We start from the raw sequence: 48,174 nt of genomic DNA on the forward strand, positions 1-48,174 counted from the left end.
TTTCATTATTGTGAGACGAAAAATGGGGCAAGCTGATAAAAGATATTTAGAAAATTAGAGAAAAGTAGCATCTTATTATAAGATGCTGCTTCTTTCATATTCAGGAAAGAGAAAGGAATAAGGCAATGAGAATAAATACAGTGTTATTTGATTTAGATGGAACGTTAATTAATACAAACGAACTTATTATTTCTTCTTTTTTACATACTTTACATACATATTATCCAAATCAATATAAGCGTGAAGATGTATTGCCATTTATCGGTCCATCTTTACATGATACTTTCAGTAAGATTGATGAAAGTAAGGTTGAAGAGTTAATTACGAGTTATCGTCAATTTAACCATGATCATCATGATGAATTAGTAGAAGAATATGAAACTGTATATGAAACAGTTCAAGAGTTAAAGAAACAAGGCTATAAGGTTGGTATTGTTACAACGAAAGCGAGACAAACCGTTGAAATGGGATTAAAGTTCTCAAAGCTTGATGAGTTCTTTGATGTTGTTGTGACGATTGATGATGTCGAGCATGTGAAACCACATCCAGAGCCACTTCAAAAAGCGCTTCAGTTATTAGATGCGAAACCGGAAGAAGCATTGATGGTTGGGGATAACCATCATGATATTGTTGGCGGACAAAATGCCGGTACGAAAACAGCTGCAGTTTCATGGACATTGAAAGGTAGAGCGTATTTAGAGGCTTATAAGCCAGACTTTATGCTAGATAAAATGAGTGATTTATTGCCGATTTTGTCCGACATGAATCGTTCGTAAAGATAAGTAGAGGAGCGAGTGAAGTGCGACGGACAACGCGCTATCCTGTTTCAGGAGAGAATTCATTATGGAATGTGTATAAAACAGTGTCTTTTTGGAAGGTAATGAAAAACTTTATGGTTATCCAAATTGCACGTTATACACCTTTTTTATCGGTCAAGAATTGGTTGTACCGCACATTTTTGCGGATGAAAGTAGGAAAGAAAACATCGTTTGCGCTTATGGTAATGCCGGACATTATGTTCCCGGAAAAGATAACTGTGGGAGAAAATTCGATTATAGGCTATAATACAACGCTTTTAGCACATGAATATTTAATTCGTGAATATCGACTTGGAGAGATCATTATAGGAAATGAAGTGATGATTGGAGCGAATACAACGATATTACCAGGTGTGAAAATTGGAGATGGCGCGATTGTTTCAGCTGGCACACTTGTTCATAGGGATGTTCCAAGTGGTGCTTTCGTAGGTGGAAATCCAATGCGTGTTATTTATACGAAAGAAGAAATGGATGCTAGAGAAGGTTGATACTAAAAATGTAACATTTCTCTTCTTTTTTAATGAATAAAAAGGAAATAATTGAGTATAATATACTGTTTTGTTTTTTACGGAATCGTTTATACTTATAGATAGAAGAATGTGTGAACGAAGAAAACAAAAAACTGGAGGATATATGGGGAAAAATCAAAGAATATATAAGGAGAACGGACAAGTTATCTCTTTTAATCAATTAGCGGACTTCTTTTATAAAAAAGGGATGAGGGCTTACAAAGGACAAAAATTGCAAGATGCAATTAAATATTTTCGAAGAGCGGCACAAAGTGAGAAGGAGCCGTTTATTTTATGTCAATTAGCAACAGTATTATCTGAGGCTGGTGAATATCAAGAGTCGAATCAAACCTTCTTTAAGCTTGTTAGATCTAATCCAGAACTTGAACAGTGTTATTATTTTATTGCAAATAATTATGCATATATGGGGCTATTTCAGCAGGCGAAGAAGTATGCGGATCGCTATTTAGAAGTTGCAGAAGAGAAGGAATTTGTTGAAGATACATTAGAATTACTTGAAATTATGGAAGAAGAAGCGATGGGTGCGGAAGAGATTGAGGATGAAGATGATTTAATTGTTATGCAGGAAGAAGCCAATCGTTATATTCGTAACGGACAATTGGAAGAAGCAATTGCTACATTAGAAATTGTTACGAAAGATTATCCGGAATTTTGGTCGGGGCATAATAATTTAGCCATTGCGCATTTTCAATCTGGTAATGTAGATAAGGCACTGAAGTTAACGGAAATGATTTTAGAGAAAAATCCAGGTAATATACATGCGCTTTGTAATACGCTTATTTTTCTATATTCAATTGGAGAGCATAAACAAGTAGAGGCGTTAGCTGCTCAGTTAGTTTCGGTATATCCGATTTCGTTTGAACATCGTTTGAAACTTGGGACGACACTTGCAACAATTGGTCATTTCGAGCCTGCATATAAATGGTTCAAATTATTAAAGCGTCAAGGATACGAGGGAGACGTTAGTTTTTATTATTGGTTTGCATATTCTGCGTATATGGTAAAAGATCAGCAAGTAGCTGAAAAAATGTGGCAACATGTTGTAGAATTGCACCCTGATAAAAAGGGAAAAGAACCGTGGAATGCATTGAATTTAGCGGATGAAGGACAAAACGTGTTATTTGAAGAATTACGAAAATCATTTCAGCAAAGTGCAACGCTAGAGGAACAAATGCTAGCTTTATATTTAATGAATGAATTATCAATGCCAGAGAAGGTTGGATTCTTCTTTGATGTAACGCAGGCGAAGAATGGTGTTCCGATCGTATCGCAACTTGCAAAGTATTTCTTTTTACTGAATAGCCATAAGAGTATTCCAGCTGATTTACAGCAATTTGAACAGTGCGCGCGAATCGCGGATGCTTTATACAATTATACGAAAAAAGATGATGAATTAATCGAAGAGTGTTTACAATTTTGGTTTTGTACGTTCATACGTTTATATACATCTGGGGCAGTTTTTACAAATGTATACGGCTGGTCAGCTGCGGTTGAATATATCGTACGCAGTGAACAAGGAAATAAGATGACACAGTCGGAGCTCGGAGATGTGTATAATGTATCTGTAGCGACTGTTCGAAAGTATGTGCAAGCTGTTAAGCGTACGCACACATAGATAAGCAAATCATTGGGAAAAAAATGATGCGAACAGTATAATGAGGGTAACTTAATTGTGTAGGAATGGATAGGAGTGAATAGTGTGTCGGAAGAAAAAATTTATGATGTCATTATTATTGGTGCAGGACCAGCTGGTATGACAGCTGCAGTATATACATCTCGTGCGAATTTAAGCACATTAATGCTTGAGCGTGGTATTCCAGGCGGGCAAATGGCAAATACAGAAGATGTAGAAAACTACCCGGGTTATGAGTCTATTTTAGGACCAGACTTATCAAATAAAATGTTCGAGCATGCGAAGAAATTTGGTGCTGAATATGCATACGGTGATGTGAAAGAAGTCATCGATGGTAAAGAATACAAAACAATTGTTGCTGGTAAAAAAGAATATAAAGCACGTGCAATTATCGTTGCAAGTGGTGCAGAGTATAAAAAAATTGGTGTACCAGGTGAAACAGAACTTGGCGGCCGCGGTGTATCATATTGTGCGGTATGTGATGGCGCATTCTTTAAAGGTAAAGAACTTGTAGTTATTGGCGGCGGAGATTCTGCTGTTGAAGAGGGTGTGTTCTTAACACGCTTCGCATCAAAAGTAACGATCGTTCACCGTCGTGACACGCTTCGTGCACAGAAAATTTTACAAGATCGTGCTTTCCAAAACGAAAAAGTAGACTTCATTTGGAACCACACGATAAAAGAAATTAACGAAGCAAATGGTAAAGTAGGAAGTGTAACACTTGTAGATGTAAACAGTGGAGAAGAGAAAGAAGTCAAAACTGACGGCGTATTCGTATACATCGGTATGTTACCACTATCAAAACCATTTGTTGAACTAGGTATTACAAATGAAAATGGTTACCTTGAAACAAACGAGCGTATGGAAACGAAAGTTCCTGGTATTTTCGCAGCAGGTGATGTTCGTGAAAAAATGCTACGTCAAATTGTAACTGCAACAGGTGATGGTAGTATTGCAGCACAAAGTGCACAACATTACGTAGAAGAATTATTAGAAGAACTAAAAACTGTATCAGAAAAATAAGGGATAATATACCTTTTGAGAAGAAAGCTACCGATAGGAGCTTTCTTCTTTTTTTGTGTGAAAATGTCAAAGTTTTGTCAAAAAATATTGGGATTATAAGCTTTCTTATTGATATACTGGACTTTACGGAAAAAATCACTATAAGAAATGAGGAATTTATTCAGTATGGAATGGCGTAATATATATCGTGGATTTTGTATGGGCGTTAGTGATTTAATTCCTGGTGTGAGCGGCGGTACAATCGCTGTTGTGTTAGGGATTTATGAACAATTGCTTGCGGCAATTAGCGGATTCTTTAGTCGTGAATGGAAAAAACATTTAGGATTTTTAATTCCACTTGCAGCTGGTGTGGCAGCAGCGTTTTTAACGTTAAGTCATGTTATTAAATATTTACTTGCAAATCATTATGAACCGACTCAATTTTTCTTCCTCGGTTTAATTATTAGTATATTACCGATGTTAATGAGAGAAGCTGATGCAAAGTCATCGTTTAAAGGTAAGCACATTGTTTTATTAATAGTTGCAGCAATTCTTGTTGCGATTACAGCTTTCTTTAAACCAGATAAGACAGCAGACCCAATTACGACGTTAACAATTTTAAATGCAATTGGTTTATTTTTCGCAGGATGGATGGCTAGTATGGCTATGTTGCTTCCTGGAATTAGCGGATCATTTATTTTGTTAATTATTGGTGTGTATCCGACAGCAATTAATGCTTTAACTACACTCAACGTACCTTTAATCGCAGTTATTGGTGCTGGTGTTATGGTAGGGTTCGTTGTAAGTAGTAAAGGAATTAGTTTCTTATTAGATCGATATAAAAGTATGACATTTGCAGCAATTATTGGACTAGTTATCGGTTCGATTGTAATTGTGTTCCCTGGTATTCCAACTGGAGGATTTTCAATTATAAGTTCAATCATTACCTTTATTTTAGGATTTGCGATTGTTACTTATTTCGGTAAGAAATAAAGGTTTTAATCCCCTTGGCGATAAAAATCGTTAAGGGGATTTTTCATGCTATTCATGGAGAGTCCAGGCATTTACATTGCTTGTTATAGAAAGCTTTCTTAAAATTGTTGAGTAGCGTATGCTTAGCGAAAGGAGACTGGCTCCTTCGTTGTAGCAAACTGTTTTTGATAGTATAATGAAATGAGTATGCAGTGAGAAATTTGCTGCAAGTAGCTGAGGTGAAGAAACATGCAAAGAGTGACAAACTGTGTGTTAATTAGAGATAATGAAGTACTCTTACTCCAAAAACCTCGCCGGAATTGGTGGGTTGCACCAGGCGGGAAAATGGAGCGTGGTGAGACCGTAAGAGATTCCGTTGTTCGCGAGTATCGTGAAGAAACAGGTATTTATTTAAAGAACCCAGCGTTAAAGGGGGTCTTCACCTTTGTCATCCAAGAAGGTGATAAAGTTGTTTCTGAATGGATGATGTTCTCCTTTTTAGCGACAGATTTTGCAGGAGAAAACAAACTAGAGAGCGAAGAAGGCATCATTGGTTGGCATACATTTGATAAAATTGATGATTTAGCAATGGCACCAGGAGATTATCACATTATTGATTATTTAATTAAAGGAAATGGCATAATCTACGGTACATTTGTATATACCCCAGATTTTGAGTTGCTTTCATATCGATTAGATCCGAGTTAAACCGTCAAGGAGAGGATACGATGACAGAGAATAATGATATAAAAATGGTAATTATTACAGGAATGTCTGGAGCTGGAAAGACAGTAGCTTTACAAAGTTTTGAAGATTTAGGATATTTCTGTGTGGATAATTTACCACCGATGTTATTGCCGAAGTTTATTGAGCTTATGGCGGATTCAAAAGGAAAAATGAATAAAGTAGCACTTGGTATTGATTTACGTGGCCGAGAGTTTTTCGAACATTTATGGGAAGCCCTTGATGATTTATCAGAACGTACATGGATTATTCCTCATATTTTATTCTTAGATGCGAAAGATAGCACGCTTGTAACTCGTTATAAAGAAACGAGACGCTCGCATCCACTTGCACCAACTGGTCTGCCGTTAAAGGGAATCGAAGCAGAGCGTAATTTATTAACAGATATGAAGGCACGCGCTAATATTGTGCTTGATACATCTGATTTAAAACCGAAAGAATTACGTGAAAAAATTGTTCACCTATTTTCAACTGAAACTGAGCAAGCATTTCGTGTAAATGTTATGTCATTTGGATTTAAGTACGGTATTCCAATTGATGCAGATTTAGTATTTGATGTTCGTTTTTTACCAAATCCATATTACATTCCACATATGAAGCCATTAACAGGACTAGATGAAGAAGTTTCATCGTATGTGCTGAAATTTAATGAGACGCATAAGTTTTTAGAGAAATTGACTGATCTTATCACTTTCATGTTGCCTCATTATAAAAGAGAAGGCAAGAGTCAACTTGTAATTGCAATTGGATGTACAGGTGGACAGCATCGTTCTGTTACGCTTACAGAATACCTTGGGAAACATCTGAAACCAGAGTATAGCGTTCATGTATCTCATCGTGATGTGGAGAAGAGAAAGGGTCATTAAGGGATGAAAAAAGAGAGAAAACCTAAAATTGTTATCATGGGAGGCGGAACGGGACTTTCTGTTTTATTACGAGGATTAAAACAATATCCGGTTGATATTACAGCAGTTGTTACAATCGCTGATGATGGTGGCAGTTCAGGTAGATTACGTGATGAGCTAGAAATTCCACCCCCAGGTGACATTCGTAACGTACTTGTTGCGTTATCAGATGTAGAGCCACTGGTGGAAGCTTTATTTCAGCATCGTTTCACAACGGGAGATGGGCTGAAAGGTCATGCGTTAGGAAATTTATTATTGGCAGGTATGACCTCGATTACAGGAGACTTCTTCCATGCTATTACAGAAACGAGTAAAGTTTTAAATGTTAGAGGACGTGTATTACCAGCAGCGAATCAAAGTGCAGTACTACATGCGGAACTAGAAGACGGAGAAATTGTAACAGGTGAATCAAAGATTCCTTATTTCGGAAAGAAAATTAACCGTGTCTTTTTAACTCCAGAAGATGTAGAGCCGTTACATGAAACGTTGACTGAAATTAAACGAGCTGATTTACTTGTTTTCGGTCCAGGAAGTTTGTATACGAGTATATTACCGAATTTAGTTGTTAACAAAATTGGGGACGCTGTTCTTGCTGCAAAAGCGAAGAAGGTATATGTGTGTAATGTTATGACGCAAGCTGGTGAAACGATGGGATATACTGCGTTTGACCATGTGCAGGCGTTACATGATCATTTAGGTGAACCATTTATCGATACTGCAATTGTAAATAACCGTGATATTCCTTGTGAATTACGTCAGTTATATGAGGAAGAAATGTCGGCGCCAGTTGTAGTAGATGAAGAGCGTTTTACTGAAAATAATATTAATGTGATTCAAGATCAATTAGCGAAGTATGATGACCGTGTTGTAAGACACGATACATTAAAACTAGCTTCTATTTTATATTCACTGTTGTAGATGTGCGTTGCCTCGTTTGAGGTAACGCTCCTCATTTCATATAGGACAAGATTTTTGTTCCACAATAATCGTATAAGGAGGTGTTGGCTGTGTCATTTGCATCAGAAACAAAGAAAGAGTTGACGAATCTGGAGATGAAGGAATGCTGTGAGAAAGCAGAATTATCAGCTTTACTTCGAATGAACGGATCGCTTTCTTTTTCAAATCGTCGTCTATCAATCGATATTCAAACGGAAAATGCGGCAATTGCAAGAAGGATTTATACGCTTTTGAAAAAAGGATATGACGTGACGGTAGAATTACTTGTTCGTAAAAAAATGCGATTGAAGAAAAACAATGTATATATCGTACGGCTTGTTGAGAAGTCGCGCGAAATATTAGCTGATCTTCATATCGTTCGAGATGACTTTTCATTTATTCGAAATATATCACAAGAATTAATTGAGAAGAAATGTTGTAAACGATCGTATTTACGCGGTGCATTTTTAGCAGGTGGTTCAGTAAATAACCCAGAAACATCATCTTATCATTTAGAGATCTTTTCGTTATATAAGGAACATAATGATGCTATATGTGAACTGATGAACGGATTTGATTTAAATAGTAAGACGTTGGAAAGAAGAAAAGGGTACATTACGTATTTGAAAGAAGCAGAAAAGATTACAGAGTTTTTAAATATTATAGGTGCTCATAATGCACTTTTAAGATTTGAAGATATTCGAATCGTACGTGATATGCGTAATTCTGTAAATCGTTTAGTGAACTGCGAAACAGCTAATTTAAATAAAACAATTGGTGCAGCGCTAAGGCAGATTGAAAATATCCGCTATATTGATGAGACGGTTGGTCTTGATATATTGCCGGATAAACTACGAGAAATTGCACAATTAAGAAGAGATTATCAAGATGTAACATTGAAAGAGTTAGGTGAGATGGTATCCGGGGGGAAAATTAGTAAATCGGGTATTAATCATCGTTTGCGTAAAATCGATGATATTGCAGAGAAATTACGCGCGGGGGAAACGGTAGCAAAAAAATAAGAGGTTAAAGGGGAAATGGAGCTGTGGTTCAAAAAAGAGTTCAGGTTTCATTAAAAAACGGTTTACAAGCACGTCCGGCTGCGTTGTTTGTACAAGAGGCCAATCGCTTTCATGCAGATATCTTCATCGAGAAAGATGGGAAGACAGTAAATGCAAAGAGCATAATGGGGATTATGAGCTTAGCAATTGGAACTGGTAGCATGATAACAATTACAACAGAAGGTTCAGATGCAGAAGAGGCTTTAGAGGCGTTAGCTGCATATGTACAATAAGAAGCTATCGCGCATGTGCGATAGCTTTTTTGTTGTTTGGGGCTTGTTGTTTGGGGCTTGTTGGTGGGGGTATGTGGGTGTGCGTACTTGTCGAGAATTGTCGTTAAGTCGATAAGTTGTGTCGAAACGTCGATATATTAAAATAATCGCCGATATAATTGGAGTTACGGTCGATATATTTGAAAAATCGCCGATACATTCCGACTGATACTAGGTGGGGTATGCGGGCGGAGAACAGCATATAAAAAAAGCGCCCTGTTATAGGGCGCTTCCGCTTTTAATCTATCCAGCTCCAGCGGCTAGAATCTCCGGTTGTTTCGCTTTTACATTCGAGGCAAAAAGCGCCTCGGATGTAAAAGCTCCAACACCCTGCGATTCTGAACGAGCCGCTTCCGCTTTTAGCTATTAACGATTTGTAAAGATCTTATCGATTAAACCGTATTCTAAAGCTTTTTCTGCTGTCATGAAGTTGTCGCGGTCTGTGTCGCGTTGTAGTACTTCAAGTGGTTGACCTGTGCGGTCAGCAAGAATTTGGTTTAGTTTTTCACGTAAGAATAGGATACGTTTAGCAGCGATTTCGATTTCAGTCGCTTGACCTTGTGCTCCACCAAGTGGTTGGTGAATCATTACTTCACTGTTTGGAAGTGCATAACGTTTTCCTTTTTCACCTGCTGCAAGTAAGAATGCACCCATAGATGCAGCCATACCGATACAGATTGTTGATACTTGCGGTTTAATAAACTGCATTGTATCGTAAATTGCCATACCCGCTGTGATAGAACCACCAGGGCTGTTGATGTAGATGTGAATATCTTTTTCTGGATCTTGAGATTCCAAGAATAAAAGCTGGGAAACGATTGAGTTAGCTACGTTGTCATCAATTGCGCTACCAAGCATAATGATGCGGTCTTTTAATAGTCGAGAGTAAATATCGTAAGCGCGTTCTCCACGATTTGTTTGTTCAATTACTGTAGGAATTAAATTCATCTGTTATTTCCTCCTTATAAAGCTTTCTTAGTCTTATAATACAATTATGGTCAATAAAGGTCAAACGAAACCACTTTAAATCAAAAAAATATGTAGTTGTACCATGAAATATTCGCTATGTTTTTGAAATTCCCTGCTTATGTATCTTCAACATCATAACCGAATTACATAAATTTAAACGTTATAAAAACTGTAGAAAAAAAGAAAAGAACGCCTTTTGACTGAAGCGTTCTTTCGATATTTATTCTTTTAAAAGATAGGTTACTTTATTTAAAATCTTTTCGATTTGTTTCGCGTTTTTACTATACATTTCGCTTGCTGATTTCGACTTTGTTTCTAGGGAAAATAGTTCGAGATCGGCATGACATTTTTTTAATGATGCTAATAATAAAGGTTTGTTTTGAGGAGAAGGCATTTGTAGTTTGTCATTATAAATGTCGATAGTCAGTTGTCCGTATGAATCAACTTGACCGAGAAAGACATTTTCGATAACAACACCGAGCTTTTCTAGTTCAGCATGTAGCCAAGCGCGGTTATGTCCACTTGCGGATAGCGGTTCATCTAAGACATTGCCATCCATAATAACAGTTTGTGGTTCTTTTTCGTTCGGCACTTTTAAACCGATGTCTTTTGCTGTGAGTGGTTGGCGATCTTTCTTTAATAATACATTTAATTCTCCGCTCGGTTCTAATACAGCAAATTCAACATCAGCTACGCTGAAAGCATCTTTTCCACGGAGAAGTTCCAGTAATTCGTCACTTGTATATTTTTCTTTCTTTAAGTTATCTTCGAGTATCTTTCCATCTTTTATTAATACGGTAGATTTCCCTTCAAAGAAGTCCCGAGCTGTTTTGTTCTTTAAAGAAAGGATTCCTGTTAAAAAAGGTACCACAGCGAAAATGAGTATCGCAAAGACGCCGTGAAAAAATTTTGAATCGAGCCCTGTAGATACTTGGGCAGCGATGTCACCGATTGTCATTCCGGCAATGTATTCAAAAAAGGAGAGCTGAGAGATTTGTCTTTTCCCTAACCATTTCGTAATAGCGAATAAAATAATTAATATGAATACAGAGCGAAGAATGACAAGTGTCCATTCCGGCAGGTGAGACATAGTCATTTCCTCCAGTCTACTTAAAACCCTTTATATTGAGGTTCTTCACGTTCTAATACTGAAACTCTATTTTGTAAATCAGCGATGATGCTGTCCATTTCTAACATACATTCATGAAATACACGTTTTGATTCTGCGTCCTGTGAATGTAGTGAAAGGGAGCTTAAACTTGCTTGAGCGCCCCTTACACTAGCAAGGCAGGTTTTGACGCTAGCGATAACTGTCATACGAACACCTTATCCTTTCGGTTTGAATAGCAATGCTCCGATGAAGCCGAAAATAATAGCTGCGGATACACCGGCGCTTGTTACTTTAAACATGCCGGTAATAACGCCAACGATGCCATGTTTTGCAGCTTCTTCCATTGCGCCGTGAACGAGGGCATTACCAAAGCTTGTAATAGGTACGGTTGCCCCAGCTCCAGCGAAGTCAATTAATGGTTCATACAAATTGAATCCATCTAATATAGCTCCAGCAACAACGAGTGTTGCCATTGTATGAGCGGGTGTTAGCTTGCCGACATCAAACATAAGTTGGCCGATTACACATATGAGTCCGCCAATGACGAAAGCCCAGAAAAAAATCATTGCGTTGCACCTCCGAATTCAATTGAAACGGCGTGAGCGATGCACGGAATCGTTTCTTCTTGTTGGAATGTAAGTGGAGATAGTAAAGCGCCTGTCGCAACGACAAGTATTTTTTTGAACTCTCCTCTTTTCATTCGGTTTAATAAATGACCGTACACGACTGTTGCGGAACATCCTGGTCCACTAGCACCAGCTATGACAGGTTGCCCTTCTCTATAAATGAGTAGCCCGCAATCTTGAAACTGTTCGCTCGTTACTTTCGTTCCGTGTTTATGTAGTAAGTCATAAGCAATTTCACGTCCTACATGCCCGAGGTCACCGGTTACGATTAAATCGTAGTAAGAGGCATCAATTTGGCGTTCGCGTAAGTGGGCCTCAATTGTATCGACGGCGGCTGGAGCCATTGCGCCTCCCATATTAAACGGATCTGTTAATCCCATATCAACCACTTTTCCGATTGTTGCGGATGTTACCCTAGGGCCGTGTCCAGTATCACTTAAAATAGCGGCCCCTGCTCCAGTTACTGTCCACTGCGCGGTAGGTGGCTTTTGTCCACCATATTCGGTAGGGTAGCGGAACTGTTTTTCTACAGCAGTGTTATGACTTGATGCCCCGGTTAATAAATATTTTGCGCCTTTTGCATTTACGATACTCGCTCCAAGTGCTAAACCTTCCATAGAAGTAGAACAAGCACCGAATAGTCCGAGATAAGGAGTGCCTAGTGTACGGCAAGCAAAGCTTGTAGGGGTAATTTGATTAATTAAATCTCCTGCGAGTACAAATTGAATATCATCTTTACGAAGTTCTGCTTTTTCAGTGGCGCGGCTACAAGCTTCTTCGAATAAAATTTTATGTGCTTTTTCATAGGAATCTTGTCCGAGCCATAAATCTTCATGAAGGATATCGAAGTCTTCTGGGATTTTCCCTTTTGCTTCAAACGGTCCGCCAACGACTCCAGTTGAAATGATAACTGGTTTGTTTTCAAATACCCACGTTCGGTGTCCTTGTAACATTTATAGCCCTCCCCATTGAACGAGAATCGTTTTAATAAGTGCGATGACGAAAGCTGAAAATACACCAAATAAAATAACGGAGCCGGCTAATTTGAACATGTTACCGCCAACGCCAAGGACAAACCCTTCTGTCCGGTGTTCGATACATGCGGCGACAACAGAGTTACCAAATCCAGTGACAGGTACAGCTGTCCCAGCACCTGCAAATTGACCGAGACGATCATATACGCCGAACCCAGTTAGTAACATCGAGATGAAAATAAGAGTTGCTACTGTTGGATTCCCTGCTGATCGTTCAGTGAAATCGAAATACGTAATATAAAAAGTAGAAATGAGTTGCCCAATTAGGCAAATGAAACCACCAACGAAAAAGGCTTTTATACAGTTTTTTAAGACAGGACGCTTCGGTTCGCGTTCTTGCTCGAATTTTTTATATTCCTGTTGCACAGGGGTTAAGTTTTTATCTTTACTAGACATTGCAAACCTTCCTTTTCTTTTAAAAAGCGTTAAGTGTTAGACTCCATTTTTTTACCAATGAATTTTAATTGTTTATTAATTTCATCTTTAGATACTTTCTTTTCCTTAATTTTTCTTTCAAGCTTTTCAAGTAACATAAAGATTTTTTTATCTGTACTTACACGAACATCGAAAGTGGGGTGCTCATCACTTAGCTGCTTTTGAAGCTTCTTACGGAGAGGTTTTAATCCAAATCTTTCGTGATGCTCAGGTGTAACTGCTATGTAGAGATCTAAATTTGAATTTACTGCTGTACTTTTTATAATTTCATCCATAGCGAGAGCTCTTTTCTTGGCTCCTTGTGATATAGATTGATTAAAGGATTCCATACTCGTTTTTGTTAACTTTGGACCTTTCTCTTTCTCCGTTCGTTTTGCTTCTTCTTTCACTTTTTTATCTAAAGGACTATTATCACATCCGGTAAAAGAGCTAAATAGAAGGGCAAATAATACGGTTATGAGTCCGAGTTTTTGCATACTTATCATTCCATTTCTATTGCAATATGTAATGTGATAGAAAAAGGATGACTGCATATCATCCTTTTTCTATTTCACAGCAAGACTGATTCGTTATTGCTGTGAGTATTGTGGTTCTTCTTGTTGGACTTCTTCAACACGTGGGTTTAAAGAATCGATAATTGTTTGTGTTTGCTGCGCAGCTGTTTGGAAAAGTTGCTTAGCTTGTTGGTTATCCGTATCAAGAGCGAATCCCTCTAAGCTAGCTTGTGCACTTTTTAATCCAGAAACAGTTTGCTTTAATTTCGTAATTACAGTCATTGAATGAAGCCCCCTTTGGAATATCAATTCAAAGGTTATAATTTGTGAGTTAGGTTGAATTTATGATTGGGAATTTTAGGGATGAAGCATCTGAGCATTACAATTTTGTAATGAACATGTAAGGAAAAGCGATAGTGACAAAAACTTTTTTCTCCTAGAATAAAGAAGGTAAAACAAGTTAAAAGCATATTGTAAGGAGAGAAAAATGAAGAAATTATTATTAGGTTTAATTGGAATTTTTATATTAGTTATTGGTGTGGCAAGTGTTTCTCATAATGAGATAACAGATAGATACAATCCGCTTGTGAAAGAGGACTTTGTATATGTAAAAGCGAAAGAATCTGGCCGACTATCTAAAATTGGAGAGGTAGCTGGGGATTATAAACTAATGGGTTATTATGCTTCAGGTGAAGAGAGAGATGTTAAGTTTTATGCACCTCGTGGACTTAGAGAGGGAGCGTATGTAAAGGTTAAAACAAAAGGTGAATATATTGAAACATATCAAGAAGTACAGCCGAATGAAATTCCAAAAGAGATTAAAGAGAAACTAGATAAATAAGACCGTTAAGAATTGCCTCCTAAATATAGAAATTAGGGGGCTTTTTTATGCAAAAAATAGCGTATATATAACGTGCAATCAAAGAGTTTTTATTGATTTAAATGGTTTTTATTGCTATTATTATGAAGAGAAAATGAAGTGTTTTCTATAATCATGCGCCCATAGCTCAGTCGGATAGAGCGGTGGTTTCCGGTACCACGTCTGCCGGGGGTTCGAATCCCTCTGGGCGCGTCAAAAAGTCCTAACTTACGTTTTGTAGGTTAGGGCTTTTTTTATTACCCTCTTGTTATATCTAGTTATAAGATTTACTATTAGTATGTGGTAATAATTTGTTGTGCTATTATTTTCTTTCAATATTATTCAAATTTCGGTTTTAAGTTGTAAATCTCATTAATACATATAAATTAATAATATTTTGGAATGGGTGTCTGTGATAGCATTCTCCTTTTACCAAACTTATTGTACAATAGAAACAAGGGGGAGATTAGTTTGAAGGCAAGTCTTTTACAAGAACAAAGCTTACGTTTGGCAATGACACAAGAGTTAAGGCAAGCGATTACAATGCTCCAGTATAATGTACAAGAATTATCGGAGTTTTTGTATGAGCAATCGTTAGAGAATCCCCTTATTGAGTTAGGTGGTTTTGAGAGGGAGAAGAAAAAGAGCTCTAACAACAGTAAAAGTACCAGCAAACAAGTCGAGAATCAGATGGAAATCTACAGTGTGGATTCTACAACGATTCAGCAACATTTATTAAATCAAATACAGTATTATAAAATAGAGGAAGAAGAGCGAAAAGTAGCTTCTTTCATTATTATGAACATGGATGGAAATGGGTATTTACAAGAAACGAACGAGGAGTTAGCAAATCTTCTTTCCGCACCGCTTCATGTAGTCGACCGCTCTGTAGAGCTTGTCCAATCACTCGAGCCAGCAGGGGTAGGGGCGCGTAATATTCAGGAATGTCTAACTTTGCAATTGAAGCGCTTACAAAGGCGGAATGGATTAGCAGAAGAGGTTGTGGAAGATCACTTCGCTTATTTCGTAAAGAAAGATTGGCGAAAGCTCGTTCAAGTGTTGAAGTGTAGTAATGAGGAATTACAGAGTGCTGTAAATTGTATAACGTCATTACAACCAAAACCAGGTCTTGCGTTTTCTTCTGATAAACCACTTTATATTGTGCCTGATATGGCGGTGAAAAAAGACGGTGATCGTCTCGTTTTACAAATGAATGAGAGAAATATGCCGAGAATTGAAATTCATTCTGAATATAGTGCGCTTCTTAATAATAGTGAAAGTGAAGTAGCATCTTACGTTTCAGAAAAGTATCAGCATGTACAGTGGATTATGCGTAGTTTGAAACAAAGAAAACAAACGCTTTTGCAAGTGATGACCATTATTATGGAAAAACAACGTGATTTCTTCTGGAAAGGTCCGGAGTATTTAAAGCCACTTGCTTTAAAAGAAGTAGCAGAAGAGCTAAGCGTCCATGAATCGACAATTAGTCGTGCAACGCGAAATAAATATGTGCAAACACCACACGGTTTATTTGAGATGAAATCGTTCTTTAGTAATGCCGTTTCGACTACTGAAGATGAAGCAGTTTCTACAAAGCGTGTAAAACAATTTATTCAAACGCTTGTTGAGGCGGAGAATAAGAAAAAGCCACTTTCAGACCAAAAGATTTCAAAATTGTTAGAAGAAGAGCATGAAATCGTTATTTCTCGAAGAACAGTGGCGAAGTATAGGGAGCAAATGCACATCCCAGCGTCGTCATTACGAAAAACGATCGGATAGGTGAAGAAGATGAAAGTTGTACTGTATACAAAAAATGATTGTGGCCTTTGCGTGAAGGCGAAGCAAGTTTTACAGGAAGTACAATGTGAATATTCTTTTCAAATTGAGGAAATAGATATATATGAAGATAATGACCTTTTAGAAAAATATCACCTAATGATTCCGGTTGTAGAAATAGACGGAAAACAAGTAGAATATGGTAACATTCACAAAGGTGTCATAATAAACTATATAAAGAATGCAGTTAAGAGTTGAATAAGTTTCTATCTCCTGTTACAATAATACACGTAGCAGGGATTATTTTTTTAACCTATGTGGGACACAAAATGTCACTACGGGACGTAAAGTGACCACGAGGGAAAATGAACCGATGTAGTGAGGAGAAAAGATATGCGCTCATGGATTCAGAACACAAAAAAATTATTACCTGATCTGCTACCTGTTATGCAAACGAGAATGCAAATTCTTCAATACATTAGGCTTATGCAGCCGATTGGAAGAAGAAATTTATCAGCAAGTCTCGGTATGACAGAACGAGTATTGCGAAGTGAAGTTCAAGTTTTGAAAGAACAAAACTTAGTTCACGTCGCTTCTTCTGGAATGACTTTGACAGAAGAAGGAACAGCTTTAGTTCTTGCTTTGGAAGACTTTATGAAAGAAATTTCCGGGTTAAAGGTTTTAGAAAAGCAACTTAAGGAAACATTAGACTTGGATGAAGTTTTCGTTGTCCCTGGTGATAGTGATGAATCGCCTTGGGTCAAACTGGAGATGGGCCGTGCTTGTGTGACTTGTATAAAAGACCGTCTGACAGCGAATAATATCGTTGCTGTGGCTGGAGGAACTACGCTAGCTGCTGTTGCGGACATGATGCAGCTTGATTGCAAAGATTTACATATGCTATTTGTCCCAGCACGTGGTGGAATTGGAGAAGGCGTCGAGTTAGAAGCCAATACTATTTGTGCCAAGATGGCGCAAAATACGATGAGTAATTATCGCTTATTGTATGTTCCAGACCATGTTAGCAGCGAAGCATATGCGTCTATTGTGACAGAGCCTTCCGTGAAAGAAGTTCTTGAGTTGATTCGATCTTCCAATATCGTCATTCATGGAATAGGTGATGCGTTAACAATGGCACGTCGCAGAAATACTTCGGAAGCAGATTGGTTAAAGATTCAAGCAAGTGAAGCAGTTGGCGAAGCTTTCGGTTACTACTTTAATGAACAAGGAAATGTTGTTCATAAAGTAAGAACAGTTGGTATGCAACTTGAGGATTTACAAAGTGTATCTCACGTTGTTGCAGTCGCTGGAGGTTCTTCAAAGGCAAAGGCAATACAGGCTGTAATTAAACAAGGGCACACTTCAATTCTAATTACAGATGAAGGTGCAGCAAAACAGTTAACAAAGGGTATTACCCTTTAATATAATCCCCCAAGGAGGAAATTCAAATGACTAAAATTGGTATTAATGGATTTGGACGTATCGGACGTAACGTATTCCGCGCAGCTCTTAACAACTCTGAGGTAGAAGTAGTAGCAATCAACGACTTAACAGATGCTAAAACATTAGCTCACCTTTTAAAATATGACACAGTTCACGGAACTTTAAATGCAGAAGTATCTGCTAACGAAAACAGCATCGTTGTTAACGGTAAAGAAATTAAAGTTATCGCTGAGCGTGACCCAGCTCAATTACCATGGAGCGACTACGGAGTAGAAGTAGTAGTAGAATCTACTGGCCGTTTCACTAAAAAATCAGACGCTGAAAAACACTTAGGTGGATCAGTTAAGAAAGTTATCATCTCAGCTCCAGCTTCTGACGAAGATATCACTGTAGTTATGGGTGTTAACCACGAACAATACGATGCAGCTAACCACAATGTAGTATCTAACGCTTCTTGTACTACAAACTGTCTAGCTCCATTCGCTAAAGTATTAAACGAAAAATTCGGCGTAAAACGCGGAATGATGACAACAATTCACTCTTACACTAACGACCAACAAATCTTAGACTTACCACACAAAGATTTACGTCGTGCTCGTGCAGCAGCTGAAAACATGATCCCAACATCTACTGGTGCAGCTAAAGCAGTAGCATTAGTATTACCAGAACTTAAAGGTAAATTAAACGGTGGCGCTGTACGTGTTCCAACTGCTAACGTTTCTCTAGTTGACCTAGTTGTTGAACTTGACAAAGAAGTAACAGTTGAAGAAGTAAATGCAGCATTCAAAGCAGCAGCTGAAGGCGAATTAAAAGGTATCCTTGGATACAGCGAAGAGCCATTAGTATCTATCGACTATAACGGATGTACAGCTTCTTCTACAATCGATGCATTATCTACAATGGTAATGGAAGGTAACATGGTTAAAGTACTTTCTTGGTACGATAACGAAACTGGTTACTCTAACCGCGTAGTAGACTTAGCAGCTTACATGACTTCAAAAGGTCTTTAATTCTTAATTATATAAGTTATCAATGACAAAACGAGGGAGAGGGTTTGTTCCCTCTCTCTCTTCTTTCGTTTTAAAAGCAAATGTGTTAAGCTTTTGAGTGGGTTTTGTCAATCCTAACTAGTAGTCGGAGGGAAATCCAATGAACAAAAAATCAATTCGTGACGTAGATTTAAAAGGTAAGCGTGTATTTTGCCGCGTTGACTTCAACGTACCTATGAAAGAAGGCAAAATTACAGATGAAACTCGTATCCGTGCAGCTCTTCCTACAATTCAATATTTAGTAGAGCAAGGTGCGAAGGTTATTTTAGCAAGCCACTTAGGCCGTCCAAAAGGTCAAGCAGTAGAAGAATTACGTCTTACTCCAGTAGCAGCACGTTTAGGCGAGCTTCTTGGTAAAGATGTTAAAAAAGCAGACGAAGCATTCGGACCAGTTGCACAAGAAATGGTTGCAGCAATGAACGAGGGCGACGTATTAGTTCTTGAAAACGTACGTTTCTATGCGGGCGAAGAAAAGAACGATGCAGAACTTGCGAAAGAATTTGCAGCTCTTGCTGATATCTTCGTAAACGATGCATTCGGTGCAGCTCACCGTGCTCATGCTTCTACAGCAGGAATCGCAGACTACCTACCAGCAGTATCTGGTCTATTAATGGAAAAAGAGTTAGAAGTATTAGGTAAAGCACTTTCTAACCCAGAACGTCCATTCACAGCTATCATCGGTGGTGCGAAAGTAAAAGATAAAATCGGTGTAATTCGTCATCTATTAGACAAAGTAGATAACTTAATCATCGGTGGCGGACTTGCTTACACATTCGTTAAAGCTTTAGGTCATGAAATTGGTCTATCTCTATGTGAAGACGACAAGATTGAACTAGCTAAAGAATTTATGCAACTTGCAAAAGAAAAAGGCGTAAACTTCTACATGCCAGTTGATGTTGTAATCACTGAGGAATTCTCTGAAACTGCAACAACTAAAATCGTTAATATCGATTCTATCCCTTCTAACTGGGAAGGCGTGGACATCGGTCCTAAAACACGTGAAATTTATGCAGATGTAATTAAAAACTCTAAGCTTGTTGTATGGAATGGACCAATGGGTGTATTCGAAATGACTCCATTCGCAGAAGGTACAAAAGCAGTAGGACAAGCATTAGCAGATGCAGAAGGTACATACTCTGTTATCGGCGGTGGTGACTCTGCAGCAGCTGTTGAAAAATTCGGTATGGCTGATAAAATGAGCCACATTTCTACTGGCGGCGGTGCGTCATTAGAATTCATGGAAGGTAAAGAGCTTCCAGGTGTAGTTTGTCTTAACGACAAATAAGTAGCAGCCAAAGAAAAAGGACGGTGCAAAGCATGCGTAAACCAATTATCGCAGGTAACTGGAAAATGAATAAAACTCTATCTGAAGCAGTTAGCTTCGTAGAGGAAGTTAAAGGTCAAATCCCAGCAGCTTCAGCTGTTGATGCAGTAGTTTGCTCTCCAGCTCTATTCTTAGAGCGCCTTGTAGCAGCGACTGAAGGAACTGATTTACAAGTAGGTGCACAAAACATGCACTTCGAAAAAAATGGTGCATTCACTGGCGAAATTAGCCCAGTAGCACTTAGCGACTTAAAAGTAGGCTACGTAGTACTTGGCCACTCTGAGCGTCGTGAAATGTTTGCTGAAACAGATGAGTCAGTAAACAAAAAGACTATCGCAGCATTTGAACATGGTTTAACACCAATCGTATGTTGTGGTGAGACTTTAGAAGAGCGCGAAAGCGGAAAAACATTTGATCTAGTAGCAGGTCAAGTAACAAAAGCACTTGCAGGTTTAACAGAAGAGCAAGTTAAAGCAACTGTTATCGCTTATGAGCCAATCTGGGCTATCGGTACAGGTAAATCTTCTTCTTCTGCAGATGCAAATGAAGTATGTGCGCATATCCGTAAAGTTGTTGCAGAAGCTGTTTCTCCAGAAGCTGCAGAAGCTGTTCGTATCCAATACGGCGGTAGCGTAAAACCAGAAAACATTAAAGAGTACATGGCACAATCTGACATCGATGGCGCTTTAGTTGGCGGTGCTAGCTTAGAGCCTGCTTCGTTCTTAGGTCTTCTGGGGGCGGTAAAATGAGAAAGCCAACAGCTTTAATCATTCTTGACGGTTTCGGACTTCGTGAAGAAACTTACGGGAATGCTGTAGCACAAGCTAAGAAACCTAATTTTGATGGTTACTGGAACAAATTCCCTCACACAACGCTTACAGCTTGTGGTGAGGCAGTAGGTCTTCCAGAGGGTCAAATGGGTAACTCTGAGGTTGGTCACTTAAATATCGGTGCTGGCCGCATTGTATATCAAAGCTTAACACGCGTAAACGTTGCAATTCGTGAAGGTGAGTTCGATAAGAACGAAACGTTCCAAAGTGCAATTAAAAGCGTAAAAGAAAAAGGTACTGCACTTCATTTATTCGGTTTACTTTCTGACGGTGGTGTGCACAGTCACATGAACCACATGTTTGCTCTTCTTCGCTTAGCAGCTAAAGAAGGCGTTGAGAAAGTATACATTCATGCATTCTTAGATGGCCGCGATGTTGGACCAAAAACAGCACAAAGCTATATCGATGCAACAAATGAAGTAATTAAAGAAACAGGAGTAGGACAATTCGCGACTATCTCTGGTCGTTATTACTCCATGGACCGTGACAAGCGTTGGGATCGCGTAGAAAAATGTTACCGTGCTATGGTGAATGGTGAAGGCCCTACTTATAAATCAGCAGAAGAGTGTGTAGAAGACTCTTATGCAAATGGTATCTACGATGAATTCGTATTGCCGTCTGTAATTGTTAACGAAGATAACACGCCAGTTGCAACAATCAATGATGATGATGCAGTTATCTTCTATAACTTCCGTCCAGACCGTGCAATTCAAATTGCTCGTGTATTTACAAACGAAGACTTCCGTGAGTTCGATCGTGGTGAAAAAGTACCTCACATTCCAGAATTCGTATGTATGACACACTTTAGTGAAACAGTAGATGGTTACGTGGCATTCAAGCCAATGAACCTTGATAACACTTTAGGTGAAGTTGTTGCGCAAGCGGGATTAAAGCAACTTCGCATCGCGGAAACTGAAAAGTATCCGCACGTTACATTCTTCTTTAGCGGTGGTCGTGAGGCTGAATTCCCAGGAGAAGAGCGTATCTTAATTAACTCACCGAAGGTTGCAACGTATGACTTGAAACCTGAAATGAGCATTTACGAAGTAACGGACGCTTTAGTAAATGAAATCGAAAATGATAAACACGATGTTATCATTCTTAACTTTGCGAACTGTGATATGGTTGGCCATTCTGGGATGATGGAACCAACAATTAAAGCAGTAGAAGCAACTGACGAATGTTTAGGAAAAGTTGTAGAAGCGATTCTTGCAAAAGATGGTGTAGCACTTATTACTGCTGACCATGGTAATGCGGATGAAGAATTAACTTCTGAAGGAGAGCCAATGACAGCTCATACAACTAACCCGGTTCCTTTCATTGTTACTAAGAACGACGTAGAATTACGTGAAGATGGTATCTTAGGTGATATCGCTCCAACTATGCTTACACTTCTTGGTGTTGAGCAACCGAAAGAAATGACAGGTAAAACAATTATTAAATAATTTGCTTATATAAAAAGGAGAGAATTTATTATGTCAACAATTATTGATGTTTATGCTCGCGAAGTCCTTGACTCTCGTGGTAACCCAACTGTAGAAGTAGAAGTTTACACAGAAAGCGGCGCTTTCGGACGCGCTATCGTACCAAGTGGTGCATCTACTGGTGAGCACGAAGCAGTAGAATTACGTGACGGTGACAAATCTCGTTACCTAGGTAAAGGTGTTATGAACGCAGTAAACAACGTTAACGAAGCAATCGCTCCAGAAATCGTTGGTTTCGACGTAACTGACCAAGCTGGTATCGACCGTGCTATGATCGAATTAGATGGCACTCCAAACAAAGGTAAACTAGGCGCTAACGCTATTCTTGGTGTATCTATGGCAGTAGCTCACGCAGCAGCTGACTTCGTAGGTCTTCCATTATACCGTTACCTTGGTGGATTCAATGCAAAACAATTACCAACTCCAATGATGAACATCATCAACGGTGGTTCTCACGCTGATAACAACGTAGACTTCCAAGAGTTCATGATCTTACCAGTTGGTGCTCCAACATTCAAAGAATCAATCCGTATGGGTGCTGAAGTATTCCATGCACTTAAAGCTGTATTACATGACAAAGGTCTTAACACTGCAGTAGGTGACGAAGGTGGATTCGCTCCAAACCTTGGTTCTAACCGTGAAGCACTAGAAGTAATCATCGAAGCTATCGAAAAAGCTGGTTACAAAGCTGGCGAGAACGTATTCTTAGGAATGGACGTTGCTTCTTCTGAGTTCTACAACAAAGAAACTGGTAAATATGACCTTGCAGGCGAAGGCCGTACTGGCTTAACTTCTGCAGAAATGGTTGATTTCTACGAAGAGCTTTGCAAAGACTTCCCAATCATCTCTATCGAAGATGGTTTAGACGAAAACGACTGGGATGGTCATAAATTATTAACTGAGCGTATCGGTGATAAAGTACAATTAGTTGGTGACGACTTATTCGTAACTAACACTCAAAAACTTGCTGAAGGTATCGAAAAAGGTATCTCTAACTCAATCTTAATTAAAGTTAACCAAATCGGTACTTTAACTGAGACTTTCGAAGCTATCGAAATGGCTAAACGTGCTGGTTACACAGCAGTTGTATCTCACCGTTCTGGTGAAACTGAAGATGCTACAATCGCTGACATCGCAGTTGCAACTAACGCTGGCCAAATCAAAACTGGTTCTATGAGCCGTACTGACCGTATTGCTAAGTACAACCAATTATTACGCATCGAAGACGAACTAGGCGAAATCGCTGTTTACGATGGTATCAAATCTTTCTACAATATCAAACGATAATTGTAGAAAATAACGACAGACCGTGAGAAATCACGGTCTGTTTTTTTTATGTTAAAATTGTTCCCCCGTCATAAGTGACATGAAATGTTTAAAGAAACGGTTATAATCAAAATCAATTGCAATTTGATGACCCGGCCAATCAATAAATGGCTTTTGGTTCACTAAAGAACGAAATTCCCCTATGCTTGCTCCTTGTGCAGAGGATTCTGTCATAACAACGATAGGGGATTTGTGATACGTAAACATAGAGTTATCAAGTAAAGCGAGTATTGGCATTGTGTCATGGAAGGGGCTACCCTTTAAATGTGGTAGAGCATTTTTATAATAGCCGTAGTAATAATGATCGAATAACGGTTTGACGAGTGGGGCTTTTCCTTTTGCTTCAATATATTCAGCCATTTCTGGTGTAATGATGGAATATTGGGTGACGTTTAATGGATAGATGTACATGTTAGGTGAGGATTGAAGGACTATATTAGCGGCAGTAGGATCGCCATAAAAGTTTGCTTCAGAAATAGGGGTGACATTACCAGGATGTAAAAAGGCACCGCCCATTACGTAGTAAGATTTAATTTGTTTCATTAACTGTTTGCACATGATAAATAAAATTGCTAGAGATGTAAGTCTTCCTAAACTTACAATGATTAATTCATCTTTATACTGTTCAATAAGAGGAATCACTTCAAAGAAATTCTCCATTTCTCCGTTAGTCACATTCCCCTTTGGAATAATTGGCCCAAGCCCTTGTTTCCCGTGTACATCTGTAAAAAAAGCAGGCGGGGCACCAGTAAGAGGGCGTTCTGAACCACCGAATATCTTAATATTTCTATTCCTTGTTTCATTCTTAAGAAAATGAGCATTTTGTACGGCCATCTCTTTTGGAACATTGCCGTAATCAGCAACAATGCCGATGATTTCTATTTCATCGATAAAGAATGCTAAGAGGAGAGCCATCGTATCATCAATCCCAGGATCACAAAAAATGAGAACCTTTTTGGGCATATGTTCACCACCTATCTTGTTCATCCCACTTTAATGGGCAGTAAGACCCCAACCTCAAAATTCAGCGAATTGGTTCAACTAATAATCAGTGGGGGATAAAGAATCACCCACTGATTAAAGTTTCACTTTATATATATGTAAGCTTAAGGATAAAAAGATTATTTTATTGAAATAATAACCTTTAAAATTCAGAAAATAAAAACTTCTTATATTAGGTCAAGGTTTTTGACTTAATTTTCTTTTGAAAATGTAGTCATATCAAGGTTGTAAGCGTATAACATAGGCGTTTTTTGCTGTCAAGTTGATAAATTGCAGCTTTTTACAATTTATACTATGATAAAGATATTAACAGAAGATCGTATAAACAAGAGGGATGATGAACATGAAATTTACAAAGATTCTTGTCCAAATTGCTGCTCTTTACGTTTTTTATATGGTTGGAACTTGGGTACAAGAAATGTTAAATATTCCGATCCCAGGAAGTTTGATTGGAATGTTCCTCTTACTTGTTTTACTTAGCCTAAAAGTTCTTCCAGTGAAATGGTTCGATTTAGGAGCAGAAACACTCGTTGCTATTATGCCGTTTTTATTAATTCCGCCAACACTTGGCCTAATGAATTACGGTGCTTTTTTTATGAGTAAAGGAATTTCTCTTTTCATTACAATTGTAGCGAGTACATTTTTAATTATTATTGTTGCAGGACATACAGGACAATATCTTGCAAATAGAAAGGAAAGAGAATCGAGATGAGCCAAATATTAATCGGAATCGGTTGGGTTCTTTTTACGGTGCTATTATACCAATTATCTAAAAAAATCTATAAATTATTTCCAACACCATTCACCATTCCAATGCTTGTAGCAACAGGATTAATGGCTTTCTTATTTATTATGCTTGATATACCCTATCAACATTATATGGAAAGTGGTGGCGGCTGGATTGCAAAACTGCTCGGACCCGGTGTTGTAGCATTTGCAATTCCTCTTTATAAACAACGCCACGTTCTTCAAAAGTATGTTGTACCGATTGCTGGTGGCGTATTAGTAGGTACAACAGTTGCCATTGCGAGCGATTTTGCTATTGCATCACTTATGGGAACGGATAAAAGTTTAATTTTATCTTCTTTACCAAAATCGGTAACAATGCCAGTTGCGATGAGTGTTTCAGAACAAGTTGGTGGTGTACCGTCATTAACAGCAGCTTTCGTTGTTATTGCGGGTATTACTGGAACGATTACCGGCCCACTTTTATTAAAATGGAGCCGCGTTACAAATTCAGTTGGTAAAGGTATCGGATTTGGATGTGCTTCTCATATTATGGGCGTCATGAGAGCGATGAAAAATAATGAACATGAAGGTGTTATTGGATCGGTAACAATGACATTAACAGCAATTTTGACATGTTTGCTCGGACCATTATTTGCAATGATGTTCATGTAATAGAAGAAAAGCGAGAGCAACCCTATAGCTCTCGCTTTTCTATAGAATTTATGCTACAGTTACAATAACTGAATCTTTGTAGGAGGTACGCCAAGTGCATACGTTATTATCCGTTTTACTTATTATTGTATCGATTTTAATGATTGTTATGGTACTTATGCAGTCTAGTAATAGCTCAGGCCTTTCAGGTGCAATTTCAGGCGGTGCAGAGCAATTATTTGGTAAGCAAAAAGCACGTGGAATTGAAGCGGTATTAAACCGTATTACAATTGTTTTAGCTGTATTGTTCTTCGCATTAACAATTGGTGTTACGTACTTAAACTTATAGAATTGAAAGAAGAAGCGTTAGTAAGATGTACTAATGGTTCTTCTTTTTTTGTTTTGCCATTTGAAAGATGTTTCTAATTAGATTATAGAAATATAAATATGGTACACTAGATATAGAAAGAATACGACTAGATTACAGAAGAGAAAGAGGAGAAGTACATGATGAAATTAGCATCTCCGAAACCATTTACATTTGAGGGTGGAGACCGCGCTGTTTTATTACTACATGGATTCACAGGAAACTCAGCTGATGTACGTATGTTAGGGCGTTTCTTAGAAAAGAAAGGCTACACTTGTCATGCCCCAATTTATAAAGGGCACGGTGTACCACCAGAAGAGCTTGTTCATACAGGTCCTGAAGATTGGTGGCAAGACGTAACGGAGGCATATCAGCTTTTAAAAGATAAAGGTTTTGAGAAAATTGCTGTCGTTGGATTGTCACTTGGTGGCGTATTTTCGCTAAAATTAGGTTATACAGTACCGGTTTTAGGTGTAGTGCCAATGTGTGCACCGATGTATATTAAGAGTGAAGAAACGATGTACCAAGGTATATTGGCATATGCCCGCGAATATAAAAAGCGTGAGCAAAAATCACCAGAGCAAATCGAACAAGAAATGTTGGAATTCCAAAAGACACCGATGAATACATTAAAAGCATTACAACAATTAATTGCTGACGTACGTAACAATGTGGACATGATCTATGCACCAACATTTGTTGTACAAGCGCGTCATGATGAAATGATTAATACAGATAGTGCTAACATTATTTATAACGGTGTAGAATCAACGTTAAAAGACATTAAATGGTATGAAGACTCTACGCATGTCATTACACTTGATAAACAGCGTGACGAGCTACATGAGGATGTATATAACTTCTTGGAGCAACTAGATTGGTAAGATCTAGTTGCCTCTTTTTTTCATAAGGGATTTTTTGTGAAAACTGTAAAAATCATAAGGGGAGTATTGAAGTTTCGCTTTATACATCCCCTATCTTTCGGATACACTAAATAATATAAGGTTTTAAAGGAGGTATTTTTGCTTGGAAGAAATCATACAAGAACATATTGATAAGTTGTTATTATTTATGAGAGAAGAAGCGTATAAACCGCTAACGATACAAGAGTTAGAAGAGGCATTTGGGATTGAAGGTTCTGAGGGCTTTAAAGATTTTGTAAAGGCACTTGTAACGATGGAAGAAAAGGGACTTGTTATTCGTACTCGTAGCAACCGTTACGGTCTTCCTGAAAAGATGAATTTAATACGTGGTAAGTTAATTGGACATGCACGTGGTTTTGCATTCGTTGTACCAGACGAGAAGAAAACTGGAGATGATGATCTTTTCATCCCGCCTACAGAGTTAAACGGTGCACTTCATGGCGATATAGTATTAGCACGCCTTAGTTCCCAATCGAGTGGTTCGCGTCAAGAGGGTTCCATTGTACGCATTTTAGAACGTGGAACGAAAGAACTAGTTGGTACATATACAGAATCGAAAAACTTTGGGTTTGTTATACCTGACAATAAGCGCTGGACGAGTGACATTTTCGTATTGAAAAGCGCATCAATGGGTGCTGTAGAAGGCCATAAAGTAGTTGTAAAAATTACGAGCTATCCAGAGAATCGTTTAAGTGCGGAAGGTGAAGTTATTCAAATTCTAGGTCATAAAAATGATCCAGGAGTAGATATTTTATCTGTCATTCATAAACATCACTTGCCTTTAGCGTTCCCTGAAGAAGTGATGGAACATGCAAACAGTGTACCAGAAACGATTTCAGAAGAAGATTTAAAAGATCGCCGTGACTTACGTGACCAAATGATTGTAACAATTGACGGTGCAGACGCGAAAGATTTAGATGACGCTGTTACAGTAACGAAGCTTGAGAACGGTAACTATAAGCTTGGCGTTCATATTGCGGATGTAAGTCATTACGTCCAAGAAGGTTCTCCAATTGATGTAGAAGCAGCGGAGAGAGCGACGAGTATATATCTTGTTGACCGTGTAATTCCGATGATTCCGCATCGTCTATCTAACGGTATTTGTTCATTAAATCCGAAAGTAGACCGTCTAACGTTATCTTGTGAAATGGAAATCAACAATTTAGGTGACGTTGTAAAGCACGAGATTTTCCAAAGTGTGATTAAAACGACAGAGCGTATGACGTATGCTGACGTAAGAAGCATTTTAGAAGATGAGGACGAAGAGTTAATGAAACGCTATGAGCCGCTCGTACCGATGTTTAAAGAGATGGGGCAATTAGCACAAATCCTACGTGAAAAACGTATGCGCCGCGGTGCAATCGACTTTGACTTTAAAGAAGCAAAAGTATTAGTAGATGAAGAAGGAAAACCGACAGACGTTGTTATGCGTGATCGTTCAGTATCAGAGAAGTTAATTGAAGAATTTATGCTTGTTGCGAACGAAACAGTAGCAGAGCATTTCCACTGGATGAACGTACCATTTATGTACCGTGTCCATGAAGATCCGAAAGAAGATAAGCTAGAGCGTTTCTTCGAGTTTGTAACGAACTTCGGATATGCGGTAAAAGGACGTGCAAATGAAGTGCACCCTCGTGCGCTACAACAAATTCTTGAAATGGTTCAAGGGCAACCAGAAGAAGTAGTTATTTCGACAGTAATGCTTCGTTCTATGAAGCAAGCGCGTTACGATGCAGAAAGCTTAGGACATTTTGGTCTATCAACTGAGTTCTACACGCATTTCACATCACCAATTCGTCGTTACCCAGATACGATTGTTCACAGATTGATTCGTGAATATATCATTAATGGTAAAGTCGATAATGAAACGCAAGCAAAATGGCGTGAAAAATTACCTGAGATTGCAGATCATTCTTCTAATATGGAACGCCGTGCTGTTGAAGCAGAACGTGAAACAGACGAAATGAAAAAAGCAGAGTATATGGTTGATAAGATCGGCGAAGAGTATGACGGTATGATTAGCTCTGTAACAAACTTCGGTTTATTCGTAGAGCTTCCAAATACAATTGAAGGTCTTGTACACGTTAGCTACTTAACGGATGATTACTACCGTTATGATGAGCAGCATTTCGCAATGATTGGAGAACGTACAGGTAACGTATTCCGCATCGGTGACGAAATTACCATTCGCGTTATTAATGTAAATAAAGACGAGCGTGCAATCGACTTTGAAATCGTTGGCATGAAAGGTACGCCTCGTCGTAAGTTCAAAGATCGTCCAGTCGTGATCGAACAGCCAAGAACAGGCAGAAAGAAACGCGGCGGACGTAGCGAACGCAGTAATGAGCGCGGCGGAGAACGTGGCACAGGTAGAAAATTTGACCGTGGTGGCAAAGGTAAAGGAAGAGGATCTGCATCCGCGTCCGCTAGCCAACCAGGGAAAAAAGATGGTAACGGCAAGAAGAAAAAAGCATTCTTCGAAAACGTACCAGGATTCAAGAAGAAAAAGAAAAAGCGTAAGTAAGAAAAGGATGGCTTCGCTTTGATGAAAAGCGAGGCTTTTTCTTTTTTCTTAGTGGCTTGAGAACGAGCCACTTTCGCTTTTTTATAACATTTGTTACAATAGTAAAAATAGAGGAGGGACGTTATATGCCAAAAGGTTCAGGTAAGGTTATTGCACAAAATAAAAAAGCATTTCATGATTATTTCATCGAAGAAACATACGAAGCAGGGCTTGTCCTTCAAGGAACGGAAATTAAGTCGATTCGCGCTGGACGCGTGAACTTGAAAGATGCGTTTGCACGTGTACATAATGGTGAAGTATGGGTTCATAATATGCATATTAGTACGTACGAGCAAGGGAATCGTTTCAACCATGATCCGCTTCGCACGAGAAAGTTACTTCTGCATAAAAAAGAAATTGATAAATTAGCAGGAGCTGCAAAAGAAACAGGATATGCATTAGTTCCACTTAAAATCTATTTGAAAAATGGATTTGCGAAAATGGCACTTGGTTTAGCAAAAGGTAAGAAACAATACGATAAGCGTCACGATTTAAAAGAGAAAGAAGCTAAACGTGAAATTGCACGCGCGTTCCGTGATCGTCAAAAGATGTAATACAGATATTTACATTTGTAAAACGGCGCGCGTATGTTATAATAACTTATGTAAGATTGTTGCACATTGAAAAACAGCTCTTAGTAGCTATCACGAAATTTTCTTCGTATGCTCCATTTTTATCATGGGGACGTTACGGATTCGACAGGGATAGTTCGAGCTTAGGTTGCGAGTCGAGGGGATCGGCCTCGTTAAAACGTCAAAGCCTATAATTGGCAAACAAAACAATCTTTCTTTAGCTGCTTAATTGCACTAAAGGTTCCTCCCTCCATCGTCCATGTGGTAGGGTAAGGGACTCAAACTAAGTGGACTACGCCGGAGTTCGCCGTCTGAGGACAAAGGAAGAGAACAACCAGACTAGCAACTTGGAAGCCTGTCGATAGGCTGAAGAGTTTGCGAAATGCTAATATATCGACTACACTCGTAGAAGCTTAAGTGCCGATATTTTTGGACGTGGGTTCGACTCCCACCGTCTCCACCAATACATATTTGGTGGTTTTTTTATTTTGTGTGATATGAACCATAACTTTGCCAGGTTGGTGAGGGGATGGTTCTTTTTGTTTTGTGCTTTTATAAAATACTTAAGTTGATAGGGATGAGGCAGTACCCCTGAAACAGAAAATAAAGAAATGGTTATGGATGATAAGCAGGTAGATACTATAGCTGCTCGTAAACGCCTGATTGGTGAGTTTCTATTAATAAAATCGTTTCATTCAAATGTTAATATATTTTGTCTTTTTATCCATACCTATTGTAAGATTATATAGAGTTCTCCTAATAAGCTGTTATAATGACTTTTTTTAGGAGTTTAATACTTATAAATCTTAAATTATTTTTGGAGATAATTTTTTATCTAACCAAGTTATATTGAAGTAGAGGTGAACCATCGGTGAGGCAGGTGTTAGTAATTAAAAATGAAAGGTCTTTATCAAAGAAAATCGTAAGCGGTTTAACGGAAGAAGGCCATTTCATTTTAAAACTTCACAATGAAAACGAAGGTTTAAATATAGTATATGAACAAGATTGGGATATTATCATATTAGATTGGGATTCATTAAGCATATCTGGACCAGAAATTTGCAGGCAAATACGACTTGTTAAAATAACACCGATCATTATTGTGACCAACAATATTTCTAGCAAGGATTGCGTAGCAGGGTTACAAGCAGGAGCTGATGATTATATACGAAAACCATTTGCGAAAGAAGAATTAGTAGCAAGGGTTCAAGCTATTTTACGGAGAAGCGACTGTAACCAGCAAAATGAGACAACCTTTTATCAGTTTAAAGATCTCTTTGTTGATGCATCTAGCAATATTGTGAAAAAAGGTGGTAAAAATCTCTCGCTTACTAAGCGTGAGTACGATTTACTTGTATTTTTAATCAAGAATAAAAATACAATATTGAGCCGTGAAATGCTTTTGAACCAAGTTTGGGGACATAACGTAGTCGTAAATCCAAATGTAGTAGACTTATATATTGGGTATGTAAGAAAAAAATTAAAATGTGAGAAGAAAAATAGATATATTCAAACGATACATGGCAGAGGCTATTCAATGGTTGAATGATAAAATAGTTTATGTGAAATATGAAAAATTAGCTATTAATGGTCATTTTTTTTATAGTAGAAATCACAGTTTATAAAGTGCTAATCTACTGGTTAGTACGTGTGGGGGATGAATTTGTTGCGCATTAGTTGAGATTATATCTAAGTTATGTTTAATTTTATTAACTCACACCATTCACAAGATTTTCACATAATTAATGACTATACTTATTTACAGGATATTCAAATGAAAATGATTATCAATATTGATTTAGGTGAATAGCAGTTACTATCTAATTCAATCTTTGGAAGTCATCATTTTCGAAATAAATTACATTATAAGGAGTATACGTATGAAAAAAACTATGCTTTTAAAATTAGTAAGTATTCTAGCAATTTTTACTTTAATGTTAGTAGCTTGCTCAGATTCAGGTAAAGAAACTTCGAAGGCTACTAAAGATAATAGTAGTGATAAGCCAAAAACGGTTGAAATCACTGATGCGCATGGAAAAGTTACAGTTCCTGTAAATCCAAAGAATGTAGTTGCTTTAGATAATAGAACGTTTGAAACTTTAGCTGATTGGGGAATTAAATTAGCGGCTGCTCCAAAGGATGTCATGCCTGCTGATTCAGCATATAAAAAGGATGAAAAAGTTCAAAATATTGGGAATCACCGCGAACCAAATCTTGAAATTATCGCAGCTGCAAACCCTGACCTTGTAATTGTTGGTCAAAGATTTGCTAGCCATTACGAAGAAATCAAAAAATTAGTACCAAATGCAGCAGTTATTGATCTTAATGTTGATGTTTCTGAGAAGGCTACTAAGCCTGGAGAAAACTTAGTAAAAGGACTTAAAGATTCTACAGTTACTTTAGGAAAAATCTTTGATAAAGATAAAGAAGCTAAAAAATTAGTAGCTGATTTTGATAAATCTATTGAAAAGGCAAAATCTGCTTATAACGGAAAAGATAAAGTTATGAGTGTTATCGTTACTGGTGGTAATATTGGTTTTGCTGCTCCACATTCTGGTCGTGTTTGGGGACCAATGTATGAAATTTTCGGTTGGACTCCAGCATTAGAAGTTTCTAATTCTACTGCAGGTCATAAAGGTGACGACGTTTCTGTTGAAGCTATTGCACAAACAAATCCTGATTGGCTGTTCGTATTAGATCGTGATGCTGCAACATCTGATGCAGCTAAGTCAGCTCCTGCTCAGGATGTTATTTCTAAATCACCAGCTCTTCAAAACACAACTGCTGTTTCTAAAAAACAAGTTGTTTATGCACCAGCAGATACTTACACAAATGAATCAATTCAGACTTACATAGAGTTATTTGGAAATATCGCAAAAACTTTAGCTAAGTAGTGTAAAGGAGTACGAAGCAGTGTCAAAAAATATAATTTCTAGGGTTGAGAATATTTCTCAACCCCAGTTTTATAATCACAATAAATTATGGACAAAATCTTTTATAATAGCGATTATAGTTGTTCTAATTTTAGGGATTATATCACTGTTTACTGGCGTTTATGATATACGTGGACAAGAGGACGGAATGGAGATGTTTTTCATCACTCGTGTTCCGAGAACAGTTGCATTAATGCTTACTGGAGCTGCAATGGCGATGGCTGGGCTCGTTATGCAACTCATTACACAAAATCGTTTTGTTGAACCTACTACAACGGGAACTATTGAATGGTCAGGCTTAGGCCTGCTTTTTGTGTATTTACTATTCCCTGCCCCGACGTTAGTTCAAAGAATGACTGGTGCAATCATTTTTTCTTTTATAGGAACTATGATTTTCTTTCTATTTTTAAGAAGAGTTAAGCTTCGTTCGTCTTTAATTGTCCCAATTATAGGATTGATGCTTGGAGCTGTTATTTCTGCAGTGTCTACTTTTTTGGGACTTCTTTTTCAAATGACGCAAAGTATTGAAACTTGGTTTGTAGGTTCATTTGCTAACATTCAGGTCGGAAGATACGAATATTTATGGCTGATTGTTATCGTTACTTTGCTTATTTTTATGTATGCGAATAGATTGACTTTAGCTGGACTAGGAGAAGATGTCGCAACAAGCCTTGGCGTTAATTACAACCGAATTGTTCTTTTTGGAACGGCCCTTATTTCTTTTGCCGTTGGAATTGTTGCAGCTGTTATTGGAAACTTACCTTTCTTAGGGTTAATTGTACCAAATATTGTTTCCATGTTTAGAGGTGATGATCTTAGAAGTAATTTACCTTGGGTATGTCTGATCGGAATGGGGACAATAACTGCCTGTGATATCATTTCTCGAACAATTATAAAGCCGTTTGAATTACCTGTTTCTTTAATACTTGCATCAGTGGGAGCAGTCGTGTTTATTACTATTTTATTGAGAAAAAGAAAACCAAGGAGGCCACGATGATCACATTAGATTATAGAAATAAAGAAAATGTCGAAGTCGATTCTAGCCTTCATAATGAAAGTAGATCAGCTAGCGCTTTTCGTTCTAAGAAGGAAGCAAGACGTTATTGGATTGTACTGATAACATTGATTGCTTTAGGCCTCCTTTCTTCATATGGACTGTTAGTGTATAACAATCCGGTTCCGATAGATTCACCTTCTTTTATCCCAGTTGTTAAGAGAAGGATTGTAGCTATTGTTGCAATGATTATTGCAGCTGTTTGCCATAGCTTGTCGACAGTTGCTTTCCAATCCATTACGAATAATAAGATTATTACTCCTTCGCTTTTAGGTTTCGAATCACTTTATTCAGCAATTCACACGAGTACAATATTTTTCTTTGGTGCTAGTGCATTGATCAATTTTACTGGGATTGGTCCATTTTTATTTCAAATTGTTGTTATGGTCCTCATGAGTTTGATACTTTATGGATGGCTACTTTCCGGGAAATACGGAAATTTACAACTTATGCTTTTAGTCGGGATTATTATTGGTGCTGGACTAAATTCTATGTCAACTTTCATGAGAAAACTACTTGCGCCTTCAGAGTTTGATCTTTTACAAGCAAAATTATTTGGCTCTGTTAATCATGCAGATCCTGCATATTTTCCTATTGTCATTCCGATGATCATAATTGTAGCAGTATTAATTTTTGCTCATTCTAAGAATTTGAATGTTTTGTCGCTAGGAAAGGATGTTGCTACTTCCTTTGGAGTTAAATATCAACCTAGTGTAATTTATACGCTTGTATTAGTAGCTATTTTAATGTCTATTTCAACAGCTCTAATTGGGCCACTTACTTTCTATGGGTTTTTAGTAGTAACTTTGAGTTATCAGGCGGCGGCAACTTATGATCATAGATATATTTTCCCAATGGCTTTTGCAATAGGATTTTTAATAATGACGAGTGCATACTTTTTAATGTATCATGTGTTCCATGCTCAAGGTGTAGTTTCAGTTATTATTGAATTATTTGGTGGAATTATATTCTTAACTATAGTTTTAAGGAAGAGGGCTTTATGATAAAAATTGATAATGTTAAAAAGTTCTATACGGATAAGGTAAAAATAGGACCTTTGGATATTGAAATACCAAAAGCGGGCTTTACTTCTTTAATTGGACCAAATGGTGCTGGAAAGTCTACGACACTTTTGATGATTGGCAGACTTTTAGATATGGATGAAGGTCAAATCCAAGTAGCAAATATGGATGTTTCTGAATCCAAATCAAAAGACTTAGCAAAAGTTTTGACTATATTGCGACAAGAAAATCATTTTGTAACGAGGCTTACTGTTAGACAATTAGTTGGATTTGGACGCTTTCCTTATTCAAAGGGAAGATTAACGAAAGAGGATGAAGTTATTATTTCTAAATATATCGACTTCCTAGATTTAACGAATTTAGAGAATAGATATTTAGATGAGCTTTCTGGTGGTCAAAGACAAAGGGCATATGTAGCGATGGTATTGTGCCAAGAGACTGAATATGTACTTTTGGACGAGCCGCTAAATAACCTTGATGTTGCTCGTTCTGTTCAAATGATGGAGCATTTGAGACGTGCGGCTAATGAATTCGGAAGAACAATTTTGACTGTTATGCATGACATAAATTTTGCAGCAAAATACTCTGACAAAATTTGTGCTATGAAAGATGGACAAATTGCTGCTTTTGGAACAGTAGAAGAAGTTATGGACCCAACGCTTTTGACAGATATTTTTGAAACAAAAATAGAGATTATTGATGGTCCTTATGGGCCGATCGCTGTTTATTAGTGATAAAATGTAAAAAATACTGTAGCTTGCGTATATAATGCAAGCTACTCGAGTTGAAGTTGCTGTCTGTATTTTATAGGCAGCAGCTTTTTTGTGATTACATTTATAAAAAAGTTATTTTACATAAGGTGAATGTGATTCTCTTGTTTTTTAAATGTCGTAATCAAAAGGGAGGAGTAACATTATGCTTACAGTGCGATTTTAGATGTGGTGATATACTGTTTATGAGTGTTTGTTGTGTCGTTTTTTGTCGGTAAGTCGATATTCTATGTCGAATCGTCGATATAATGAAAAAATCGCTGATATAAGTGGAGTTATCGTCGATATATTTGGGGGAGGGCTAAAGATGATTGTGAAAGAACGGCAAATGCCGATTTATTTACGGCAATTAGAAGCGTTATTTAGGCGATTACCAGCTCATCATCCGAAACGAGATATGATTGTAGAAAGTTTAGCGAAGCATAAGGCTGGTTATAAAGGTGAACAAGCTATTAATTATCCGCTAAGTTTTCTCTCGGAGGAAAAATATCGTATTTTGCACGATATAAGGTTGTTTGATCAAAATTACCATTTTCAAATTGATACGATTATCATTTCAGCATATTTTCTTCTTTTCCTCGAAATAAAAAATATAGCAGGTACGTTACTATTTGATTCAAAGTTTAATCAACTTATTAGAATATCAGAGGGGAATTCAGAAGGCTTTCCAGATCCAATTCTACAAGTGAAAAGACAAGAGGAACAGCTTAGGAAATGGTTAAGTCTAAATGGATTTTCTCGTTTTCCAATTGAATCACTTGTTGTGATTAGTAACCCCCGAACTATTATTAAAGCTTCAGATGATAATCTCCTTAATACAATTATCCACAGTGCAAATTTACCTAATAAAATAAAAAGGTTTGAAAGTGCATATAAGAAAAAAGCTATAAAAAATGTAGATATTCTTATTCGTCAAATAGTAGCCAACCATGCTCCATTACGGCAAAATATTCTTGAACAATTTAAAATTAAAAAAGAAGAGTTGTTACACGGTGTACAATGTGAGGTATGTTCTGTACTACCAATGTTTAAATTGAAAAAAGGCTGGTATTGTTCGAACTGTAAAGCTATCTCTAAAGTGGCGCATGAATTTGCTTTAAAAGATTACGTACTTCTTATTGGTGACACTTGTACAAATATGCAGTTGAAGAAATTTCTTAACGTTCAATCGAGTGCGACTGTCAAAAGACTCCTCAAAACAATGAACATCCCACACACCGGCAACAACAAAGGACGAACCTATGATTTAACCCACCTCCAATTATAATTTTGCTATAATAAATATGTACTTATACGAAGGGGAGTTTAATGAGAAAATGAAATCATTTAATATTGATCATTTTATCGCGAGTGTTTTACAGTGGATATTAAATATAGCGCTAATTATATTATCCATTGTCTTATCTATTTTTTTGATTAACGAGACGATTACTTTTATTCAATACATATTTTCAGCGAAGAAGTATACGTCATATAAATTAGTTGAAAGTATTATCGTTTATTTCTTATACTTCGAGTTCATTGCATTAATTATTAAGTATTTTAAGTCGAACTACCATTTTCCGTTACGTTATTTTATTTATATTGGAATCACGGCGTTAATTCGATTAATTATTGTGTCTCATGAGGAACCGATGGAGACGTTATTATATGCAGGAGCAATTCTTATTTTAGTTATTGCTTTATACATATCAAATATGAGAGATTTGAGAAAAGAGTAGTAGTGCAGACATAAGTTTGCACTACTTTTTTATATCTTGACCTTCAAGTTACTTGAAAGTTTACAATGTAAATAGGGCGTTTGAAATTGAAAAAAATTGAGAAATTAAGTGAAGAGGTTTCTTTTATTTGGAGGTTATAGAAATGAGTCAGGAATTGAAATTGCGTCCACTAGAGCGAGAAGATTTAAAGTTTGTACACGAACTGAATAATAATGCACATATTATGTCGTATTGGTTTGAAGAGCCGTATGAGGCATTTGTAGAGCTGCAAGACTTATACGATAAACATATACATGATCAAAGCGAACGCCGATTTATCGTTGAAAAGGACAATGAAATGGTTGGATTAGTTGAGTTAGTGGAAATCGATTATATTCACCGTAGAACGGAATTCCAAATTATTATTGATCCGAACTATCAAGGATATGGTTATGCAGCGGAAGCGACGCGTTTAGCGATGGATTACGCTTTTTCTGTATTAAATATGCATAAACTCTATTTAGTTGTTGATAAAGAGAATGAAAAAGCTGTACATGTTTATAAAAAGGTTGGATTTATGGTGGAAGGTGAACTGTTAGATGAGTTTTTCGTGGATGGTAACTATCATAATGCAATAAGGATGTGTATGTTCCAAAAGGCATACTTTGGAACGAAATAACCGATTGAAAAAGCTATAGATAATATTGTGTCTATAGCTTTTTTGTAATGTAAACAGAATGTATTTATCGATAAACAATAAATAATTATTGACTTGTGATACTGTCGGGCTTATTATGATGGTAATAAGATCAATGAAAATTAAAGGAGAGTACAGGATGAAAAACAAATACGCGGTAGCTATTTCTTTCATGATTTTAGCGATTATTACTTTAGCTATACATGCTTCAAACAGTAAAGTAGGAGCGAATGGATTCCTTGAAGAACCTTTCTTTTTCCTAGTACCAATAAGTTATGTATTGTTCTTTAGCGGTATTGGTGTATTATTATTTGGATTTATTACTTCAAAGCTGAAAAAGGGCAATAGATAGGGACTACCAATAAGGACAAAACACTCACTATGAGATAGAAACATACCATATGGAAGAAAAAGAATAAGTGAGATGAATCATGATGAACCATCATTTTTATAATGGAAGACAAGTAGGAGCAGCTATTACTTTGGCTGGCGCACAGGGAACCATTCATGCTGTGAATCAAGTGATTCAAATGCAGCAACAAGCATATTTGGCACAAATGATGCAAGGACAGTATATGCCATACTCACAACCTCCAATGCAAAGTGTGCATTATGATGTGCATCCAGCGGGGTTACTTTCCATTCCATATGGCGGGACTTACTTCTTATAAAAAGAAAGCGACTGATAAGAGTCGCTTTTTTTATATTCCGCCTAGCTGCATTCCAAGGAATGCAAAGAGGATACCAATGATATAAGTAGCACTTAAATATAGAAATAGTATGCTAAGGTTTTTACGATTGAAAAGCTGAATGGACTCTAGCTTAAATGTTGAAAACGTCGTGAAGGCCCCCATAAATCCAGTGCCTAACAATAATTGCCAACCTGTAGTGACTCCGTTGCCAATTATATATCCGAGTAAAAACGCTCCTGTTATATTAATGAGAAATGTAGCGATTGGAAAGGAAGTTTTAGTTCTTTTTTTAAACCAATTACTAATTGCAAATCGTGTAATCGCACCGAAAAATCCTCCTGTTGCTACTAATAAAGCTTCTATCATAAGTGATCACCTTCCGTAAGATGTTTCTTAATTAAGAAATCACCTAATGTATAGCCAAGTCCAGACATAATGAGGCCACCAAGTATGCTGCATGATACATATAAGAAGGCTATGCTCCACTCAGAATGATTAATCAATTGAATAGTCTCTACACTAAATGTTGAAAACGTCGTAAAGGAACCGATGAATCCAGTCCCGATGCCTGTGATAATTTCTAAAGGCAAGATGTTAAGCTTAGCGATATACGTAGTCAGCCATGCTAATAAGAAGCATCCGGCTAAGTTAATGAGTAATGTAGCTAGTGGAAATGTATGATGCCAAAATTCATGAATAGTAAGACCTAAATAATAACGAGAAAGGGCTCCTAATATACCGGCAATGCCAACGATAATATAAATCAATTTTCTCACCTCTTTAAATAGCTTGCTCAAAAAAATAGACTCCTACCAGTAGTGATACTGGTAGGAGTCATTAGCTAAGCAGCGTTTATGGCGAACTCCATCGCCTATAATTATTACATATAGTGTACTAAACATTGCGCTTAATTTCCAGTGAAGGAGTTAGGGGAATTTGTATTTTTGATAATGTAAGAGCAAGAGTTATTGTTTATAAACTAAATATAGTGATATAAGGTTTTTGATATGATAAAATATTTGTTATGTCTGTCATTCAGTTTTAGTTAACTGAAAATAAAGATAATTAAGTTATGTGTTTTAGAAAAGGGGCGTTTATTTGAAGAAGTTATTAAAAATAGTACTTATATGTATTTTAGTAGGGGTAGGAGTTGTAGGTGGTTTTTTAGGGTATATGACACTTACTAAAGAACAGCCTGCTGATGTTGTAAGTTTGAAGGTGGAAAATAATAAAGAGCGCGTATTAGCGACAGGAAATGAATTTAAAGTTACAACATTTAATATTGGATATGCCGGATTAGATAAGGACCAAGACTTCTTTATGGATGGAGGAAAGGGGTCTGGTTCAAGTAGTAAAGAGCAAACGGAAGTTAACCTAAAGAATATGCTTTCGTTTTTACAAAATGAGAATAGTGATTTTGCATTATTACAAGAAGTCGATATAAAATCAATGCGATCTTTTGATGTAAATGGGCATGAATTTTTGAAAAATGGATTACCTGATTATGCTTCATCGTTCGGAAAGAACTATGATACAAAATGGGTCCCTGTCCCAATTACAAGTCCAATGGGATATGCGGAGGCTGGATTAAGTACATTTTCTAAATATAAAGTTCAAACAGCGGAGAGGTTCCAACTTCCTGGAATGGAGCCTTGGCCGAAGCGTTTGTTTGATTTAGATCGAGCGATTGTTGAGCATAAAATACCTGTTAGTAATGGGAAGTTTGTTAGACTCGTAAATTTACATTTGTCTGCGTATGATGAAGGCGGGAAAATTAGAAAACAGCAAGTAGAGTTTTTAAAAGAATATATGAACAAGCATTATAAAAATGGTGATTACGTAATAATGGGCGGAGATTGGAATCAATTACTTTCTAACGTTCAATTAAGTGATCCGAAGTTTGTGAAAGAGCGTCCTGAATGGTTGGTAGAGTTACCGAAGGACTTTACTGATGGTGGCTTTAAGTGGGCTGTAGACTCATCTGTTATGACGGTGAGAGACGATGTGAAGAAGTATGTAGAAGGTGAAAACTTCGTCACGATTATTGATGGCTTTATCGTTTCACCGAATGTTGAGATTGTAAATGTGCAAGGAAAAGATTTAAAGTTTGAAAATAGTGATCATAACCCAGTGAGTGCGGTATTTAAGCTGAAGTAATTAAGTGCAGAAGGTGGGACTATATATGGAATGGTTAAAGAAAACTTGTTTTTCTAACCTTGAGAAAGAATCACAGAAAAATCATTTATTGCTGTTTATTACAATTTGTAGTTTCTTCCTTGGAATCATCGCGATTGGGTATTACGGATATATTTTTACAGAGAGAGCAATCGCGTTTTGGGTTTGTGGTATTTCTGTCGTTGTATTTGGAACGCTTCTTACTTTTATAGAAAGCATGGAAGCGATGTATAAATATATCATGACGTTTATGTTACTTACGATGTCTTTCATTATGGTACAAGCTTTTAATGAAAGCCCAGCTGTATTTCAAATGGTCTATTTTACACTAGCCGTTTCACTTATTTATTTAAGTGAACGTCTCGTTGTAATTCTCGGCGGAGTGGCAGTTGTAATCACATTTATTCTTTGTAGTTATTGGCCCGAGCAATTTTTTGCTTATACAGCAGCATCTGAAGCTGCAAACTTCGCAAGCTTGTTAGCGATCGTTACAATCGCTATGTGGGGCGTCACGAAAATTGGTTCTAACTTACTGGCTCGTTTAAGTGATGAGAAGCAAGAAGTAATGAGAAAAGCTCAGGAGTTAGAAGAAACGCAAAGGCTTATTGAGGAAACGGTTGTGAAACTAGATCGTAATTTCAATTATTTAAGACAAAATATGAATACATCGATGGAGTCAATGAGTGAAATCAATTTTGCTTTTGAAGAGGTAGCAGTTGGCACGCAATCCCAATCAGAGATAATGCATCGTTCGGTAGAAGTATTGAACGATATGGAGGGAAATATTGAACAAATCATTTCTCAAGTAAGAAATGCATCGATTCGTGTTGATGAAAGCTTAGAAATTTCAAAAGGTAGTGTACATACTCTACGAAGTTTTGAAGCGAATATGAGAAGTTTAAATGATGTTGTTTCACAATCAGGAATTATATTTAGAGATTTAATGATGCAATCGAAACAAATTAATGAAATTGTAGATGTAATAACGAATATTTCAAGTCAGACGAGTTTGCTAGCTTTAAATGCAAATATTGAAGCTGCAAGAGCAGGTGAGCATGGAAAAGGATTTGCTATTGTAGCGAATGAAGTATTAAAGCTTGCTGAGGAATCGAATCGTTCTGCGGGAAGAATTCAAGGGATTTTGAAGGATTTTAGTAATCAAGCAAGTAAGGTAGAAGTGCAAGTAGAGAAATCAGAAAGAGTACAAGAAGAATGTAATGAAATGCTAGTAAGTGTTTTAACAAATGTAACGGATTTAGGGAAGTTTATTGACGAAATTAATGATGTAATGAGAGAAATCGTTGGTCATCAAGAAAGTTTCCAAGTTAAAACGACGAATATCGTAAAGGATGTTACACATGCTTCCAATGTAATCCAGCAAACTTCTGCGGCTACAGAAGAAGTGCTAGCAAGTGTGGAAGAAGAAAAACATCGAAATGATACATCTGTGAAGACATTACATACTGTTAGCGAACAAGTGAAATTGTTAGAAGATATTTTAGAAAAGTAATATCACTTAAAAAGGGCGCAACGTTTGTGCCCTTTTTTCATTTAAACGAAGACTTGCTCGGATTTTAATTGCTTTTCTGCTCGTTTTCTGCCAAGCTTAAGAAGATAAAATTCAGCTAATAGCGGAATTAAAATACTTCAAAGAAAGAATTAAATAGGTGACGCATATGATCGAAGTTAAGACTTCTGAACTTAGTGATGGAGAATTTAATAGAGGTGTATTTGCAACTCGTGATATTAAAAAAGGTGAGTTGATACACGCAGCGCCAGTTATCTCTTATCCGAATGAACAGCATGAACACATTGAGAAAACATTACTTGCTGACTACGCATTTGAGTATGGGATTAATCATACGGCAATCCTTTTAGGATACGGTATGTTATTCAATCATTCATATACACCGAATGCAACGTATGATATTGTCTTTGAGAACCATACGTTTAACTTCTATGCTTATAAAGATATAAAAGCGGGAGAAGAAATCTTAATCAATTATAATGGTGAAGTGGATAACGATGAGCTGTTATGGTTTGATAAGGAAAAAGAAGAGAACGAAAAGTAATATAAAGAGTTTGGAAAGAGCACATTCTGTGGGATGTGCTCTTTTTTATGGCGTGTCCAGTCAGCTGGTGGAGAAATCCTACGATTGAGCCCTGTGATAAAGTAATTTTTCTGTTTATAGAAATGGGAGAGTATTTAGGAGTATACAGAGCCAAGAAATACACTATATTTACAACTAAATGATATGGTGAAAGGCTTAAATCTAACCTTACAACGATTTAAAAATTACTATATCCCATCTCCAATGGGGTAAAGGTGGATTGGTAAAATTGATTGGTATGTCTTAGAATGGTTTGCACTAACATCTCCCTAAAGATACAGCATTGTATCTTTAGGGAGATGCTTTATTAGCTTTATAGTATAGAGGAAGAGATTTTTAGTTAATTTATTTTTAATCTTATTAAGTTATTATTTTATACAAATTAACAATAACAAATTCGGACTTTTATTTTCAGTCTTGTTAGAAAATTTTGTTTATTTTATTCTTTAATAGTGAGAAATAATAGGAAATGTAAATTTTAGCTATTTCTCATTATTATAAGATTTGAGAGGAGAACGGTAGATGAGAATTATAGCTGGGATACTTTCTTTCGTGTTAATGTTTAGTTTTGCATTGCCATCATTTGTTGATGCAACTGTTGAATTAAATGATGATACGATTGTCGAAGAATATGTTCCTGAAGAAGATGGTGGCATTGATTTATCTAATGTCGATGTTTCTAACTTCGATTTTGAAAAATTTGAGAATGAATATGATTTTTTAGTAACTGATCCTGTATTTTTACAATTAGAAGGAGAACTAAGTAAACCAAGAGTTGAATATGTTATTGAAAAAAATCCTCTTACAGGTGAATTAATAGTTAAACAAGAAATATTACCAGCTCTTGTTATCGGAGCATTAAGGGTTTTAACTTCAAAAGTAGGCAGAACAGCTGCCGATAAAGGTTGGAAGATAGCAAGACCATATGTACAAAAAGCATTAAACGCACCAAGTAAATATATCCTTGAAGGACCATCTGGAACAAAAATTATTCAAGTAAGATCTAAAGCTACGAAACAAGTTATATTTAGGTTAGATTATGGCCCGGTATATCATAAAGGACCATATTTACATTATCATGTTCCACCAAATTTAAATGATCATCATATTATTTGGTAAAGAGGAGGTTATTTCACATTATGTGTAACTATGAAACACACCAGCATATGCATATAGGCTATTATGAAGATGGTTATGATTTAGAAGTCACTGCATATAAAAAAATAAACAAACCTATTTGGGATGTATTTATTGAAGAGTATGAAGCGGGTTTTTTATATGAATTTGCTAGCAAACATAAATTAGGTGAATATTTTACTGGATGCGGTTTAAAAATATTTACAATAGATGACAAAGATGCTACTGAAGAACAATCTAGATTAATTTTTGAAAAGTGGTTAAAAACTAATAACATTGTTTAAAAATTGGTTTATCTTTATTCCACTAATCAAAAAGGTAGAAAAGTATACTTTTCTACCTTTTTGTAGTTTATATACAAACCTTACCAAAACTTCTAACACGGCTTTTTCTTCTCTTTCGCAACTGCCACTTCATCTTAAAATTCCTTCGTTAAATCCTTTGATTCCTATATCTCACTTAGTATCTTCATGAGAGTCTTATCTCCCGCTTTCAATCGATTTTCTTATATGTCATAAACAAAGTAAAAATTACAAAAAAATACCACTTTATTTTCGTATGGTATAGTAAGATACTGAAGGGTAGTGTTTTGAAAAAGTAATATATTTTACAAATTGTTGTCTTTCTGATGACATGTCAAGTTTAGTAGCCCATTTGGGTTGCTTTATTATGCAATATATATTTTAATATGAGTGGCACCTCTTATAAATTAAGAGGTTAATAGGTGTCTCGAATTGATTTTGGGTACACTGTATCCACCACTTTAGGTTCATTTCATGTATGTGGGGATATTATGGGGCCGTATAACGGGATAAAAAGATTATAGAAATAGAGGAATCGTAAAATGAATATGCAAGAGGTTTATGAATATTTAAGTACGGTATTGCCTGAAGGTCATGTGAAACAAGATGAAATGTTAAAGAATCATACGCATATTAAAGTTGGCGGAAAAGCAGATGTTTTTGTTGCGCCGACAAATTATGACGAAATTCAAGAAGTTATTAAATATGCGAACAAATATAATATTCCAGTTACGTTTTTAGGAAATGGATCGAATGTTATTATTAAAGATGGTGGAATTCGCGGGATTACAGTAAGTTTAATTCATATTACAGGTGTTACTGTAACAGGAACGACGATTGTAGCACAGTGCGGTGCAGCAATTATTGACGTATCACGTATTGCACTAGAACATAACTTAACGGGTCTTGAGTTTGCTTGTGGTATTCCAGGTTCAGTTGGTGGAGCATTATATATGAATGCAGGTGCATACGGCGGTGAAATTTCGTATGTATTAACAGAAGCTGTCGTAATGACAGGTGATGGAGAGCTACGTACTTTGACGAAAGAAGCATTTGAATTTGGATATCGTAAGAGTGTATTTGCGAACAACCATTACATTATTCTTGAAGCGAGATTTGAACTTGAAGAAGGTGTACATGAAGAAATTAAAGCAAAAATGGATGATTTAACGTTTAAACGTGAGTCAAAACAGCCTCTAGAATATCCTTCATGCGGTAGCGTATTTAAACGCCCACCAAATAACTTTGCTGGTAAATTGATTCAAGAATCAGGACTACAAGGTAAGCGAATTGGTGGAGTAGAAGTTTCTCTAAAACACGCTGGGTTTATGGTGAATGTTGATAACGGAACAGCACAAGATTATATCGATTTAATTCACTTCGTACAAAAAACAGTTGAAGAGAAATTTGGCGTGAAGTTAGAGCGTGAAGTAAGGATTATTGGAGAAGATAAAGAATAACATATACGTATGAAACTGCGAATTATTTTAAAATAATATTTGGGTATTGTTGACAATTTGTTTGCAATTCAATATAATGGCTAATAATTTAACAAATAACATACGTTGAAAGAGCCCAGTAGCAGTTTGTCACTGTTAACGAGAGAGCTAGGGGATGCTGGAACCTAGCACAAACAAACTTGTGAATTACACTCTGGAGTATCTTAGGTAATGCTAAGCGGATTGGCAATCGATACTATTGCTGAGAGTGGTATGAGTAGCTATGCTATTTATACAAACTGGGTGGTAACACGGTGAATAATCGTCCCTATGTCATAGACATAGGGATTTTTTGTTTTTAAAAAATAAAGGGGATGACAAAAGATGAACATTATTGATGAATTAGAATGGCGCGGCGCCATTAATCAACAGACTGATGAAGAAGGTTTACGTAAGCTAGTAGAAGAGAAAAAGATTTCGCTATACTGCGGAGTTGATCCGACTGGTGATAGTATGCATATCGGACATTTGATTCCGTTTATGATGATGAAAAGATTTCAATTAGCTGGTCATCATCCAGTTATTTTAATTGGCGGAGCAACAGGAACAATTGGTGATCCGAGTGGACGTCAATCAGAACGCCAACTTCAAACGTTAGAAGTAGTTCAACATAATGTGGATGCGTTAACAGCACAAATGAAAAAGCTATTTGATTTTGGCGGAAATAGCGAAGTAAAGATGGTAAATAATTACGACTGGACACATGAAATAAATATTATTGAGTTTTTACGTGATTACGGGAAAAACTTTAGCATTAATAGTATGTTAGCAAAAGATATCGTAGCAAGTCGTTTAGATACAGGAATTTCTTTCACAGAATTTACGTACCAAATCTTACAAGCGATGGACTTCCATCATTTATACACGAAAGAAGATGTTCAACTGCAAATTGGTGGTAGTGACCAATGGGGAAATATTACGAGTGGTTTAGATTTAATTCGTAAGTTAGAAGGGCACGAAGCGAAGGTATTCGGATTGACGATTCCACTATTATTGAAATCAGATGGTACGAAGTTTGGTAAATCAGCAGGTGGTGCAGTTTGGCTTGATCCTAAAAAAACAACACCGTTTGAATTTTACCAGTTCTGGGTGAATACAGATGACCGTGATGTCGTTAAATACTTGAAATACTTTACATTCTTAACGAAAGAGCGCATCGATGAGTTGGCAGTGAAGGTAGAAACAGAGCCTCATAAACGTGAAGCGCAAAAAGTATTAGCGGAAGAAATGACGAAATTTGTTCATGGAGAAGAAGCATTGCTGCAAGCTGCGAAAATTACAGCAGCGTTATTTAGCGGAGATATTAAATCGTTAACAGCCGATGAAATTGAACAAGGCTTTAAAGAAATGCCAACATTCCAGTCTTCAAAAGAGACGAAAAATATCGTAGAATGGCTCGTTGACTTAGGAATTGAACCATCTAGACGACAAGCACGCGAAGATATTAATAATGGAGCGATTTCCATGAATGGCGAAAAAGTAACGGATGTAGGTACAGATGTTACGGTAGAAAATTCATTTGATGGACGATTTATTATTATTCGTAAAGGGAAGAAGAACTACAGCCTTGTGAAGTTAGGATAGTAAACAAGACGGAAAAATTATATCGGCGATTTTTCGAATATATCGACCGTAACTCGAA

Annotated in this window: 53 protein-coding genes, 1 tRNA gene, 1 other RNA gene, 1 riboswitch and 1 other annotated feature; of the genes, 44 read left to right on the top strand and 11 right to left on the bottom strand. The window is 37.0% G+C overall.

What is annotated here, in order from left to right; all coding sequences use genetic code 11:
- Positions 1-125 precede the first annotated feature (125 nt).
- The 10 genes from ppaX (at position 126) to MR079_RS14220 (ending at position 8,834) form a co-directional block, all read left to right on the top strand.
- Positions 126-776, top strand: a complete 651-nt coding sequence (ppaX, locus tag MR079_RS14175) for a pyrophosphatase PpaX (protein WP_016718904.1) — start codon at positions 126-128, stop codon at positions 774-776.
- Positions 777-799: 23 nt separating this feature from the next.
- On the top strand, positions 800-1,306 hold the full coding sequence (locus tag MR079_RS14180) for an acyltransferase (protein ID WP_016718903.1): 507 nt from the start codon (positions 800-802) through the stop codon (positions 1,304-1,306).
- A gap of 145 nt (positions 1,307-1,451) precedes the next feature.
- On the top strand, positions 1,452-2,963 hold the full coding sequence (locus MR079_RS14185; RefSeq protein ID WP_139868345.1) for a tetratricopeptide repeat protein: 1,512 nt from the start codon (positions 1,452-1,454) through the stop codon (positions 2,961-2,963).
- An 84-nt stretch (positions 2,964-3,047) separates the two neighbouring features.
- Positions 3,048-4,004, top strand: coding sequence for a thioredoxin-disulfide reductase (gene trxB / locus MR079_RS14190; protein ID WP_139868343.1), 957 nt, complete (start codon positions 3,048-3,050; stop codon positions 4,002-4,004).
- A 165-nt stretch (positions 4,005-4,169) separates the two neighbouring features.
- Positions 4,170-4,976, top strand: a complete 807-nt coding sequence (locus MR079_RS14195; RefSeq protein ID WP_139868341.1) for a DUF368 domain-containing protein — start codon at positions 4,170-4,172, stop codon at positions 4,974-4,976.
- 228 nt (positions 4,977-5,204) lie between these two features.
- Positions 5,205-5,663 (top strand): NUDIX hydrolase, encoded by a 459-nt coding sequence (locus tag MR079_RS14200; protein WP_001190080.1) that lies wholly within the window; start codon positions 5,205-5,207, stop codon positions 5,661-5,663.
- Between the two features lie 20 nt (positions 5,664-5,683).
- Positions 5,684-6,565: an RNase adapter RapZ gene (rapZ, locus tag MR079_RS14205; RefSeq protein ID WP_000138457.1), complete on the top strand. Its 882-nt coding sequence runs from the start codon at positions 5,684-5,686 to the stop codon at positions 6,563-6,565.
- 3 nt (positions 6,566-6,568) lie between these two features.
- On the top strand, positions 6,569-7,522 hold the full coding sequence (locus MR079_RS14210) for a gluconeogenesis factor YvcK family protein (protein ID WP_000712175.1): 954 nt from the start codon (positions 6,569-6,571) through the stop codon (positions 7,520-7,522).
- Positions 7,523-7,611: 89 nt separating this feature from the next.
- On the top strand, positions 7,612-8,562 hold the full coding sequence (whiA, locus tag MR079_RS14215; protein WP_000006561.1) for a DNA-binding protein WhiA: 951 nt from the start codon (positions 7,612-7,614) through the stop codon (positions 8,560-8,562).
- A 23-nt stretch (positions 8,563-8,585) separates the two neighbouring features.
- Positions 8,586-8,834 carry an HPr family phosphocarrier protein gene (locus MR079_RS14220; RefSeq protein ID WP_000250307.1) on the top strand — a complete coding sequence of 83 codons (249 nt, stop codon included), beginning with the start codon at positions 8,586-8,588 and terminating at the stop codon, positions 8,832-8,834.
- A 405-nt stretch (positions 8,835-9,239) separates the two neighbouring features.
- Here the strand turns inward: MR079_RS14220 and clpP are convergent, their stop codons facing one another.
- The 8 genes from clpP to MR079_RS14260 form a co-directional block, all read right to left on the bottom strand.
- Complete coding sequence (gene clpP / locus MR079_RS14225; protein WP_001049162.1) at positions 9,240-9,821, bottom strand: ATP-dependent Clp endopeptidase proteolytic subunit ClpP; 582 nt, start codon at positions 9,819-9,821, stop codon at positions 9,240-9,242.
- A 241-nt stretch (positions 9,822-10,062) separates the two neighbouring features.
- Positions 10,063-10,932, bottom strand: coding sequence for a DUF421 domain-containing protein (locus MR079_RS14230; RefSeq protein ID WP_000018910.1), 870 nt, complete (start codon positions 10,930-10,932; stop codon positions 10,063-10,065).
- Between the two features lie 20 nt (positions 10,933-10,952).
- Positions 10,953-11,159, bottom strand: coding sequence for a DUF1657 domain-containing protein (locus tag MR079_RS14235; RefSeq protein WP_000215900.1), 207 nt, complete (start codon positions 11,157-11,159; stop codon positions 10,953-10,955).
- 9 nt (positions 11,160-11,168) lie between these two features.
- Complete coding sequence (gene spoVAE, locus MR079_RS14240) at positions 11,169-11,519, bottom strand: stage V sporulation protein AE (protein WP_000575919.1); 351 nt, start codon at positions 11,517-11,519, stop codon at positions 11,169-11,171.
- Positions 11,516-12,532, bottom strand: coding sequence for a stage V sporulation protein AD (gene spoVAD / locus MR079_RS14245; protein ID WP_000938952.1), 1,017 nt, complete (start codon positions 12,530-12,532; stop codon positions 11,516-11,518). The genes spoVAE and spoVAD overlap by 4 nt, the downstream gene beginning before the upstream one ends.
- On the bottom strand, positions 12,533-13,009 hold the full coding sequence (gene spoVAC, locus MR079_RS14250; protein WP_000095407.1) for a stage V sporulation protein AC: 477 nt from the start codon (positions 13,007-13,009) through the stop codon (positions 12,533-12,535).
- Between the two features lie 29 nt (positions 13,010-13,038).
- Complete coding sequence (locus tag MR079_RS14255; protein WP_139868339.1) at positions 13,039-13,524, bottom strand: YhcN/YlaJ family sporulation lipoprotein; 486 nt, start codon at positions 13,522-13,524, stop codon at positions 13,039-13,041.
- 93 nt (positions 13,525-13,617) lie between these two features.
- Positions 13,618-13,824, bottom strand: a complete 207-nt coding sequence (locus tag MR079_RS14260) for a DUF1657 domain-containing protein (protein WP_000216166.1) — start codon at positions 13,822-13,824, stop codon at positions 13,618-13,620.
- Between the two features lie 205 nt (positions 13,825-14,029).
- Between MR079_RS14260 and MR079_RS14265 the strand changes: the two genes are divergently transcribed.
- The 10 genes from MR079_RS14265 (at position 14,030) to eno (ending at position 23,594) form a co-directional block, all read left to right on the top strand.
- Complete coding sequence (locus MR079_RS14265) at positions 14,030-14,383, top strand: YxeA family protein (protein WP_139868337.1); 354 nt, start codon at positions 14,030-14,032, stop codon at positions 14,381-14,383.
- Between the two features lie 155 nt (positions 14,384-14,538).
- A tRNA-Arg gene (locus MR079_RS14270) sits at positions 14,539-14,614 on the top strand.
- A gap of 258 nt (positions 14,615-14,872) precedes the next feature.
- Entirely contained in the window at positions 14,873-16,180 is a 1,308-nt protein-coding gene (gene rpoN / locus MR079_RS14275; RefSeq protein ID WP_000647971.1) for an RNA polymerase factor sigma-54, read from the top strand.
- A 9-nt stretch (positions 16,181-16,189) separates the two neighbouring features.
- Positions 16,190-16,435, top strand: coding sequence for a glutaredoxin family protein (locus MR079_RS14280; RefSeq protein ID WP_000869738.1), 246 nt, complete (start codon positions 16,190-16,192; stop codon positions 16,433-16,435).
- Positions 16,436-16,570: 135 nt separating this feature from the next.
- Positions 16,571-17,599 (top strand): gapA transcriptional regulator CggR, encoded by a 1,029-nt coding sequence (cggR, locus tag MR079_RS14285; RefSeq protein ID WP_139868333.1) that lies wholly within the window; start codon positions 16,571-16,573, stop codon positions 17,597-17,599.
- A gap of 26 nt (positions 17,600-17,625) precedes the next feature.
- A complete protein-coding gene (gap, locus tag MR079_RS14290) occupies positions 17,626-18,630 on the top strand; it encodes a type I glyceraldehyde-3-phosphate dehydrogenase (protein ID WP_000161236.1) in 1,005 nt (334 codons plus the stop codon).
- Positions 18,631-18,769: 139 nt separating this feature from the next.
- Entirely contained in the window at positions 18,770-19,954 is a 1,185-nt protein-coding gene (locus MR079_RS14295) for a phosphoglycerate kinase (RefSeq protein ID WP_088327961.1), read from the top strand.
- A gap of 32 nt (positions 19,955-19,986) precedes the next feature.
- Positions 19,987-20,742 (top strand): triose-phosphate isomerase, encoded by a 756-nt coding sequence (gene tpiA, locus MR079_RS14300; RefSeq protein WP_001231038.1) that lies wholly within the window; start codon positions 19,987-19,989, stop codon positions 20,740-20,742.
- Positions 20,739-22,268, top strand: coding sequence for a 2,3-bisphosphoglycerate-independent phosphoglycerate mutase (gene gpmI / locus MR079_RS14305; protein ID WP_001231152.1), 1,530 nt, complete (start codon positions 20,739-20,741; stop codon positions 22,266-22,268). The genes tpiA and gpmI overlap by 4 nt, the downstream gene beginning before the upstream one ends.
- 30 nt (positions 22,269-22,298) lie before the next feature.
- Positions 22,299-23,594, top strand: a complete 1,296-nt coding sequence (gene eno / locus MR079_RS14310) for a phosphopyruvate hydratase (RefSeq protein WP_000103949.1) — start codon at positions 22,299-22,301, stop codon at positions 23,592-23,594.
- Between the two features lie 51 nt (positions 23,595-23,645).
- Here eno and MR079_RS14315 read toward each other — a convergent pair whose 3' ends face one another.
- Positions 23,646-24,596 (bottom strand): nucleoside hydrolase, encoded by a 951-nt coding sequence (locus MR079_RS14315; protein WP_061657637.1) that lies wholly within the window; start codon positions 24,594-24,596, stop codon positions 23,646-23,648.
- A gap of 382 nt (positions 24,597-24,978) precedes the next feature.
- Here MR079_RS14315 and MR079_RS14320 point away from each other — a divergent pair, with 382 nt between their 5' ends.
- From MR079_RS14320 to MR079_RS14400, 17 genes are all read left to right on the top strand, one after another.
- Entirely contained in the window at positions 24,979-25,347 is a 369-nt protein-coding gene (locus MR079_RS14320) for a CidA/LrgA family holin-like protein (RefSeq protein WP_000673220.1), read from the top strand.
- Positions 25,344-26,036: an LrgB family protein gene (locus tag MR079_RS14325; protein WP_000078299.1), complete on the top strand. Its 693-nt coding sequence runs from the start codon at positions 25,344-25,346 to the stop codon at positions 26,034-26,036. The genes MR079_RS14320 and MR079_RS14325 overlap by 4 nt, the downstream gene beginning before the upstream one ends.
- 94 nt (positions 26,037-26,130) lie before the next feature.
- Positions 26,131-26,364: a preprotein translocase subunit SecG gene (gene secG / locus MR079_RS14330; RefSeq protein WP_000557262.1), complete on the top strand. Its 234-nt coding sequence runs from the start codon at positions 26,131-26,133 to the stop codon at positions 26,362-26,364.
- A gap of 161 nt (positions 26,365-26,525) precedes the next feature.
- The gene (gene estA / locus MR079_RS14335; protein WP_000761976.1) at positions 26,526-27,266 is read left to right on the top strand and encodes a carboxylesterase; all 741 of its coding nucleotides are present in this window, start codon (positions 26,526-26,528) and stop codon (positions 27,264-27,266) included.
- A 142-nt stretch (positions 27,267-27,408) separates the two neighbouring features.
- Entirely contained in the window at positions 27,409-29,829 is a 2,421-nt protein-coding gene (rnr, locus tag MR079_RS14340; protein ID WP_242294171.1) for a ribonuclease R, read from the top strand.
- A gap of 125 nt (positions 29,830-29,954) precedes the next feature.
- A complete protein-coding gene (gene smpB / locus MR079_RS14345) occupies positions 29,955-30,422 on the top strand; it encodes an SsrA-binding protein (RefSeq protein ID WP_001123901.1) in 468 nt (155 codons plus the stop codon).
- 126 nt (positions 30,423-30,548) lie between these two features.
- Positions 30,549-30,903: a transfer-messenger RNA gene (ssrA, locus tag MR079_RS14350) on the top strand.
- A gap of 408 nt (positions 30,904-31,311) precedes the next feature.
- Positions 31,312-31,989, top strand: a complete 678-nt coding sequence (locus tag MR079_RS14355) for a response regulator transcription factor (protein ID WP_242294172.1) — start codon at positions 31,312-31,314, stop codon at positions 31,987-31,989.
- A gap of 331 nt (positions 31,990-32,320) precedes the next feature.
- Complete coding sequence (locus MR079_RS14360) at positions 32,321-33,334, top strand: siderophore ABC transporter substrate-binding protein (RefSeq protein ID WP_139868323.1); 1,014 nt, start codon at positions 32,321-32,323, stop codon at positions 33,332-33,334.
- A gap of 19 nt (positions 33,335-33,353) precedes the next feature.
- Positions 33,354-34,370: an ABC transporter permease gene (locus tag MR079_RS14365; protein WP_000041834.1), complete on the top strand. Its 1,017-nt coding sequence runs from the start codon at positions 33,354-33,356 to the stop codon at positions 34,368-34,370.
- Positions 34,367-35,431 (top strand): iron chelate uptake ABC transporter family permease subunit, encoded by a 1,065-nt coding sequence (locus MR079_RS14370; protein WP_242294173.1) that lies wholly within the window; start codon positions 34,367-34,369, stop codon positions 35,429-35,431. Before MR079_RS14365 ends, MR079_RS14370 begins: the two co-directional genes overlap by 4 nt.
- A complete protein-coding gene (locus tag MR079_RS14375; protein ID WP_000590065.1) occupies positions 35,428-36,180 on the top strand; it encodes an iron ABC transporter ATP-binding protein in 753 nt (250 codons plus the stop codon). Before MR079_RS14370 ends, MR079_RS14375 begins: the two co-directional genes overlap by 4 nt.
- A gap of 346 nt (positions 36,181-36,526) precedes the next feature.
- Positions 36,527-37,486 (top strand): nuclease-related domain-containing protein, encoded by a 960-nt coding sequence (locus MR079_RS14380; RefSeq protein ID WP_242294177.1) that lies wholly within the window; start codon positions 36,527-36,529, stop codon positions 37,484-37,486.
- A gap of 49 nt (positions 37,487-37,535) precedes the next feature.
- Complete coding sequence (psiE, locus tag MR079_RS14385) at positions 37,536-37,940, top strand: phosphate-starvation-inducible protein PsiE (RefSeq protein ID WP_000834703.1); 405 nt, start codon at positions 37,536-37,538, stop codon at positions 37,938-37,940.
- A 142-nt stretch (positions 37,941-38,082) separates the two neighbouring features.
- Positions 38,083-38,598, top strand: a complete 516-nt coding sequence (gene speG / locus MR079_RS14390) for a spermidine N1-acetyltransferase (RefSeq protein WP_000076827.1) — start codon at positions 38,083-38,085, stop codon at positions 38,596-38,598.
- Positions 38,599-38,731: 133 nt separating this feature from the next.
- Entirely contained in the window at positions 38,732-38,968 is a 237-nt protein-coding gene (locus MR079_RS14395) for a DUF3955 domain-containing protein (RefSeq protein ID WP_313897261.1), read from the top strand.
- 79 nt (positions 38,969-39,047) lie between these two features.
- Positions 39,048-39,287 carry a DUF3947 family protein gene (locus MR079_RS14400; protein ID WP_000980934.1) on the top strand — a complete coding sequence of 80 codons (240 nt, stop codon included), beginning with the start codon at positions 39,048-39,050 and terminating at the stop codon, positions 39,285-39,287.
- A 30-nt stretch (positions 39,288-39,317) separates the two neighbouring features.
- Here the strand turns inward: MR079_RS14400 and crcB (MR079_RS14405) are convergent, their stop codons facing one another.
- The gene (gene crcB / locus MR079_RS14405; RefSeq protein ID WP_000568600.1) at positions 39,318-39,674 is read right to left on the bottom strand and encodes a fluoride efflux transporter CrcB; all 357 of its coding nucleotides are present in this window, start codon (positions 39,672-39,674) and stop codon (positions 39,318-39,320) included.
- Positions 39,671-40,075: a fluoride efflux transporter CrcB gene (crcB, locus tag MR079_RS14410; RefSeq protein ID WP_242294178.1), complete on the bottom strand. Its 405-nt coding sequence runs from the start codon at positions 40,073-40,075 to the stop codon at positions 39,671-39,673. The genes crcB (MR079_RS14405) and crcB (MR079_RS14410) overlap by 4 nt, the downstream gene beginning before the upstream one ends.
- 54 nt (positions 40,076-40,129) lie before the next feature.
- Positions 40,130-40,189: riboswitch (Fluoride riboswitch) on the bottom strand.
- 217 nt (positions 40,190-40,406) lie between these two features.
- Between crcB (MR079_RS14410) and MR079_RS14415 the strand changes: the two genes are divergently transcribed.
- The 7 genes from MR079_RS14415 (at position 40,407) to tyrS (ending at position 48,116) form a co-directional block, all read left to right on the top strand.
- On the top strand, positions 40,407-41,465 hold the full coding sequence (locus MR079_RS14415; protein WP_000734866.1) for an endonuclease/exonuclease/phosphatase family protein: 1,059 nt from the start codon (positions 40,407-40,409) through the stop codon (positions 41,463-41,465).
- A 25-nt stretch (positions 41,466-41,490) separates the two neighbouring features.
- Positions 41,491-42,993: a DUF4077 domain-containing protein gene (locus tag MR079_RS14420; RefSeq protein ID WP_242294175.1), complete on the top strand. Its 1,503-nt coding sequence runs from the start codon at positions 41,491-41,493 to the stop codon at positions 42,991-42,993.
- Between the two features lie 166 nt (positions 42,994-43,159).
- Positions 43,160-43,555: an SET domain-containing protein gene (locus tag MR079_RS14425; protein ID WP_000573649.1), complete on the top strand. Its 396-nt coding sequence runs from the start codon at positions 43,160-43,162 to the stop codon at positions 43,553-43,555.
- A 561-nt stretch (positions 43,556-44,116) separates the two neighbouring features.
- Positions 44,117-44,713 (top strand): hypothetical protein, encoded by a 597-nt coding sequence (locus MR079_RS14430; RefSeq protein ID WP_001219915.1) that lies wholly within the window; start codon positions 44,117-44,119, stop codon positions 44,711-44,713.
- Positions 44,714-44,733: 20 nt separating this feature from the next.
- On the top strand, positions 44,734-45,015 hold the full coding sequence (locus MR079_RS14435) for a DUF3986 family protein (RefSeq protein ID WP_000336245.1): 282 nt from the start codon (positions 44,734-44,736) through the stop codon (positions 45,013-45,015).
- Between the two features lie 560 nt (positions 45,016-45,575).
- On the top strand, positions 45,576-46,493 hold the full coding sequence (murB, locus tag MR079_RS14440; protein WP_139868307.1) for a UDP-N-acetylmuramate dehydrogenase: 918 nt from the start codon (positions 45,576-45,578) through the stop codon (positions 46,491-46,493).
- A 96-nt stretch (positions 46,494-46,589) separates the two neighbouring features.
- Positions 46,590-46,805 (top strand) — a binding site (T-box leader).
- A 51-nt stretch (positions 46,806-46,856) separates the two neighbouring features.
- Positions 46,857-48,116, top strand: coding sequence for a tyrosine--tRNA ligase (gene tyrS / locus MR079_RS14445; RefSeq protein WP_242294176.1), 1,260 nt, complete (start codon positions 46,857-46,859; stop codon positions 48,114-48,116).
- Positions 48,117-48,174: the final 58 nt, after the last annotated feature.

Source organism: Bacillus cereus group sp. BfR-BA-01381, from assembly GCF_022663555.1.
In the GTDB taxonomy this organism is placed as follows: domain Bacteria; phylum Bacillota; class Bacilli; order Bacillales; family Bacillaceae_G; genus Bacillus_A; species Bacillus_A pacificus.

Bases quoted from the DNA above. Each gene is read 5' to 3' on its own strand.
- MR079_RS14210 (WP_000712175.1), top strand. From the start codon at position 6,569: ATGAAAAAAGAGAGAAAACCTAAAATTGTTATCATGGGAGGCGGAACG.
- MR079_RS14265 (WP_139868337.1), top strand. From the start codon at position 14,030: ATGAAGAAATTATTATTAGGTTTAATTGGAATTTTTATATTAGTTATT.
- MR079_RS14375 (WP_000590065.1), top strand. From the start codon at position 35,428: ATGATAAAAATTGATAATGTTAAAAAGTTCTATACGGATAAGGTAAAA.
- spoVAC (WP_000095407.1), bottom strand. From the start codon at position 13,009: ATGTCTAGTAAAGATAAAAACTTAACCCCTGTGCAACAGGAATATAAA.
- cggR (WP_139868333.1), top strand. From the start codon at position 16,571: ATGCGCTCATGGATTCAGAACACAAAAAAATTATTACCTGATCTGCTA.
- MR079_RS14430 (WP_001219915.1), top strand. From the start codon at position 44,117: ATGAGAATTATAGCTGGGATACTTTCTTTCGTGTTAATGTTTAGTTTT.
- MR079_RS14425 (WP_000573649.1), top strand. From the start codon at position 43,160: ATGATCGAAGTTAAGACTTCTGAACTTAGTGATGGAGAATTTAATAGA.
- ppaX (WP_016718904.1), top strand. From the start codon at position 126: ATGAGAATAAATACAGTGTTATTTGATTTAGATGGAACGTTAATTAAT.
- MR079_RS14185 (WP_139868345.1), top strand. From the start codon at position 1,452: ATGGGGAAAAATCAAAGAATATATAAGGAGAACGGACAAGTTATCTCT.
- MR079_RS14370 (WP_242294173.1), top strand. From the start codon at position 34,367: ATGATCACATTAGATTATAGAAATAAAGAAAATGTCGAAGTCGATTCT.
- spoVAD (WP_000938952.1), bottom strand. From the start codon at position 12,532: ATGTTACAAGGACACCGAACGTGGGTATTTGAAAACAAACCAGTTATC.
- clpP (WP_001049162.1), bottom strand. From the start codon at position 9,821: ATGAATTTAATTCCTACAGTAATTGAACAAACAAATCGTGGAGAACGC.
- MR079_RS14200 (WP_001190080.1), top strand. From the start codon at position 5,205: ATGCAAAGAGTGACAAACTGTGTGTTAATTAGAGATAATGAAGTACTC.
- MR079_RS14400 (WP_000980934.1), top strand. From the start codon at position 39,048: ATGATGAACCATCATTTTTATAATGGAAGACAAGTAGGAGCAGCTATT.
- MR079_RS14395 (WP_313897261.1), top strand. From the start codon at position 38,732: ATGAAAATTAAAGGAGAGTACAGGATGAAAAACAAATACGCGGTAGCT.
- rapZ (WP_000138457.1), top strand. From the start codon at position 5,684: ATGACAGAGAATAATGATATAAAAATGGTAATTATTACAGGAATGTCT.
- MR079_RS14360 (WP_139868323.1), top strand. From the start codon at position 32,321: ATGAAAAAAACTATGCTTTTAAAATTAGTAAGTATTCTAGCAATTTTT.
- eno (WP_000103949.1), top strand. From the start codon at position 22,299: ATGTCAACAATTATTGATGTTTATGCTCGCGAAGTCCTTGACTCTCGT.
- MR079_RS14420 (WP_242294175.1), top strand. From the start codon at position 41,491: ATGGAATGGTTAAAGAAAACTTGTTTTTCTAACCTTGAGAAAGAATCA.
- MR079_RS14315 (WP_061657637.1), bottom strand. From the start codon at position 24,596: ATGCCCAAAAAGGTTCTCATTTTTTGTGATCCTGGGATTGATGATACG.
- spoVAE (WP_000575919.1), bottom strand. From the start codon at position 11,519: ATGATTTTTTTCTGGGCTTTCGTCATTGGCGGACTCATATGTGTAATC.
- MR079_RS14195 (WP_139868341.1), top strand. From the start codon at position 4,170: ATGGAATGGCGTAATATATATCGTGGATTTTGTATGGGCGTTAGTGAT.
- MR079_RS14235 (WP_000215900.1), bottom strand. From the start codon at position 11,159: ATGACAGTTATCGCTAGCGTCAAAACCTGCCTTGCTAGTGTAAGGGGC.
- gap (WP_000161236.1), top strand. From the start codon at position 17,626: ATGACTAAAATTGGTATTAATGGATTTGGACGTATCGGACGTAACGTA.
- tpiA (WP_001231038.1), top strand. From the start codon at position 19,987: ATGCGTAAACCAATTATCGCAGGTAACTGGAAAATGAATAAAACTCTA.
- speG (WP_000076827.1), top strand. From the start codon at position 38,083: ATGAGTCAGGAATTGAAATTGCGTCCACTAGAGCGAGAAGATTTAAAG.
- MR079_RS14260 (WP_000216166.1), bottom strand. From the start codon at position 13,824: ATGACTGTAATTACGAAATTAAAGCAAACTGTTTCTGGATTAAAAAGT.
- MR079_RS14295 (WP_088327961.1), top strand. From the start codon at position 18,770: ATGAACAAAAAATCAATTCGTGACGTAGATTTAAAAGGTAAGCGTGTA.
- MR079_RS14325 (WP_000078299.1), top strand. From the start codon at position 25,344: ATGAGCCAAATATTAATCGGAATCGGTTGGGTTCTTTTTACGGTGCTA.
- smpB (WP_001123901.1), top strand. From the start codon at position 29,955: ATGCCAAAAGGTTCAGGTAAGGTTATTGCACAAAATAAAAAAGCATTT.
- MR079_RS14435 (WP_000336245.1), top strand. From the start codon at position 44,734: ATGTGTAACTATGAAACACACCAGCATATGCATATAGGCTATTATGAA.
- crcB (WP_000568600.1), bottom strand. From the start codon at position 39,674: ATGATAGAAGCTTTATTAGTAGCAACAGGAGGATTTTTCGGTGCGATT.
- MR079_RS14320 (WP_000673220.1), top strand. From the start codon at position 24,979: ATGAAATTTACAAAGATTCTTGTCCAAATTGCTGCTCTTTACGTTTTT.
- murB (WP_139868307.1), top strand. From the start codon at position 45,576: ATGAATATGCAAGAGGTTTATGAATATTTAAGTACGGTATTGCCTGAA.
- psiE (WP_000834703.1), top strand. From the start codon at position 37,536: ATGAAATCATTTAATATTGATCATTTTATCGCGAGTGTTTTACAGTGG.
- estA (WP_000761976.1), top strand. From the start codon at position 26,526: ATGAAATTAGCATCTCCGAAACCATTTACATTTGAGGGTGGAGACCGC.
- MR079_RS14280 (WP_000869738.1), top strand. From the start codon at position 16,190: ATGAAAGTTGTACTGTATACAAAAAATGATTGTGGCCTTTGCGTGAAG.
- MR079_RS14380 (WP_242294177.1), top strand. From the start codon at position 36,527: ATGATTGTGAAAGAACGGCAAATGCCGATTTATTTACGGCAATTAGAA.
- gpmI (WP_001231152.1), top strand. From the start codon at position 20,739: ATGAGAAAGCCAACAGCTTTAATCATTCTTGACGGTTTCGGACTTCGT.
- MR079_RS14255 (WP_139868339.1), bottom strand. From the start codon at position 13,524: ATGCAAAAACTCGGACTCATAACCGTATTATTTGCCCTTCTATTTAGC.
- MR079_RS14230 (WP_000018910.1), bottom strand. From the start codon at position 10,932: ATGTCTCACCTGCCGGAATGGACACTTGTCATTCTTCGCTCTGTATTC.
- tyrS (WP_242294176.1), top strand. From the start codon at position 46,857: ATGAACATTATTGATGAATTAGAATGGCGCGGCGCCATTAATCAACAG.